The following is a 56247-nucleotide window of genomic DNA, read 5'->3' as shown; positions in this document are numbered from 1 at the left end:
GGACTGAAGGAGCTTGGGCATGGGTTTCTTGTCCTGCTGACGGTTTTCAGGCCTGCCCCGCCTGCGCGGGGGGCTGCCAGGCCGGGGTAAAGGCGGCATGCACGCTGGGGCCAAACGCACGGATACGCTCACGGGTTGTCAAAGGCTCGGGGCCGGAAGAAGACAGCACAACCTGAACGCCATAAATCCCCACGACTTCATCCACCGCAGCCCGCGCATTCTGGCTGGCGAGCCGCTCGGGCATGCTGTCATTAGAAAAAGTTGCCGCGTTCTTGATGGTCAACTGCCATGCGCCGTGCGGGTCAAGCCAGACAATCCGCCCGTCCAGCAGCCGGTTTGCCGTAACAACGCTCAGCCCATCTTCATCGCGGCGATTGTTTCTGCGATCCACGTCCGTCCCTTTCTGGCCCATTCCTGCCAAAGAAAATACAAAAAACAGATGATATTATCAATATACCACGAACAAAAAACGTATCATGTCATCTACCTTACAGGCAGGCTAGACCATCGCGGAACAGGCGTGCGCGGCTAACATCGAGCGCAGCCCCTTCCAGCGCATGATCCACGCCATCCTGCGGCAGAAAGAACGGAATGCTGTGGCCCGCGCTGTTAAGCACGTAATGACGGTAGCCATTACGCGCACCACGCGGTGCGGCCTTCAGCAGCGCTTCCTGTCCCGGCTGTGCGGGAACAAGCTGTATTTCATAGGGGCGGATCATGGCTACAGCAGAGCCATCAACCACTGTTTCAGGCACGGCAAATGGCTGCACCAGCGGATCATGTGGTACCATACGGCCTGACCGCACATCGCCGGGAAAAGAAACTGCTTCGCCCAGAAACTCCATAACAAACTCGGTCGCAGGACTTCGATCGAGCGCAACGGGCGAAGCGTCCTGCACAATCTGACCATCCTGCATAACCACGATCCTGTCAGCAACGTCGAGTGCTTCTTCCTGATCATGGGTGACAAGGATGGTGGTCAGCCCCAACCGGTCATGCAGGTCACGCAGCCATGACCGGATCGAACGCCGCACAATGGGATCGAGCGCGCCAAAAGGCTCATCAAGCAGCAGCACACGGGGGCCTGTGGCCAAGGCCCGGGCCAGCGCCACACGCTGCCTCTGCCCACCAGACAGGCGGGCAGGGTAGGCACCACCCAGATCCGGGATCTGCATCAATTCGAGCAGCTCCCTGACCCGCTCATTAATCCGCTCGCGGGTAGGGCGTCGGGCCGCAGGCAGTATATCCAGCCCGAATGCGATATTCCGCGCGGCTGTCATATGCGGAAACAGGGCATAGTTCTGGAAAACAAAGCCGACCTGACCCGCCCGCGCGCTCACATCTTTCATCACCTGCCCATCAAGGCTGACGGTACCGCCCTGATAAGGATCAAGCCCGGCAATAGCCCGCAGCAGGGTTGTCTTGCCTGCACCCGATGGCCCAACCAGCGCAACAAAGGCAGAATCCGGCACATCGAGCGAAACCTTGCTCAGCAGCGGTTTGCGCCGCCCCGGAGCAAAACGCTCAAGAGCGCTGACTTCAATACTCATGCCTTTTTCTCCCGCAGGCGTGCGATCCATTCAGGGGCTGAACGCAGCAGCACAGCCCCCATGGCCATAACCCCCAGCAGGGCCGCCATGGTAAAAGCCGCAACGGACTGATAGCCGTTGTACAAATTCTCGATATGCAGAGGCATGGTTTCAGTCTCACCCGGAATATGGCCAGACACCACGGAAACCGCGCCGAACTCCCCCAAAGACCGCGCTGTTGTCAACAGCACACCCGAAAGCAGCGCGCCCCTGACACCCGGCAGGGTCACATGCCACAAAACCTGCCAGAAATTGGCCCCGGCCAGTACAGCCGCTTCCTCCGCATCACGTCCTTGCAGTTCCATCACGGGCAGCAATGTGCGCACCACGTAGGGCAAGGTCACAAACAGCGTGGCCAGAATAATGCCGGGCACGGCAAAGGCGATATGGATATTCCACCGTTCCAGTTGGGGGCCAAACCATCCCTGCGCCCCAAACAGCAGCAGCCACACCAGACCCGACACCACGGGCGAAATGCTCAGCGGCAGTTCGATCAGAACCAGCAGCGCCTGCCGTCCACGGAAACGAAAACAGGCCAGCAACCATGCTGCCAGCACCCCAAACACGGTATTAACAGCAACCGAAACCACCGTCACACGCAGGGTAAGCCAGATAGCGGACTGACCATCGGGGTCTGACAGCGTTGCCAGAGCCGCACCCAGACCATCTTTAAGTGCTTCGCTCAGCACCATGGCCGGTGGGGCAACCAGCACCACCAGAATGAACACCCATGTTGCCACCCACAGCCCGTAGCGCATCATGCCCGCTCACTCCACAAAGCAAGTCGTTTGCGCATCATGCCTACCAGCAGCAACACCAGAAGCGACGCCACCAGCAGGATCAACGCAATCGCTGTAGCCCCGGCATAATCAAACTCCTGCAGGCGCACCACAATCAGCAGCGGGGCAATCTCGCTCCTGAATGGCTGATTACCTGCGATAAAGATGACAGAGCCGTATTCACCAATCCCGCGAGCAAATGCCAGACCAAATCCTGTCACCAGTGCGGGCAGGAGCGGGGCCACAATCACGCGGGTGAACACCTGCCATGGCTTGGCACCCAACAACTGGGCCGCTTCCTCAAGCTCATGAGGCAGATCACGCAGAACCGGCTCAATGGCGCGCACCATAAAGGGCAACCCCACGAACATGAGCGCGACCACAATACCAAGCCGATTATAGGAAACGAGAATACCCAAACGGGATAAAGGCGCACCCAGCCAGCCGTTCGGGCTATACAGGGTCGCTAATGTAATGCCTGAAACCGCCGTGGGCAGAGCCAGCGGCAGATCTATCAAGGCGTTGGCCACATGCCGCCCCGGCAACTGACCGCGCACCAGCGCCCAGGCAAGCATAAGCCCAAAAGGCAGGTTGCAGGCCGCCGCTGTCGCCGCGCAGGAAAAGCTCGTCCACAGAGCCGCGAACATGCGCCCATCGCGCAGGGCTGTCAGCATAGCGGCAACGCCATCCTGCCACGGCCGCACCAGCAATGTTGAAAGAGGCAGAACGATCAGCAACCCCGCCCATAGCAGGGTTGTGATCAGGGACAGCCGATACCCCGGCAACGCCCGGTTCGAGCGTAGCAATGCAAGAAAAAACTGTTTCATGTTACGGCGCGCTCGTCCCGGCTTTCCCTAAGATAGATGATAGCCAGCCATCAGGTTTGGCCACAAGAACACAACGCGCCCGATCCGTAAGAACCGGGCGCGTCTGCCTGCGCCTGAACCAGAATGCTTCAGCCCCGTTTGCGCTGTCCCGCATCCGCACGAACCGTGGCTTCCACGAAGGAAACCAGTTCACCGGCCGCCGCATCGACAGCCTGTGCGCCGGTTTCAACCCGCAGAGCAGGAGCCTGCGGTGCCTCATACGGCGCGTCTATCCCGGTAAAGCTGCTGATCTTGCCTGCACGAGCCGCAGCATACAGCCCCTTGGGGTCGCGCTGTTCGCACACATCCAGCCCGGCATCGACAAAGATTTCGGCAAAATTATCACCGATAATCCGTGCGGCCAGTGCCCGGTCTGATTTCAGGGGTGAAATCAGCGTAACCAGCACAACCTGCCCGGCATCACGCAGAATACGGGCAACCTCAGCGGCACGGCGCACGTTTTCGGTGCGTTCGGCTTCACTAAAGCCAAGGTCGCTGCACAGACCGGCACGCAGCGTATCACCATCCAGCACGGTCACGTCCACACCGGCGGCAAACAGCCGGTTTTCAGCCGCACGTGCCAGCGTGGTCTTGCCTGCGCCAGAAAGTCCGGTCAGCCAGAATACCCCGCCCTGATGGCCCTTAACCCGCTCGCGGTCCTGCACGCTCACATGGCTAGCGCTTGGGTGAATCACCTTTTCACCCGCAGCGATTTCAGCCGCACCGATCAGCGGTGCCCCGCCGACAATCCGCTGCTGCCGATCCACCAGCACGCCACGACCATCAGTTGTGCCGGGGGTGAAGGGATCGAACTGGATGTTTTCAGAGGCGGAGAGAACGATCTGCGCGAAGCCTTCAGGCGGCACTTCCTCTCCGGGATTTTCCGTCAGATCATCCAGATTGACCACGGACTCAATAGCCGTCACGGTCACGGCATGTTCTGCCGTTGACAGACGCAGGCGGAAGCTCTCACCTACCCGCAGCGGCTCCTGACGCAGCCAGAACAGACGCGTACGCACGCGTGATGCCTCGACCGGCGCTGTTTCACGATGATGCAGCAGGTCGCCACGATCAGGAATAACGTCCGGCTCCAGCGTGACCGCCACAGACTGCCCGGCATAGGCAGAAACCTGCGGAGCTGCGTGCCAGCCTTCAATGGAAGCGATACGCGCAGGGGTTTTCTGCGTGCCGATCACCACCGTATCACCAACGCGCACACGGCCACGTTCGATCCGGCCAGCAACGTAACGTTTGTCACCAAAACGGTACACATCCTGCACCGGCAGGCGCAGGGCCAGTTCCGCACGGGATGCGGGAGAAGGCACGGCCACCAGCGCTTCCGTCAGGGTCGGGCCGGTGTACCATGGCATACGCTCGGAACGCTCCGCGATGTTATCACCATCACGCGCGGAGGCCGGTACAAATACGGAGGCCTTGAGGTCGAGCCGGGTCAGCAGGTCCGTCACATCATCCTGCACTGCTGCAATCTTGGCCTGATCGAAATCGAGCAGGTCAACCTTGTTCAGCAGCACAACAATATGGCGGATACCGATCAGATGCAGCAGCATGGCGTGACGGCGTGTCTGCTCACGCGCGCCTTCCTGTGCATCCACAACCAGCACGGCGGCTTCGGCATCGGCGGCACCGGTAATCATGTTACGCAGGAACTGGCGGTGTCCCGGCGCATCCACAATGACATATTCCCGCCCGGCAAGATTGAAGGGAATACGGGTAGAATCAACGGTAACGCCCTGATCGCGCTCGATCTGGAGGGAGTCGAGCAGAAAGCTCCACTCTATCTTGAGGCCGCGCTTTTTGGACGATTCAATGATCTGGGCAACCTTGCCATCCTGCAGGTTGTCCGTGTCGTGCAGCAGGCGCCCGATCAGGGTGGATTTGCCATGATCGACATGCCCGACAATAACGATAGGCGTTGCCGCATCCAGGCTGGTGGTGGTGTTCTTGGTCATGTTCGCTTCAATCCCGGTCGGCACGTAATCAGAGATAGCCCGCCACACGCAGGCGTTCGAAGGCATCCTCGGACTCATGATCCATGGCGCGGCCCGCACGTTCGGATGTTTTGGTCGTTTCCAGTTCCGTGATCACTTCCGCCACGGTGGCAGCATTGCTCTCGACCGGGGAGGTAATGTCGGAATCACCCAGTGAACGATAACGCTTACCGTTTTTGGAGAAATACAGGTCAACCAGCGGAATGCCTTCACGCTCGATATAGCGCCAGATATCAATTTCACGCCACGCCAGCAGGGGATGGACGCGAATATGCATGCCTTCCTCGTGCGGGGTTGCATACTGGTCCCAGAATTCGGGCGGCTGATTGCGAATATCCCATTTATGGCTTGCACCACGCGGGCTGAACACGCGCTCTTTCGCACGGGTGCCCTGTTCGTCACGACGGATACCCGCGATCACGCCCTGAAGTTTGTGCTTCTCAATCATGGCAGCAAGACCAGCCGTTTTACGGGCAGCCGAACGCGCAGCAGGCGGAAGCGAGGGATCCATTTCTTCAACCGGGGGGCAATCGCCCAGCAGCAGTTCGAGTTCCCACTTCTTGGTGTATTCATCCCGGAACTGGTACATTTCAGGGAATTTCTTGCCCGTATCCACGTGCATCACGGGGAACGGCACACGACCAAGGAACGCCTTCTTGGCCAGCCAGACCATGACGTTCGAATCCTTGCCCAGTGACCACAACATGGCCAGAGGCTTGAGCTTGCGATAGGCTTCTCTCAGAATAAAAACGCTCTGAGCTTCCAGTTGATCAAGATGATCCATAGTATCCATAACCCCGTTCTCGGGCTGCATGAAGAATAAAAATGTGCGTCTGGCACTCAGGTATTCAGGCCACTACACGTCTAGCTGACATGAATACCACACTCGGTTTTGTTCAAACCAGCCCAGCGACCACCGCGGGCATCCTCCCCGCCGCTTACAGGCGCGGTGCAGGGCGCACAGCCGATAGACAAATACCCCTCGCTTACCAGCGGGTGAGGGGGCAGGCCACGCCGTGTCATTTCAGCCTGAATTTCCTCAGCGCTCCAGTAAGTGAGCGGATTGATCCTTATCTGGCCATCGGGACGGCGTTCCACAACTTCCATCTGCGCACGGGTGGAAGCCTGACCGCGCTTGCGGCCGGTGACCATGACATCATACCCCAAAGACGCCAGGCGCAGCGGCTCAACCTTGCGCACTGCGCAGCAGGCATCGGGATCGAAGGCCCAGAGTTCGCCAGTAGGGTCACTTTCCGCAACACGCACCGGGTCGGGATCAATGTCGATGACATTCGTCAGACCGAGAAACGCCGCAAGATCGCGCCGGTAAGCCAGTGTTTCAGGAAAATGTCGGCCAGTATTGAGGAACAAAACCCGCATACCGGGGTCTGCCTCGGCCACCAAAGCCAAAAGCAGGGCAGATTCAGCACCAAAAGAGGATAAAACTGCCAGTCGATCGCCAAACTGAGCCTGTGCGGCCCGCAACAGAGTTACGGGGTTATCCTGCACGGCTTGCAGTTCGTGCAACTGATCATCTCTTTCAAAAACCGTGGCCACGCCTTATACACCGCTTCCAAACGATTAAATGAAAACAATTAAACTGTTCATACAGACACATTCATATCCCAACAACTTTTATTTTCACCATCAAGGCTGGATTGCACAGCGCAATTAACGACAATTAAATGTTATTTGCAGCGCTACGATGGGCCTAATTTTGTTGGCATAATATATCTTATGCGCAAATTGGCCGCGCTCCAGAAACCGCGACCAGACCCGGTGCAGGCATGCTCTCAAGGGCTCCTACACACCCACAACAGCCCGGTTACACGCCGTAACGGCATTACATGCTGGTGCTGCCCTCGTAGCCGGGTTATATTCGCCCTCCTTCTTCATATTCTGGTTCGGTTTGCTGTTATGGCTGATGGTTCATCCCCCCTTGCTCACTCCCCTGCTCCCGCGCCCACGCGCCACGACTGGAGTGTTGCGGAAATTCAGACCCTGTTGAACCTTCCCTTTCCTGAACTGATGTTCCGTGCGCAGTCTATCCATCGCGCCACGTTCGATCCGACAGAAATCCAGATTTCCACGCTTCTGTCGATCAAGACCGGCGGCTGCCCGGAAGATTGCGCCTACTGCCCCCAGAGCGCCCTGCATGAAGACAGCGTTAAGGCCGAAAAGCTGATGGCCGTCGAAAAGGTTCTCGAAGAAGCGCGCAAGGCCAAGGCGGCTGGCGCTGGGCGCTTCTGCATGGGGGCCGCATGGCGCTCACCCAAAGAGCGCGATCTGGAGACCGTCTGCGCCATGATCGAAGGCGTGAAAGAACTGGGGCTGGAAACCTGCGTCACCCTTGGCATGCTGGACGATAATCAGGCACTGCGGCTGAAGGATGCCGGTCTGGATTACTACAACCACAACCTTGATACCTCTCCTGAATATTATGGCGAGATCATCTCCACCCGCACCTATCAGGATCGCCTTGATACGCTCTCCAGCGTGCGCGATGCCGGGATCAATGTGTGCTGCGGCGGCATTGTCGGCATGGGTGAAGGCGAAACCGACCGTGCGGGGCTGATTGCGTCACTCGCCAACCTGCCGACCCACCCCGAAAGCGTGCCAATCAACCTGCTTGTCCGCGTTGAAGGCACGCCTCTGGCCAAGGCGGATGAGGTCAGCCCACTTGATTTCGTGCGCATGATCGCAGCAGCACGGATTACCATGCCCAAAAGCCGCGTGCGGCTGGCCGCCGGGCGCGAAAACATGACGGATGAAACGCAGACCCTGTGTTTTCTCGCCGGTGCGAACTCGATTTTCTATGGCGAACGACTGCTGACCACGCCCAACCCGCAAGCCCAGCGCGACCGCGCCCTGCTTGATAACCTGGGCATGCACACCACCGGTATCGGCCTGTAATCGCCCCGGACAGGATGACCTACACCGTCAAGGAAATTTTCCTCACCCTGCAGGGTGAGGGTGGACAGGCAGGACGCGTGGCCGTGTTCTGCCGTTTTACCGGTTGTAACCTTTGGTCCGGGCGAGAGCAGGATCGTGAAAGCGCACAATGCCGTTTTTGCGATACTGATTTTGTCGGCACCGATGGCGATAATGGGGGCCGTTTTACAACGGCGGCCGAACTCGCTGGGGCGATCAACAGTCTTTGGCCTTCCCCTTCTGACACCGGCCAGAAACTCGTGGTTTTTACAGGGGGAGAACCCCTGCTCCAGCTTGATGCGCCCCTGATTGCCGCCATGCATGCTCTGGATTTTGACATCGCCGTTGAAAGCAATGGCACAGTTCTGGCTCCCGAAGGGATCGACTGGCTGTGTATCAGCCCCAAAGCTGGTACACCCCTGCTCCAGACTGGCGGAACAGAGCTCAAGCTGGTTTATCCACAAGCGGGGCTGGACCCGGCGGATCTTGCGCAGCTTGAGTTCCGCCAGTTTTGGCTACAGCCCATGGATGGCCCCCATCAGGCCCAGAACCTTCAGGCAGCTATCAGCTATTGTCTGGCACACCCGCAATGGGGCCTGTCCCTACAGACCCATAAACTGACCGGAATTCCCTAACCATGCCGCTCGCGGAAAGAGACCAACACGAGGCCGCCCTTGTCCTGTTTTCCGGCGGGCAGGATTCAGCAACCTGTCTGGCTTGGGCGCTTGCGCGTTTTAACCGTGTTGAGACATTGGGCTTCAACTACGGCCAGCGACATGCGGTGGAACTGGAATGCCGCGCCGCCCTACGCGATGGCATGGCCAACAGCAACCCACTCTGGCGCGAACGCCTCGGCCCGGATCACACGCTGCCGCTTGATGCGTTGCACATGGTTTCGGAAACGGCGCTGACCCGCGAAGCAGAAATCACCATCACAGAGAGTGGTTTGCCCAACACATTCGTGCCGGGCCGTAATCTGCTGTTCCTGACTTTTGCTGCTGCTCTGGCAGCCCGACGGACAATCCGACACATTATTACCGGTGTGTGCGAAACCGATTATTCGGGCTATCCAGACTGTCGTGACGATACAATCAAATCGCTACAGGTTTCACTCAATCTAGGGATGGAACGCCGTTACGTCATCCACACGCCGCTCATGTGGCTGAGCAAAGCCGAAACGTGGATGCTGGCGGAAGAACTGGGCGGCTCAGACCTTGTTGCCCTGATCAACCGTGAGAGCCACACCTGCTACACAGGCCAGCGTGAAACGCTGCATCCGTGGGGGTATGGCTGTGGCACCTGCCCCGCCTGCCACCTAAGGCAAACCGGTTGGGAGGCCTATCAGGCCCGGAAAGCAGACCATGCCTGAACTTGTTTTTACCCGCCGCTTTTCCATGGGCCACCGGCTTATCCATGGTGCTTCTGAAAGCTGCGCCCTGCCCCACGGCCACAATGAGCTTGTGACTGTCCGCCTGAACGCGACAACCCCTGCCCGGCTTGATGGTCTGGGCAATATGGCCATTTCGTTCCAGCAGGCTAAAGGCACGTGGCATCGGTTTGTTGATGAAAAGCTCGATCACGCCCTGCAACTGGCGCAGGACGACCCCCTGCTGGATTGGTTTCTTGTCCATGAACCCGCACGGGCGCAGCGGATTGTCGTAACTCCGGGCGATCCGACAACCGAGCTGATGGCGTGTCTGCTCATGGCCAAGATCAACGCTTTTCTGCGCCATGAGGGCGGAATACTGCGCTGTACGGAGCTTTCATTGCAGGAAACGCCGACCAATACCGTCTGTTTCGCTGGCAACCCGGAAGACTTCATTCCTCAGACAACGTTCTCCCGCACACCATGGTGGCAGCGGGCCGATATGAGCATTTCGGATCTGAGCTGAACCGGAATAAGCCCGCCTCTACCCTGTTCGTTATGAACCACGCAGAGACGGGCCGCATGTTTCCCACAATGGAAGCAGGCTTAACAAAAGCCTGCGTCCATCCATACCCTTTAGAGCGTCAGCCCCAGAATTTTGGTTGTCCGGTCAAACTGCTGCTGGCACAGGGCCGGGTTATTGGCGAGTTTCTGCCCGAAAGACGGCACCATGGCTTTGAGTCTGTCTGTCCATTCCGGCATTTTGGACGCAAAGCATTTCTGCAGAACATTGAGCATGATCGGTGCTGCGGTAGACGCCCCCGGCGAAGCGCCAAGCAGCGCGGCAACAGAACCGTCATCACTGGCGATCACTTCCGTACCGAACTGAAGCACGCCACCTTTCTGCGGGTCCTGCTTGATGATCTGCACACGCTGGCCTGCCACGACCAGCTCCCAATCCTCGGCTTTGGCATCGGGAATAAAATCACGCAGCGCCTTGAGCCGGTCTTCCTGTGACTGCATCACCTGCTGGATCAGATATTTTGTCAGCGGCCAGTTATCCCGTGCCACAGCCAGCATAGGCCCGATATTGCCCGGCCGCACGGAGAGCGGCAGATCCATCAGAGATCCCTGCTTGAGAAAACGGGTCGAGAACCCGGCATAAGGGCCAAACAGCAGAGCAGGCTTGCCATCAATCATGCGGGTATCAAGATGGGGCACGGACATGGGGGGCGCCCCAACGGATGCCTTGCCGTAAACCTTGGCACGGTGCCGGGCTATCACTGCCTTGTTAGTACAGCGCAGGAACTGCCCGCTGACCGGAAAACCACCAACCCCCTGCGCCTGAGGGATACCGCTTTTCTGCAACAGGCTCAGGGCTGCCCCACCGGCACCGATAAACACAAAGCGTGAGCGTACGATACGATCAGTGTTTTCACGCAGGTCGCGCACTTTCAAGCGCCACTGGCCATCTTCATCCCGCTGAAGATCCTGCACATCATGCCGGGTGTGCAGCACACAGCCTTTGGTACCGGACAGATAGCTGAACAAAAGCCGTGTAAGCGCACCAAAATTGACATCCGTACCCATCAGGCTACGGGTAACGGCAAGCGCTTCACCCTTGGGGCGGTTCTGCATGATCAGCGGAGCCCACTGGGCAATCTGCTGGCGGTCTTCGGAATAATCCATCCCGGCGAATAGCGGGTGGGCGGAAAGAGCTTCGTAACGCTTGCGCAGGAAAGAGACATTTTCCTCGCCCCAAACAAAGCTCATATGGGGTACGGCGGTCAGAAAATCACCGGCGGAAGGAATAACGCCGTTTTCAACCAGATAAGCCCAGAACTGACGCGAAACCTGAAACTGCTCGTTAACCGCCACCGCCTTGGAAATATCCACTTTTCCATCGGCACCCTGAGGGGTGTAGTTAAGCTCGCACAGGGCTGAATGACCCGTACCTGCGTTATTCCAGGCGTTTGAGCTTTCTTCCGCAACAGTATCAAGGCGCTCGTAAATGCTGATTTTCCAGTCAGGCTGAAGCTGACGGAGCAATGTCCCGAGTGTGGCGCTCATGACGCCACCGCCAATCAGGACAACATCAACAGAAGAGGCAATATCGGTCGAGTTGGAACTCATCATGGTCTCCGCATTACCACTCAGCCCCGCAAGGACAACTTCAGCGGACTGGCGGCTTTTATTTTTGCCACGGGTTCCTGCTCTTGCAGCCACAGGTACCGGCGGCTTATTGCTAGCTGCATTACTCCGCGCAGTATAGGCTTATATCCATCATGCGCCTGCTCACCTTAGCGAGAGTACAGCGTTTGTTGAAAACCCTCCCCCTTTGCCCACGTTATCATGCGATCTGACCCATTCACGCGCAGGGTCATTCATTCCACACCCGCATGATCACGGTTCTGGCAAACAAGAGAAAACGGAAGGCCCAGTATGACAATCACCAAGCATGGCAGCGCGCACTGGAAAGGCTCCATCCGCGAAGGCCACGGTACAATCAGCACTGAAAGCGGTGCATTACAGGCAGTCCCTTACGGCTTTGCCACACGTTTTGAGGGCAAGGCTGGCAGCAACCCCGAAGAGCTGCTAGGGGCCGCCCATGCTGCATGCTTTTCTATGGCGCTGTCGCTTATTCTGGGAGAAGCAGGGCTAACCGCCCAATCCATCCAGACCGAAGCCGCCGTACATCTTAACAAGACAGACGGAGGATTTGGCATCACGCAGGTTGATCTGACGCTCAAGGCCAATGTGCCGGGGGCAACAGCCGAACAGTTTCAGGCGCTGGCTGAAAAAGCTAAGGCTGGTTGCCCTGTCTCCAAGCTGTTCCGCGCCGAGATTACACTCAAAGCGGAACTGGAAGGCTAAGACTAGCCTCCCATCTGCCCCCGATGCCGCAACAGATGGTCTGCCAGAACGCAGGCCATCATGGCTTCGCCAACCGGCACAGCCCGGATACCCACGCACGGATCGTGCCGCCCTTTGGTAATCACCTGTTTTTCCTGCCCTGTGCGGGTAATGGAATCCACTGGTGTCAGCATTGAACTGGTGGGTTTGACCGCAAAGCGCGCCACAACCGGCTGACCACTGGAAATCCCGCCCAGAATACCACCGGCATGATTGGCACCGAAAGTAATCTGGCCATCCTTGCTGTACAGGGCATCGGCATTTTCAGGTCCGGTCAGGGATGCCGCGGCAAAACCATCACCAATTTCCACCCCCTTGACCGCGTTGATGCTCATCAGCCCCGCAGCAATATCCGCATCCAGCTTGCCGTAAATCGGCGCCCCCAAACCCGCAGGCACGCCTTCAGCCACAACCTCGATCACTGCACCGATGGATGACCCCGCCTTGCGGATGTCATGCAGGTACGCTTCCCATGCCTCAACAACCCCGGCATCGGGTGAGAAAAACGGATTACGTTCAACCTCGGCCCAATCCCAGCGGGTACGGTCGATGTCATGCGGGCCAAGCTGCACGAGGGCGGCGCGGATCTGCACTCCCTCACCCAGCACTTTGCGCGCAACGGCACCCGCCGCGACCCGGCAGGCGGTTTCACGGGCGGAAGACCGGCCCCCGCCCCTGTAATCGCGAATGCCGTATTTCAGGTCATAGGTCAGATCGGCATGGCCGGGCCGATAGGTCTGGGCAATATCACCATAGTCGCGCGAGCGCTGATCGGTGTTTTCAATCAGCAGCGAAATGGGGGTACCCGTTGTCTGCCCTTCAAAAACCCCTGACAGGATCTTTACCGCATCCGCCTCACGCCGCTGCGTGGTAAATGCCGACTGGCCGGGCTTGCGCCGATCCAGAAAGGGCTGGATATCCGCCTCGCTCAGGGGAATACGCGGCGGGCAGCCGTCAATGACACAGCCTATGGCAGGCCCGTGACTTTCGCCCCAGGTGGTGACACGGAACAGATGACCGAACGTATTATAGGACACAGCGAAACCTCAGTCAGAGGCGACAGAAAGATCAGGGGCAGACGGGTTTTTCATACCCACCATATGGTACCCGCAATCGACATGGTGCACTTCACCCGTAACCCCCGAAGACAGGTCGGAGAGCATATACAGCCCTGCCCCACCCACATCTTCCAGCGTCACATTACGCTCAAGCGGCGCATTATACTGGTTCCACTTGAGAATATAGCGGAAATCACCAATGCCGCTGGCGGCGAGAGTCTTGATCGGCCCGGCTGAAATGGCATTCACCCGGATACCATCACGGCCCAGATCCGCCGCCATATACCGCACGGAAGCCTCAAGCGCGGCCTTGGCCACACCCATAACGTTGTAATGCGGCATAACCCGTTCGGCCCCAAGGTAGCTCAGCGTCAGCAGCGAGCCGCCCTTTTTCATCAGACGGGCCGCGCGCTGTGCAACCGCCGTGAAAGAGAAGCACGAAATATCCATGGCAGTCAGGAAGGCATCACGCGGGGTATCCACATAGCGGCCACGCAGATACTGCTTGTCCGCCCAGCCTATGGCATGCACCACAAAATCCAGTTCGCCCCATTCTTTTTCAAGAATATCGAATGTGGCATCAACCGCCGCATCGTCGGTCACATCGCAAGGCAGCACAAGCTTCGCGCCAATGCTGTCGGCCAGTGGCTGCACACGCTTGCCCAGCGCATCGCCCTGATAGGTAAACGCCAGTTCTCCACCCTGCGCCGCAACAGCGGATGCAATGGCCCAGGCAATGGACTTGTCGTTGGCAACTCCCATCACCAGCCCCCTCTTGCCCTTCATCAGAGTGCCCTGTGCTGGCGGTACGGTGTGGGAAGAAGACATGCGATAACCTCAGCGTATGCGAGTGAAAACCAGTGGGACTTTTACGCCGTGGTTGGTCGCACACCCCGCGCGGTGAAACAAGCCCGAACACCACTCCCATACTTCAAACCAGCCCCTCACGGGAGTATGAAAGAGAAACGAACCGCAGCAGATGAGTACTTAGCATGACGGACACCTCCTCGCCTTTTTCCGCTCCCCCACGCGATGACCTGCCGCTGATCGACCTGCAGGCCGACCCTTTCACCCTGTTTGAAAGCTGGATGGCCGAGGCAGAAAAAACCGAAATCAACGACCCCAATGCCATGGTGCTCGCGACCGCAACACCGGATGGTCGCCCCTCGGCCCGTATTGTTCTGCTCAAAGGGGCTGATCGTCGGGGTTTCGTATTCTATACCAACCTCGAAAGCCGCAAGGGCAAGGAACTGGCCGCAAACCCGCATGTCGCCCTGCTCTTTCATTGGAAAGGCCTGCGTCGGCAAATCCGAATCGAAGGCCGTGTCAGCCCGGTCAGTATTGAAGAGGCCGATGCATATTTTGCGAGTCGTAGCCGTGTCTCGCGACTGGGGGCCATTGCCTCCGACCAGTCGCGCCCGCTAGCTTCACGCGCCGTATTTGAAGAACGCCTGCATGATGCCCAGACCCGCTACGGCGAAGGCGTCATTCCTCGCCCGGTCAACTGGTCTGGCTACCGTGTCAGCCCGGAACATTTCGAGTTCTGGCAGGAACGCCCATTCAGGTTGCATGACCGCGCCATCTGGGAACGGGCCGGGGAAAGCTGGCAGGTCACGCGGCTTTACCCCTGATCTGCTCCACCCGCCCGCTCACCTCCAGCCGTGGTGTGATCACGGCTGGACATTGATCCAGCGCAACGTCGATGATCGCCGGGCGTAATAAGCTGCAAAACACGGCCCGAAGGAAGGAAGCCCCATGAAAGAAGTGCGAAAAATCCTGCTGCCCCTGCCCAGCGTCTCCAACGCAGAGGCGGCCCTGACGCGAGGTTATAATTTCGCACGGCGTTTCGGCGCACATCTGGCCATCCTGCATGTGCGCACTGATGGACGTGACATTGCCCCTCTGGCGGGTGAAGGCCTGTCCGGCGCGATGGTGGAAGAGCTGATGCGCTCTGCCGAGCATGAAAGCTCGCGCCACGCCCATGATGTGCATACGCTGTTCGAACGTTTTGCCGCCGCCAATCCAGACGTGCCTCTGGTCTCGCGCCACTCCGCCAATGGCCTGCCCTTTCCCAGTGTCAGCTTTACCGTTCTGCGGGGGGTCGAGAGCGAGATCATTCCCTCCCACGCCCGCCTTTCAGACTTTACGCTGGTGCCGCACCCGGATTCAGGGCGCGATGTTTCCTCATCCGAAACCCTGCACGCAGTTCTGTTCGATAGTGGTCGGCCTGTGGTCATGGCGCCGCGCACCCCACCTGAAGGCCTGATCAGGCGCGTATGTATCGCATGGAATGGCACGGCGGAATCCTCCGCTGCCCTGCATGGAGCACTGGCATGGGCTGCTGAGGCCGAAGCTGTGCGTGTCCTGCATTGCGAGGACTATCAGCGTCGCGGCCCCAGCGCACAGGATGTGCTGGATTATCTGGGCCTGCACGGCATTGAAGCCGATGCTCTTGAATTCCCGCCGGTTGACCGCGATGTCGGCAAGGGGCTGCTGGCCGCCTGTACGGATTTTGGGGCTGATCTGCTGGCAATGGGGGCATATTCCCACTCACGCCTGCGCCAGCTTATTCTGGGCGGTGTTACCCGCCATGTGCTTGAACACGCCGACCTGACCGTACTGATGAGCCGATAAGCCCGCAAACGGGGCGGGATTATCCGCCCCGTTTCTGGTCTTTCACAAAACGGATTAGGCTTTGGCCCGTGGTGGGTCGGGCAGATGAAGGCTCAGGCCGTCATAAGCAGGCTCCACCCCCTGCGGCAGGGTCGCGCAGAGTGTTGCCCAGTCCATCCCTGCCCCCATATGGGTCAGGATCGTGCGGCGGGGTTTGATCCGTTCGCGCCACTCCAGCACCCGATCCAGCCAGGCATGGGCCACATGGGGCGTGAGCTGAAAACAGTCCACAATCCATGTATCCACCCCTTCAAGAGCACACAGACTCTGCTCGGGCAGTTCCACCACATCAGTACTGTAGGCAAAATTGCCGCATCGCACGCCGGTCGAACCCGCATACCCATGCTGCTGCTCGAAAAACGTAAAGGCAAAGCTGCCTATCGCCGTTTCCTGTCCGATTTCACATGGATGGGCTTCAAGCACAGCCCGAAAGAACCCCGGCGGTGTCCACGGTTTGAACACGAAGCTGAAACGCTGCTCTATTTCAGCCAGAACCCCCGGCATACCATAAGCCTTGATAGGTTGCCCTATCACCCGGTTGACCGCCCGCACCTCGTTCGCGCCATCCACATGATCAGAATGGCCGTGAGTATAGATAACGGACTGAAACCGGCTGATACGCTGCGCCAGAAGCTGCGCGCGCAGGTCTGGCCCTGTGTCGATCAGCACTGCCTCGCCATTATCCATTTGCAGAAAAATGGAAGAACGCGTGCGGATATTACGTGGTTCGGCGGGGTCGCAGTCACCCCAGTCCCCTCCGCCGCCTTCTCCACCAACCATGGGCACGCCTGCTGAACCACCGCACCCCAAAACAACAACCTTCATGCCCTCTCCTGCCCCGCTTCCTAAACCGCTTTGCGGAACAGACGAAAGAAATTGGCCGTTGTCAGATCTGCAAAAGCGGCCTTATCCATGCCGCGCTCCTGCGCCAGCCGCTCGGCTGTATGCGCCACCCATGCAGGCTGGTTGCGCTTGCCGCGCTTGGGCACCGGCGCCAGATAAGGGGCGTCCGTTTCCACGACAATCCGATCATCCGGCACACTCAATGCTACCGCACGGATTTCGTCACATTTTGGAAAAGTCGCAATGCCCGAAAAACTGACATAGCCCCCCAGCGCCAGCACCCTCCGGGCCAGTTCCGGCCCCGAGGCAAAGCAGTGCAGCAGAATTGGAAACGCGCCTTTGGCGTATTCTTCTTCCAGCACTGTTGCCACATCCTCATCCGCCTGACGGGCATGGATAATCACCGGTACATCCAGCAGGCGTGCGGCAGCAATATGGCGGCGGAAGCTCTCATGCTGTGCGGGGCGTATGGCGTCTTCACCATGGAAATAATCCAGCCCGGTTTCACCAATGCCGATTACCTCGGGCCTGTCGGCCATGCTGGCAATCTGCTCCGCGGTGGGCAAATGTTCTTCATCCACGTGATCAGGATGGGTGCCGATCGTACACCACATCCGCAGGTCTGGTTTATCGTGTCCCGCCAGTGCGATCTGCTCTCCCGCGCGGGAAAGCCGGGTGCCGATTGTTACCAAACCGGCCACCCCACTCTGACGCGCCTCATCCAGCAGGCCGGGTAGTTCCTCATCAGAAAAATGATCAAGGTGACAATGGGTGTCGATCAGTTTACCCGTACCGGCACCATGCGCAGTGTCCCTCATGCCGTGGCTTCCGGCTCGACATAACGCGGGAACAGCCCCTGCGGCGCCGGGAGTGCTCGCCCGGCAGGCAGAGCCGTCTCCAGTGCTGCCAGAGTACGCTCATCAGGCTGCACGGCAAGCTGGTCGAGCATGCGCTCCATGGTCTGGGGCATAAAGGGCTGGAGAACCGTAGCAATTCCGCGCAGGGCATCGAGCAGTACACGCAGCACACTGGCCATGCGCACGGTATCGGTCTTACGCAGCGCCCACGGAGCCTGATGGTCGATATAGGCGTTGCAGGCGCGAATAACCTTCCAGACATCCTCCAGCGCATCAGTCAGGGCGCAGCGTTCCATCTGCGAGGCCATAAGCTGCGGCAGCACAGCTACCTGTGCCAGAAGCTGTGTGTCCTCCACACTGGCCTCACCCCGCTCCGGGATCATGCCTTCGCAATTTTTTGCCACCAGCGAGAGCGTGCGCTGAGCAAGGTTGCCCAGATCGTTCGCCAGTTCGACATTATTCCGCGTAATCAGAGCCTTGCGGGACAGATCGCTATCCCCTCCGAACGGCACCTCACGCAGCAGGAAGAAGCGTACCGCATCCAGCCCGAATTCGCTCACCAGATCGCGCGGATCAATCACGTTACCGATCGACTTGCTCATTTTCTGGCCTTCGATTGTCCACCAGCCATTGGCAAAAACCCGGCGGGGTACATCAATTCCTGCTGCCATCAGGAAGGCAGGCCAGTAAATGGCATGAAAACGCGCAATATCCTTGCCAACCAGATGCAGATCCGCAGGCCAGAACGCAGCACGCGGCGTGTCCATATCCGGGAAGCCAAGTGCGCTCAGATAATTGGCCAGCGCATCGAACCACACATACATGACGTGGGCCTCATCCCCCGGAACGGGAATACCCCATTTGAAGCTGGTGCGGCTGATCGACAGGTCACGCAGGCCCTGACGCACAAAGCTGATGATTTCATTCCGCGCGCCATGTGGCCCCAGAAACTCCGGGCACTGCTCATACAGTTCGAGCAACCGATCCTGAAATGCGGAAAGACGGAAGAAATAGGACGGCTCCTTAACCCACTCCACCGGCGCGCCCGTGGGGGCGAGCTTCTGGCCATCGGCTCCCGTGGTCAGCTCGTCCTCACCGTAGAAACATTCATCCCGCAGGGCGTACCAGCCCTCATACGCACCGAGATAGATGGCATCGTTCTGCGCGACCTTCTGCCACAGGGCCTGCGCCCCGGTCACATGGCGCGGTTCTGTCGTGCGGATAAAATCGTCGTAAGAAATGGCCATGGCATCGGCCATGCCCCGGAAATCGGCAGCAATACGGTCAACAAAGGCCTGCGGCTCAACCCCGGCCGCCTGCGCGGCCTGCTCTACCTTCTGGCCGTGCTCATCCGTGCCGGTCAGAAAAAAAACGTCATGACCGGCCAGACGATGAAACCGCGCCATGACATCCGCCGCAATGGATGTGTAGGCGTGGCCGATATGCGGCGCACCGTTCACATAATAGATGGGAGTAGTAACGTAAAAACGACGGGTCATGCTTGGCTCGCAATCGTCATGGCTTCGAGTAGGGCTTCCTGTTTATCCAGGTTGAAACGCTCTGTTTCACCATATAGGCGTACAAGGGTCTCCCATGCACGCGCACAGGCAAGACCATGAGCGCTTCCACTCAGCGCGGCCTGTCTGGCCACCGCCTGAAGCCGATCTGATAACAGGCTGAAAAACAGATCGAAACCATATTCCTTGCGCAGAACCGTTTCCGCGACTTCATAACCATCCAGCGCGCTTACACCTTTGCACACGCGCTCGACACAATGGGCAATCTCACCCTGTGCATCGGCCAGCAGGGCGAGCGCGCGACCGGGCGCACCATGAGCCAGTGCCGTAACCCGTTCGAGTTCAGCCGGACTGGCATCCGGGGCAACCTGCTGCAACACAGCCCGCATGGCACGTGCATCAAGCGTGCCTAGCGCCAGCTTGCGGCAGCGACTACGAATAGTCGGCAGCAGCCGTCCGGGGGCCGAGCTTGTCAGGAGCAGGATTGTCGCGGGCGGCGGTTCTTCGAGTATTTTCAGCACAGCATTGGCCGCGCTGCGGTTCATCCATTCCGCGCCATCGACAATAACCACACGCCAGCCACCCTCCGCCGCCGTGCGCCGCAAAAATGCGTTGATGGGCCTGACATCATCCGCCACGATTTCCGAACGATAGCGCTGACGTTTTTCATCAAAACCGCGCTCAACCACCAGCAGATCGGCATGTGTAGCGGCTGATACACGCCGCCCGGCCGGGCTTTCCGCCTGCGTGGCCCCCAGTAATAAACGCCCCAAGGCAAAGGCAAACGTGGCCTTGCCAATACCCGGCGGGCCAGTAATCAGCCATGCATGCGGCATACACCCCCGCGCTAGCGCCTGACGAAAGACATCAAAACCCGTCTCGTGTCCCTGTAGTGCCAGCGAGGCAAGGCGCGGGCCAGTCATGGCAGTCTCCCCCATGCCCGACCTCACGCCTGACAGACCAGAGCCAGAATATCTTCCACAATCCGCTGACTGATCCGCTCGGCCTTTTCCCGCTCCGTATTCAGCCGCCTGACACGCGCAGGCTCATCCTGTGCTACGGCCACAAAGCCCTCTGCCACCCGCGCATGAAAGGCTTCATCAGCCTGCTCATAGCGATCAGGTTGCCCGGCACGGGCCGCAAGCCGTTCACATGCTACAGAACGTGGCACATCCAGCAGAAACGTTCTATCCGGCTTTAAAGCCAGCATATCCGTCAAACCACGGATCAGGCTCAGGATACCGGCATCACCAGCGGCCCGGCCATAGCCCTGATAGGCGAGCGTGGAATCGGTAAAGCGATCACACAGCACAATGCGGCCTGCCTCCAGCGCGGGCAGGATAACACGATCCACATGATCATACCGGGCTGCGAAATGTGCGAGAATTTCAGCCCGGAGGGAAAGCGGATTATTGCCGAACAGCAGAAGCTGGCGCAGGTCTTCAGCGCCGGGCGAGCCACCCGGCTCACGCGTGACAAGCACATCATGCCCGCCGGCCCGCAAGGCCTCGCCCACCAGCCGTAGCTGGGTGGACTTTCCAGCCCCCTCGCCGCCCTCAAGCGTTATGAACACACCCTTGGACATACCCGTTACAGATGCAGCCTGCGGGCTGCCCGCCCGACAAGACCGAGAGCCGCCACGGAACTGGCCGCCTCAACCGGTACCTGCACCTGCTTGCCGCCCGGTAGCGAGACCGTAATACGCCCCACAACCTGCCCCTGCGTAACCGGTGCAACCAGTGGCGTGTTGTAATCCAGCGCCAGTTGCGTGCCATTCCGCCAGCCATGCGGCAGCAGCAGTTTAAGATCTTGCGCCGCCACCAGCGCCACGGTGCGCTCGGCGCCCATCCACACTGGAGCCTGCTCCACCACATCGCCCTTATGGACAACCCATGCTGTTTCGAAATTGGCGAAAGCCCAGCCCATGAGCCGCTCGCCCTCACGCGCACGCTCACCCGAAGACGTCAGCCCGTTAATGGCCATGACAACGCGCCGCCCTTCGCGTTCAGAAGAGGCGCACAGGCCAAAACCACCTGCATCGGTGTGGCCGGTCTTCAGACCATCAGCCAGACCTTTCACAACAAGGCTGTTGCGGTTTTCCTGACGGATGTTGTTGTAGAAAAACTCTTTTTCAGAAAAGAAGTGGTAATATTCAGGAAAATCATGGATCAGCCGCAGCGCGAGATAAGCCACGTCACGCGCGGACATATAATGCCCCTCCGCAGGCCAGCCTGTCGCATTCATGAAATGCGTATTGCTCAGCCCCAGACGTGCAGCGGTTTCGTTCATCAGCGCGACGAACTGCTCTTCCGAACTGGCGATCCCTTCTGCCAACACAATACACGCATCGTTACCGGACTGGATGACCATGCCCTGTATAAGATCCTGCACGGGCACGCTCTGGCCCAGCGGCACGAACATGCGTGACCCCTGCATCCGCCATGCGCGTTCGCTCACCGGCAATGTCTGGTCAAGCTTGAGGCGTCCTGAGCGCAGCATACCAAACGTGACATAGGCCGTCATCATCTTGGTCAGCGATGAGGGGGGCATGCGCTCATCTGCATTTTTTTCCAGCAGGGTCGCACCACTGCCGTAATCAAGAATGCAGGCCCAGCGTGCGGAGGTTTCAACCGGGCCGATGGGCGTTGTCGCCGGTGCGGGAGGCGGGGCATCTGCGGCCACCTGTTTTGCGGCGGCCGCCGCCCGCCCATGCGTCTTGCCCCAGGCATCCGCCACAAGGCTGCTCGAAACACCGCCACAAAAAAGGGCCGCGCCCCCTGTGAGTAAGAACCGTCGGGTCTGCAACATGTTTTCCTATTCGACGACGATATGAGAGCCAGTCAGTCCGGCGGCCAGTGCCCGTCTCAGCGCTGAATCCGCGTCCTGTATAGTCGTAAACGGGCCGTAGCGCACGGCCCACATCATGCCGTGTCCGGCGGTCAGATCGGGACGTACCACAGCCCCTGAGCGCGCGGCCTGAACAATGGCGCTGTAGCGCGATGTCAGGTCCATGATTTCCACCCAAAGCATGCCCGGTGCCGCCATGCCCTGTCGCACTTCAGCAGGCAAGTCTGGCAACGCCACACCCACTTTAGGTGCTGCTGTATCCCCCGCCTGCACCGCCACACCAACGGTGGAACTACCCTTGCCACCCAGATCTGTCTGGGTAACCCCTTCACGCGGGGCTGCGTTGATTTCAAGCGTGGGCGCACCGGGCAGAGTTTCCGCCAGCCTGCGGCTTTCTGCTTCATTCTCCACAACCCGCACACGGGCCGGGCCATCGCCCATACCCAGCAGATCCGCCGCCCGTGCCGAAAGCGACAGCATACGCCCCGCCTGCGCCGGGCCACGGTCATTGAGACGGACGACCACCTCTCGCCCGTTCTCAAGGTTAATGACGCTGACAATAGCCGGGAGTTGCAATGTCTGATGTGCGCCAGTCATGGCAGCGCTGTCACGCACTTCGCCATCGGCTGTCAGTTCGCCATTCCGCCCCTGATCGCGCATGGCAAGGCCGGTGCCCTGCCAGTCAAAATCCTCACGCGGATAGAACCACCGTCCATCGGCCTGCCATGAAGCACCCGTTACATAATGCGGATCAGGCGTTACCTGTTGCCCGCGCCCACAGCCTGCCAGAATCAGCGCCGTGCAGAGAACCGCTTTTTTCACGTTATCGCATCACCCAGTATGCCAACCGCCAGCGCATAAAAATCGGAAGCATTGTAACGGCGTATTACATTGAAATTATGGTAAACGACAAACGCCTCGCCACCCGGCCCGTCGGGGCGGATGATCGCCGCGGGAGCTGTAGTATCGGCGGCGCTATCCGAAAAGCGCCCGGCACGGGGGCGCACACCCTGCTGAACCCACCATGAAAGCGGCCGCACATGGCTGCGCCCAAGCTGCACCTGCGGCAAGGACTCCGGCACAATCACGGCCTCGCCCCAGAGCCCGCCATTCTGCCAGCCACTCCGGGCCAGATAATTGGCAATGGAGGCAAACACATCCGCCTCGTTCCGCCAGATATCAGCCCGCCCGCCTTCAGGGTAGCTGACAGCAAAACGCTCATACGCGCTGGGCATGAACTGGGGCTGCCCCATAGCTCCGGCATAGCTGCCCAGCATGGCGCGCGGCTCCATGCCATTCTGCGCCAGAATATGCAGAGCCTTGAGCAACTCACCCCGGAAAAAGGCAGCCCGCCGCCCCTCATAAGCCAGCGTGGCCAGTGCATCGATAACCGAAAATTTGCCCATACGGGTGCCATAAGCGGATTCCAGCCCCCAGATACCGGCGATAACACCCCGGCCCACCTGATACTGGCCACCAATCTGGCTAATCCGCTGCCCCTGCTCCGTCATGGCCTGCAAGCCATCGGACAGCTTTTTTTCCGTCAGCACACGCTCTTTGTACTGCGCCCATGTCAGCACTTTTTCAGGCTGATGCTGATCCGCCTTGATAACGGCAGCATTGGGAACCGTACACAGCGCCAGGGCACGATCAACCACACCTGCAGCAATCCCCTGCTGCAATGCCTCATGCCGAACCCCGGCCAGAAAGACGCCATACTCACGCGGGCGCCCCCATGCGCGATACATCGGGGCCGAGGAAAGGCCTGTCAGAGCCGAAACCGCCAGACCACGAACAAGCAGTGTTCTTCTATCCATTATCCCCTCGTCCCGGCTACGTGACGTACCGGCTGTGCCATGACTGACGCCTTTCCGTCTAGCACCGTGCCTGCGCGTTCATCCACTCTCTTTTCCCGCATAGGGACAGCCCGGCCCATGCTTGACAGGACACACGCTTGGGCGCCACCTGCTCTCGGTTTGTCCGGCTTTGTTTTCGGGCCGGATACAAGCCGCGCAACGGGAGAGGAGAGCCGGGGTTCCTTGCTTGAGCATGTCCTTCACCTGACAGCCGCAAGTCCTTTTGCGCAGGTTGTCATCATCATTCTGGCTACTTTTGTGCTGGAAGATGCAGCAACGCTGATTACCGCCATACAGGTACAGCTTCATGTCGTATCGCCACCCGTAGCGCTGCTGGCTCTTTATTCAGGAATCGTGCTGGGTGATATCGGGCTTTATGGCCTTGGCGCTCTGGCTGCCTGCTGGCCGCCCGCCCGGCGGTGGGTGGATATGCCGGGCATCAGCCAGCAGCGCCAATGGCTGACGCGCAATCTGTTCAGGGCTGTTTTTATCAGCCGCTTCATTCCCGGCACGCGCCTGCCCCTTTATACCGCCTGTGGCTTTTTCCGAGCAGGACTGAAAACCTTCACACTGGCTACGGTGCTCGCCACCCTGCTCTGGACAACGGGGCTGTTCCTGCTCTCCCTGAAAATTGGCGGGTTCCTGCTCGCGCATCTGGGCGTATGGCGTTGGGCTGGCATTGCGGGCTTTGCCGCATTCATGATCCTTTCGGGGCGGATTGCCGCCCGCATCAGGAAAAACCATCCATCATGACCGAGACCTCTTCAGCCAAGGCGGCCAATCCGCTCTCCCTGTTCGAATTCTGGCCCGGCTGGCTCTTTTACACCCCGGTTGTGCTGTACTGGTTCGTGCTCGGGTTCCGCTACCGCAGCCTGACAGTGCCGACCGCCGCTAACCCGCGCATTGTGACCGGCGGACTTTGCGGGGAAAGTAAAAGCAGCATTCTGGACATGGCAGGCACATATGCGGCAGGCTGGATCGCTCCCTATACAACCCTGACCACCGGCAAAAACGACATGGCCCGTGCACTGGCCGCGATCAAGGCCAAGGGTCTTGCCCTGCCAGTGGTGGTCAAACCAGATATCGGCTGCAACGGCACCGGTGTACGCCTTGTCCGCACGCTTGCTGATCTGGACAAAACGCTGGCGGCCTTTCCGCGCGGGATTGATCTTGTCATCCAGCGTCTCATCTTATGGCCGCATGAAGCCGGGCTATTTTATATCCGCCACCCGGATGATCCGCAGGGTCATATTTCCTCTCTCACCTACAAGGACATTCCCTCCATCACCGGAAATGGACGGGATACGGTGCTTGACCTACTGCGGCAGGACAACCGCGCCGCACGCCTGCCCGATCTGTATGAAAAACGTCTGGCAGAGCGCCTGCATACGGTTCTGCCAGAGGGAGAACGGCTGGAACTGCTCTTTACCGGCAATCACTGCAAAGGGGCTATTTTTCACAATGGCGGGCAGGATATAACCCCTGAGCTGACCGCTCGCATTGATGCCATCATGCAGGATATTCCCGATTTTCATTTCGGGCGTATTGATGTGAAATACCGCTCGCGCGAAGCCCTGCGAGCTGGTCAGGATTTTGAAATCATCGAAATCAATGGCGTAGGGTCTGAAGCGACCCATATCTGGGATTCCCGCACCACATTGAGGGAGGCATACGCCGCGCAGTTCCACCATTACGGTGAGAGCTTCCGTATCGGCGCCAGCAAGGTCGCTCAAGGCTGGCGGCCCACCGGGCTATGGCGCGGTATCCGCCTGTGGCGCAAGCAGAAACGGCTTCTGGCCTCCTACCCGCCAAACGATTAAGGCAGGCGGTCACCCCGCCTCAACGCGGATCGGACGATCCCTGCCCCATACGTGAATGATGCCGCCCGTAAACATGGTAAAACACCCAGCCCGCCAGCGCGTACCCTGCCAGCAGGGCCACCGGTAGCGGATTGCCTGCCCATAGAGCCAGCAGCATGTCGACCCCAAGAGGGGCAATCATAACCAGACAGAACAGCACACCAAGCAGCGGCACATAGCCGATCCATATCCCACGCACATGGAAGCCGCCCAAAGGTACACGGAACGCGCGTGGCAGATCTGGCTCGACATTTCGCAACCAGATCACCGTCAGGCATACGACCCCAAAAGCCATCGCCGTACCAAGGCTCACCAGATCACCGATCATTTCGACAGGCAGTACCGCAGTCGCTGCCGCCACACCGGCCCCCAGCACCAACGTTCCATGCCACGGCGTAAGAAAGCGCGGGTGCAGGCGGCAGAACAAGGTGGAAAGCAGCCCATCTTGCGCCATCGTATAAAAAATGCGGCTCTGGGCATACAGAAGTCCCAGCAGAACCGAGCACAGCCCGATAACCGCCCCCAGCTTGATACACAAAGCAAGCCATGGCAGCCCCATGACACCCACCGCCACGGCCAGCGGGTCCGCCACACCAAGACCGCGCCACGGCACCAGCCCCACCAGCACGGCCGCAACCGCCATATACAGCACGGTGCAGACAATCAGCGCCCCCACGATACCCAGCGGCACATCACGCCGGGGATTCCGTGCCTCGCCCGCAGCGGTAGAGACTGCCTCGAACCCCACATAGGCAAAAAAAATCAGCGAAGCCGCACGAAAAATACCCGGCACGCCATAATGTAACCCGCCCTCATAGGCCGGGATGAAGGGGGTCCATAACGCAGGCTGAACCCACCAGAGCCCTACCCCCACAAACAGAAGCAGCACCCCAACCTTGAGCAGCACAATGGCCGCATTGATCCGAAAAGATTCCCGCACGCCCACCAGCAACACAGCGGTTACAAGCAGGATAGATACGGCCCCCGGCAGATCAAACCGCCGCCCGACATGCACAACCTGTGCCGAGGCTACCTGCACCACCTGCACGGTTGTTGTGCTCAGCGCCTGCGGTACCAATACACCGCCATCATGCAACAGACTGACAAGATAACCCGACAGCCCTGAAGCAACCCCCGCACAGGAAATGCCGTATTCCAGCAGCAGGAGCCAGCCCACCACCCAAGCCGCCCCTTCGCCTAACGAAACATAGGCATACGTATAGGCAGAACCCGCCACGGGCATGAGAGAGGCCAGCTCCGCATAAGACAGCGCGGTAAAAAGACAGGCCACACCGGCGAGTATGAAAGAGAGCAAGACGGCGGGCCCAGCATAGTTAGCCGCAGCCACACCGGTCATAACATAGATACCGGCCCCCACTGTGGAGCCGACACCCAGCAGGACAAGGTGCACAGGCCCCAGTGTTCTGCGCAAAGCGTGCGCGGCACTGTCGCGCGCCGCATGTTCAAGCCGCTTGCGACGGAGCCCTGACGACGGCATGGCCGCCTGCCTCAGCCGATAAAGTGCAGGACCAGAAACGCACCGCCGCCCATCGCCATGCAGTACAGGGCAAAAGGTGTCATGGCCCAGCTATCATGACTGCGGAAATAACGCATGAGAAACGCCGTGCTGGCCAACGCCGTTACCCCCGAGACCACAGCCGCAGCCATGGCAAGATGAATCTGCGCCGCATCCGGCGGGGCATGCCAGAGTTTGAAGCCCTCACGCACCGTCGCGGCGATAATGACCGGCTGGGCCATAAGAAAGGAAAACCGTGCCGCTGCATCATGATGCAGGCCGCGCAGCAGGCCACCACAGATTGTCGCCCCCGAACGGGACAGGCCGGGAAAAAACGCCAGACATTGGAAAAGGCCGATCACCACGGCATCGCGCGAAGTCAGCCCCGCGATACAGCGCACCTCACGGGTAACAACACTGCCGCGCAGTCTTTCTGTCAGCAGTAGCAAAAGCCCGTTCAGAAACAGAAACACCGCAGCCGATGTGGCCGAACCAAAAAATGAGCGCAGCAGGTGCTCGAACAGCCCCCCCACCACAACGGCAGGTATGGTGGCGACAATCAGCAGCCAGAAAATATGCAGGCTTTCAAGCTGGATACGCTGCCCGTCCCGACCGATCGCACCACGCACCAGCACGCGCCAGTCTCGAAAAAAGAACACCAGCAGAGCAACGGATGTACCCAGATGCAGCATGACCAGAAAGGGAAGAAATGTTACATCATGCAGATCATAATTCCAGTGCAGAAGCGCTGGCAGAATAACGGCATGGCCCAGACTGCTGACCGGGAAAAGCTCTGTCGCGCCTTGCAGCAACGCCATGATAAAAGCCTGCACGTACGACATATGCCCCTGTATCCCCATTGCTCTTTTCTTATCATGTCCTTGCACCATGCCCCCGATGGCTGCAAGGTTTTCGTCCTGCCGGACGACATGCCGGGAACAGGTAGCCAGAAAAGAAGGTAAAAACATGATGAGGCAGAGCCGCACAGGCGCATGGATTTTCAGCGGGATGGTTCTGCTGGCCGCAGCGGGTTTTGCCTCCTACGCACTGGGAACGCAAAAAGCCCCCGGCGGAGACAGCTACGAACTGTCCGCCCGGTTTGTTTCCGCCAACGGGCTAACCCGTGGGGCAGATGTTGATCTGGCAGGCGTGCGGGTTGGCCGGGTTTCCGCCATTACACTCGACCCCGCCAGCCAGATGGCGCTTGTGCGTTTCAGGCTGGCGTCCTCCCTGCACCTGCCGCAGGACAGCACGCTCAGCATTGGCAGCGCCACTTTGGCCTCGGAAAATGCCCTCATAATCACACCGGGTCATGACAGCACCTACGCCCGCCCCGGCACCCTGCTGACACACACGCAGGAGCCTACAAGTCTGGAGCAGCAGGTCAGCAATTATATCTTCGGCTCAGGCAACCTCGGCCCATAAACCCCGCTGGTAAGCGCATGATCCATAAAAAGAAACAAAAACTGCAAAGACGGGTTGACGCCCATGCCGGGACACGGTAGATCAGCGCCAACGAACAATGGCGGCGTAGCTCAGTGGTAGAGCAGGGGAATCATAATCCCTTGGTCGGAGGTTCAAATCCTTCCGCCGCTACCAGTTTTTCTTCATAAAAACTTGGTTTTTTAAAGACACCACGGCATTACGCCGTGCGTCTTTGCATGTACTGCACAGTAAAAGTGGCAGCATACAACGCCCTTCCCATGCCATCAGCCCCAAAACAGCCGTGACATGGGAAGAGCGCCGGGAGGTATTAGCCCTCAGACAATTCGGGCTGCGGCTCCATCGCCAGATCCCTGACTTCGGCCTCTTCTTCCGCCTCTGCGTCAGGGCCTTTGTCTTCACCCTCTTCGGCTGCGTTGTTCTGACCGCGCTGCTGACGGCTGGCCTGACGCTCTGCCCGCTCCATCTGGCTCTGCTGGGCAGCCTGCGCCATTGCGTTCATGATGCGGAAATAATGCTCAGCATGCTGGAAATAGGCTTCAGCCGCCACCCTGTCGCCAGAGCCTGTCGCATCGCGGCCAAGCTGGAGGTATTTTTCGAAAAGCTGCTGGGCGGTGCCCCTCACCCGCACATCCGGGCCATGGCTGTCAAAAACGTGGTTCCGGTTCATCGGAATCTGGCCGTTCAACTGCCTGGACGCTCCGTTGCTCCCGCCAGAACGATGATGTCTGGTCCGCATCCGCTTTACATTCATGGGCTTACCACAGCGCTTTCCTGTTCATGGCACTTTACATGGGAGCGGGCCATTCCTGAGAGGCCGGTTCCTTGATGAAGGTCCAAATTGTTTTTCTGGAGGGGCACTTTGAATAGGCAGTGACATGGTCATTGCCAGATATAAAGGCCCGTACCGCTTGTTTGGCCTGACGGGGTTACTACAACCCACTAATGGCCACGTGATCAAGCTCTTTCACATTATCAACCATAAAGCCTAAAGCCAACCGCTTTTTTCATATCGCCTGACGTCGCATGACCACAGCGCGGGCTATACCCTCAAAATCAGCACGCACCTCAACGACCTCGAGATGATTTTCCACGGCCAGCGCACGCAGGGATGCCTCCTGCCCGATCCCGATTTCAAACACACCCAGCCCGCCCGGCGTAAGCCGCGAGGGCAAACCTGCGCATAGAAGGCGATAGGCATCCAGCCCGTCGTGCCCGCCATCAAGCGCGCGCACGGGCTCATGGTTACGGACTTCTGGCATCAGTTCAGTGACATCATGGCTGGGAATATACGGCGGATTGCTCATAATCAGATCAAACCGCGTCTCCATGGCCAGCGCATCCATCCAGTTTGCCGCCATGAATGCCGCGCGTGCCTCAAGCCCACAGCGCACGGCATTACCGGCCGCGAGAGCCGCTGCCTGTGGGCTGATATCGACCCCCACCCCTTGCGCCTGCGGATATTCGCTCAGCACCGCCAGCAGGATACAGCCGCTCCCCGTACCCAGATCCAGCACCGAGAGTGGCGCCTCCCTGTCAGGACAATGATCCAGCACGCAGGAAATAAGCGTTTCGGTATCGCCTCGCGGCACAAGGCTGGCTGGAGAGACAGCCAGATCCAGTGTCCAGAATCCTTTCTGCCCGGTAATATAGGCAAATGGTTCATGCCGTGCGCGCCGCGCCACCCATGTGAGATACCGCGCCTGATCAACTTCGCTACGCGGAGAAAGCGCCAGCATCTGTTCCGCCGAAAACCCAAGCGCATGCTGCAAAAGCAGCCGGGCTTCGCGCCGTGGGCTCTCTACCCCGGCCTCTGCCAGAATGTGCGTGCCCTGACGCAAAAGCTGTTCTATTGCCGCACGTCCCCGGCTATTATCCGCAAATGTCACGTTCTTATACTCCAAGCCCACTTGGGCCTGTTTCCATCATGCCAACCGTTACAGTCCGGGTTGCGGCCTGTGTGTTCGCCGCCTTTGCGCTGTTTCCGGCCGTGGCTCACGCAGGCGAGTTTTCCGTGACCGATGAAAAAGCGGACACTGAAATATCCGAGGTTTCGCGCATCTATCTCGATGGCCAGCTTGTCAGCACCATCAAGCTTAATGACATGAACCGGGCCAAGACCGTACGCATCCCCACGTCCACGGGCCGCACTGAACATTCTTATACATTATGCGGCGAGATCACCATCCGCACGCCTGAAGGCCGGGTAGAAACCCATGAGGTCAGCAGCGATGGCGTGCTGCACAACCCCGATGGGCATCGTTTTTACGCCCTTGGCTCGAACGGTTTTACAGATTTCTACCTGCTTGACCCGGATTCACCCGAAACAGCAGAACACCGTTCCGGACTATCCGAAGCCTGCGCGGCCCCCATCAGCTAAACCGCACAAAGGCCCAAAAAGCTGCGCGTTACAGCCCTTCTGCCGCCAGCAGGGCTGCCTGTTCGTCCTGTGTCAGAGCATCAACAAATTCGTCAATCTCACCCAGCATAACACGGTCGATCTTATAGGCGGTCAGGTTGATCCGGTGATCCGTCACACGCCCTTGCGGGAAATTGTAGGTTCTGATCCGCTCGGAACGATCGCCTGTTCCAACCTGTGAGCGCCGGTCGGCTGCACGATTGGCATGCGCCTGCTCACGCTCGCGCTCATACAGCCGTGCGCGCAGGATTTTCATGGCCTTGGCACGGTTCTTGTGCTGGCTTTTCTCCTCCTGCATGGAAACAACAATGCCACTGGGCATATGCGTGATCCGCACCGCACTTTCGGTCTTGTTTACATGCTGCCCACCCGCGCCGGACGCCCGGAAAACATCAATCCGCAAGTCTGTTTCGTTGATGTTGACGTCCACTTCTTCCGCCTCGGGCAGAACCGCCACCGTCACGGTAGACGTATGGATACGGCCCTGATTTTCCGTGGCGGGAACACGCTGCACACGATGCACGCCGGATTCATATTTGAAACGGGCAAACACCCCACGACCATTGATTTCAGCAATCCCGCACCGTAGGCCACCGAGTTCGCTCTCATCGTAATCCATAAGGGTAAAGCGCCAGCCTCTCAGCTCTGCGTAACGGCGATACAGATCAAAAAGCTCCGCCGCGAACAAAGCGGCTTCATCCCCCCCGGCTGCCGGGCGGATTTCCAGAATAGCGCTACGCTCATCCGCCACATCACGCGGTAGCAGTGCCAGACGCACAGCCTGATGCAATGAGGGCAGACGGCTTTTCAGCTCATCCAGCTCCGCTGCCGCCAGTTCGCGCATTTCAGGATCAGCCAGCAACTGCTCGGCCTGCGTCATTTCCTGTTCGGCGTCACGCAGGGCGTTGATCTGGCTTACCACGCCTTCAAGTTCAGCATATTCGCGTGAGGCCTGCGTAAAGGCCTCCCCTCCCAGCCCACCGGCCAGAAGGGCCTCAAGTTCCAGTGCGCGGCTGACGATCCTGTCCAGCCGTTCATCCAGTGCATTCACGCAAATACGCTCCCGGCATCCGCCATAAGCGCCTGATGGGAGACTTCCTGCTCCTGCCCGCTTTCCATGTCCTTGACCCGGAACAGACCGCGCGCAAGTTCATCTTCACCCACGAACAGAACATGGCTGGCGTTCTGTTTGGCCGCCCGCTCCATGCGCTTGCGCAAAGCCCCTTTGTAACCGATTTCGGTACGCACACCCTGCACACGCAAGCCCTGCAAAATACCGCACAAGGCCCGCTCATCCGGCGAACCAACCGGGATGATCACGACAGAACGGGGGGCTGGCGGCATCACGTCCAGCAGCATAGCCAGACGCTCGACACCGGCAGCCCAGCCAATGGCAGGCACGTCCGGCCCGCCCATCTGCTTCACCAGCCCATCATACCGGCCCCCTGCCAGCACCGTACCCTGAGAGCCAAGCCGCGTGGTCACGAATTCAAACGTGGTATGGTTATAATAATCCAACCCACGCACGATGCCGGGGCTAACCTTATACGCGATACCGAACACATCCAGCTTGGCGCGTAGTTCATCCCAGAAATCCTGTGCTTCCGGTGTCAGGAACTCGGCCATACGCGGCGCATCCGCCACAATCGCACGGTCGCCCTCGTTCTTGCTGTCCAGAATACGCAGAGGATTTTTTTCCAGCCTTACCAGACTGTCTTCCGAAAGACGGTCGCGGTAATCCGAAAAATAGGCAACGAGTGCCGCACGCCACGCATCGCGGCTCTGGGCATCACCCAGCGTGTTGAGTTCCAGCGTGACATGCTCGGCAACGCCAAGAGCTGACAGCACGGCATGCCCCATAGCGATGACTTCCGCATCGGCCAGCGGTTCCGCCGCGCCGAGCAGCTCCGCCCCAATCTGATGGAACTGCCGGTAGCGCCCTTTCTGGGGCCGCTCGTGGCGGAACATCGGGCCGGTGTAAAACACTTTCTGCGGCAGGGATTGTGTCAGCGCGTTACTGACCAGTGCGCGGCAGATGGCCGCCGTGCCTTCGGGGCGCAGCGTCAGGCTTTCGCCATCGCGGTCGTTGAACGAATACATCTCCTTGGACACCACATCCGATGTATCGCCCAGAGACCGTGAAAAAACCCGCGTTTCCTCAAAGATCGGTGTAGACCACTCATCAAAGCCATACACCCCCGCAATCCGGCGGGCCGCTTCGACAACCTGTGCATGGCGGCGCTGTTCCTCGCCAATAAGGTCGTGGGTTCCTCTTACGGGTTGAATGCTGCTCACCGGCCTGCCCTGCTCTCGCTCCAGCATCCCGCGTCACGCCCGGAATGCTGCGTGTTATCTTTGATGGTTCCACAAAACGCCATGCGCCGCGCATGGAAAAATTCATGCGCGGCACACCTCGGCGCCAGTTTTCTGGCCCGGCCCCGGACAGACAGGTCTGGAGCCTTGCCTACTCAGTTAGCCGAAGCCATATCCGGTAGCGGCTCGGCCTGGCCTTCCTGCTTGGCCTTGGCTTCGTCCGCCTCGATCTGGGCCACGCGGGCCTCAACCAGTTCCACAACATGGCTGATCATGTCGCCTGCGGGAACCGTGTGATCCTGCTTGCCTGCAGAATAGACCATGTGGCGGCCAGAACCACCGCCCGTAACACCCAGATCAGTCATCAGGGCTTCACCCGGACCATTCACCACGCAGCCGATAATCGACAGGGTGAGCGGGGTCTTGATATGAGCCAGACGATCTTCAAGCGTCTGCACCGTCTCGATCACGTTAAAGCCCTGACGCGCACAGGACGGGCAGGAAATGATCTTGACGCCGCGATGACGCAGGCCGAGGGATTTGAGAATATCCCACCCGACCAGCACTTCTTCTTCCGGGGCGGCGGACAGGGAAACGCGCATGGTATCACCCACACCCGCCCACAGCAGATTACCAAGCCCGATGGAGGATTTGACCGTGCCGGCACGCTTGCTGCCTGCTTCGGTAATCCCGATATGCAGCGGGTAGTCACAGGCATCGGCCAGTTGCTGGTAGGCTGCAACGGCCAGAAACACGTCAGAGGCTTTCACGCTGATCTTGAACTCACGGAAATCGTGATCTTCAAGGATCTTGGCGTGCTCCAGAGCGCTTTCCACCAGTGCATCGGGGTTGGGTTCGCCGTATTTTTCCAGCAGGTGCTTTTCAAGCGACCCGGCATTCACCCCGATACGGATGGAGCAGCCATAGTCCTTTGCGGCCTTCACCACTTCGCGCACGCGCTCGGCGCTGCCGATATTACCGGGGTTAATACGCAGACAGGCCGCACCGGCCTTAGCTGCTTCAATGGCGCGCTTGTAGTGGAAGTGGATGTCGGCCACGATCGGCACATTCACTTCCCGCACGATTTCAGCAAGGGCAGCAGTGCTTTCCTCGTCCGGGCAGGACACACGCACGATATCCACGCCAGCCAGTTCCGCCAGACGAATCTGCTCGATTGTCGCCTGAGCGTCACTGGTCAGAGTGTTGGTCATGGTCTGGATGGAAATCGGGGCGTCCCCACCGACAGCCACCTTGCCGACATGGATCTGCCTGGATTTCCGCCGTTCTATATGCTGGTAAGGCCGGTAGCCGCTCATTTTACATCCTTTTGTCGAGACGACAGTTAGCGGACACCCCCGTGCTCGGCACCACGGCATGCCCGCGAATTCTGGTGCTGTCCTGCCAAAAACAAACGCTTTTGGCTACACACAAAACAGGAACAGCTCCATGACCACGGCAGGGTTTAGCGTAGGCCCTGCCCCTCGATCTGATCTGCGTTCAGTTTATCCGCATCCGATGCCGGGTTGGGAGCAGACTTCGGAACTGCCGGAAGCACGGGAGGCGCGACAGTCGGCGCAGAACTCGCAACCAGTGAACCATCGCGCACCGCCTGCGCACTCAGCACCAGATGCCGCCGCACGGCACCGTTGCGGCCGAGAGCCTGCGTTGTCACATCCCCTGCACTGACAGTTATACCACCGGCATTGCCCACTGTCAGGTCATAAGGGCCATTCCCTTCAGGCACGCTCCAGCTCTCGCCGGGTTGCAGCACTTTGTCGTAAACGACCTTGCCTGCCCCATCCCTGACCTGAATCCAACTCACCTGCCCGGCCCGGATAACAAGTGAATTATCCCCCACCATAGAACCGGCAGCATGCCCGCCATCAGGCGTGATACCGGCCTGCGCCTTCACGGAGTCAGGGACAGGCATCGCTTCGGCCTGCTGTGCGGGATGTTCTGCCGCTGTCGCCTGCGGTGCCGTTCCCTCGCCCGAGAACGCTGCAACGGACGAATCCTGCACCGCTTCAGGCGCCTGAGCCAGCGAGGTGGGAACCGGGACATCCTTTAAGTCATTCTGCGCTGTGCCTGCGTCAGGAATGCCACTTTTCTCGGGCAGAATGGAGGCAACCTGCGGAGAGGGCGCATTATGCGCCGCCTCTCCGGGCATCAGGCTGGCAACGGGCGGGACAGGCTCCGGCAAGGGAGCCGAACGGCCCATAAAGCAGTACCAGCCCACATAGCTGAGCACGACCACCACCAACCCGATAGAAATCGCCACCGCCGGAGGCAGGCGGCGATCAGGAATAGGAACAGGAAAATCAAGCTCGGGCCGCTGCCCGGCCACCCGGCCACCTTTGCGGTAAAAGGCCGCAAGGCTATCGGGGTCAAAACCCAGCGCCTGACCGTAAGTTCTTAAAAAACCAAGGGCATAGACATCTGCGGGCAAAATGCCGGGCTGCCCGCTTTCCATCGCTTCAAGATAGGAACGACGGATACGCAGCCAGCCAGACATATCATCCAGCGACCACCCCAACTGCTCGCGCCGCTGGCGCAAGGCTTCACCCACACCGATCATGGCCACATCAGGCAGGGGCGGTGTGGAACTGCCCTGCCCCTGCTCGGGACCGTGTGTGTGTTCAGCCATCAGCATCCATACGTCTTTGTTGCCCGACCAGAGCTAACACGGCCTGCTCTATCAGGTCAGCAATAATTTGCGCGACAGGCTGGACGGATGTCACCATCCCGACAGACTGCCCTGCCATGACCGAGCCATTTTCCACATCACCATCAATCACGGCACGCCGCAAGGCACCCGCCCAGAAATGCTCGATGTCAAGCTGGGCGGCCTCACGTGTCAGCTCCCCGGCCTGAAAGCGGCGAATGACATCTGCCTGATGCGCGACAAACTTCCGCCCCCCCTCATTAGCCAGTGACCGCACCGGAATAACCGGAAAGCGCTCATCAAGCTGGGGAGAGGTCACGGCATCACGCGCGGCGGCCCGCAGGAAGGCTTTTTTGAACTTTTCGTGGGCGATGCTTTCCTCGGCCGCGGCAAAACGCGTGCCGAACTGCCCACCCGCAGCCCCCATTTCCAGATATCCGAGCAGGGCATCACCCCGCGCCAGACCACCGGCGACGAACACCGGCACATCATGGATAACGGGCAGGATTTCCTGTGCCAGCACGGTCAGAGACACCGGGCCGACATGCCCTCCGGCCTCTGCCCCTTCGATCACCAGCGCATCAACACCCATCTTGACCAGACGCTTGGCCAGCACCAGAGCCGGAGCGAAGGCGATAACCTTCGCACCGCCTTCCTTGATGGCCTTGATGGCAGCCCCCGGCGGAATACCTCCCGCCAGCACGATATGGGTCACGCCCGCATCCAGGCAGACCTTGATCAGATCATCCAGCCGAGGGTGCATGGTAATGAGGTTCACCCCGAACGGGCGGTCTGTCATGGCGCGGGTTGCTGCGATTTCTTCCGCAAGCCGCTCAGGCTCCATCGCCCCACATGCAATGACCCCAAACCCGCCAGCATTGGAAATGGCCGAAACCAGATTGCGCTCACTCAGCCATGACATGGCCCCGCCCAGAATGGCGTACGGCGTACCCAGAAAATCCGTGCCACGCTGCCACAGTCGATCCAGCCGTGCGTGTGCGCGCTGGCGTTCAGCCGGTGTGGGAGCCTGATCGGCGTCTGTGGTCAGCACCTCAGACATTATCCAGCCCATAGGCGGTATGCAGGGCGCGCACGGCCAGCTCGGCATATTCTGCCGCGACCAGCACAGACACCTTGATTTCGCTGGTGGAAATCGCCTGAATATTGATCGACCGTTCGGACAGGGTGCGGAACATGATGCTGGCCACCCCTGCGTGGGAGCGCATGCCCGTACCCACGACGCTGACCTTCACGATATCCGGGTCGGTCTGGAGTTCTTCATACTGCACAGCCTCACGCACGGAATCCAGCACGTCGATAGCACGCGGCAGATCGGTCTTGCTGGTGGTGAAGGTCATGTTGGTGGTGCCGTCTGCGCCGGTGCTCTGCACAATCATGTCCACATTGACATTGGCCTCGCTCAGCGGGCCAAAAATTGCTGCGGCAATACCGGGCCGGTCAGGGATACGCCGGACAGACAGCTTGGCTTCATCACGGGAATAGGCAATGCCGGTGACCAGTTTCTTTTCCACGATTTCGTCCTCATCCACCACCAGAGATCCCGGAAGCTGGCCTTCCATAACCGCCGGACCATCTTCAAAGCTGGACAGTACCTGCACCCGCACACCCTGACGCATGGCCAGCGCAACGCTGCGTGTCTGCAGTACCTTGGCCCCTACAGAGGCCAGTTCCAGCATTTCCTCATAGGTAATTTTATCGAGCTTGCGCGCCTTGGCTACTATCCGTGGGTCGGTCGTATAAATGCCGTCCACATCGGTATAGATATCGCACCGGTCTGCCCGGATAGCCGCCGCCAGCGCCACGGCCGATGTATCAGAGCCACCACGCCCCAGCGTAGAGACCCGGCCATCGGGCGCTACGCCCTGAAAGCCTGCCACAACCGGTACAATGCCTTCGGCCATACAGCCCAGCAGACGCTCGCCATCGATACGGTCCAGACTGGCCTTGCCGTGGGCAGAGTCCGTCTCGATCGCGACCTGCCAGCCTGCAAAGGAGCGTGCAGGCACGCCCAGCGTCTGCAGGGCAATAGCCAGCAGCCCGCTTGTTACCTGCTCGCCCGTGGCCACGATCGAGTCGTATTCCTTCGGGTCATGCAGGGGGGACAGGGACTGACAGTAGCCAACAAGCCGGTTGGTCTCTCCCGCCATGGCAGAAACAACCACCAGAACATCGCAGCCGGCGTCTTTCTGCTTTTTGACACGTTCGGCCACGGCCCGGATACGATCAAGATCGCCCACGGACGTGCCGCCGAATTTCATGACAATCCGGGGTGCGGAACCGGACATACGTTTTTCTCCACCAGACACGCCGCGAATTAAGGGCCACTAAAAACCCACGCCCCTGCTTTCCCTCCCGTGCATGAAGGTTATAAAGCTCTCCGGGCGGTTGCGCGGCTTCACAAGGCGCGTCACATACCCTCCCCGGCCCCCTTTCGTCCAGCGGGGAGACCAGCAGGAAAGGAATTTGTTGCATGCCCGCCACCAGCGCCCCAACGGATATGCCCCAGGACATGCCCCTGAACGCGGCTTCCAGCCCCGTGACAAACGCCTCTGTCTGCCCCGAGGAAATTGCCCGCTTCAGCGCGCTGGCCCAGCAATGGTGGGACCCTACCGGCCCAATGCGCCCCCTGCACGCCATGAACACCGTGCGGACAGAGTGGATCAACCGCCACCTGCCCCTGCGCGGGCGGACATCGCGCCGGGTGCGGCTGCTCGATATTGGCTGTGGTGCGGGACTGGCCAGCGAATCGCTCGCCTCGGCCGGGCACGACGTGCTGGGGCTTGATGCCTCGGCTGACGGAATCGCCGCCGCACGCGCCCATCTGGAGGCCAATCCCCTGCCTGACGGCTCCGGCCCGCTGACCTACCGCAATGGCAGCGCGGAAGATCTGGTGGCCGAAGGGCAGCGTTTTGATGCCGTCATCGCGCTGGAAATCATCGAGCACGTAACCGACCCCGAAGCCTTCATGCAGATGCTCAGCGCACTGGTGGAGCCGGGCGGCACGGTTATTGTTTCAACCATGAACCGCACGCTGCGCTCGTTCGCTATCGGCAAAATCGGGGCAGAATACCTGCTGCGCCTACTGCCCGTGGGCACTCATGACTGGAAAAAATTCATTCGCCCGTCAGACCTCGCCCGTCAGGCCCGTATCGCGGGGCTGGATATGAAGACGATTACCGGCCTGACGCCCGGCCCCGCAGGCTGGGCCAATAGCTGGAAAGAAACGCGCGATCTGGGCGTGAACTACATCGCATCGTTCATAAAACGCTAAATCACCAGGCCCGGCGGCCCCCACGGTCTGGGGCGCCGCCAATGCGCTCTCAGGGCATTTTGCACATTGGCCCCATGCCGGGGCCTGTATAGCGCGTCCATGTCTGGGTCTGGCCAAACAATGGCAGGCCCAGATAGCCGCGCAGCTTGAGCACGTCTGGCCCATCATTCCAGATCTGGGCATCATATACATGCCCTGTGTCGGGGTCGAGAATATGCCCCTGCATTTTCCGGGCGTTGTCCTGCATGGTACGAAAACCCGTAAGCATCATCAGGTTGCATTCCACCTTGCCATCATGCCCACGCGGCACATCGGTACCATCGTAACGCATGCCTACAAGACGCCCGCACACGACATCACCACATTGCTGGATCAGAAAAACACCATCATGATCCTGACTGAGCCAGTAGCCCATGAGCTTCTCGTCCGTTGCCGCCGAGGCCGGTTGCAAGCTAACGCCGAGCACAAGCGCGCAGAACACGAATATGGCCATCCAGCCCCGAGCAATGCTCCCCAACCGCCGGCCTGAACGCACCACCATGCCCTGTCCATTCATGTGCTCTACTCCTTGCCGCAAGCCAGAAACGCGGGCACCTTGGGCAGGTGCTACATCCCTATCCGGTTTCCTGTCAGCTATCGGTCTTGCTTACCCACGGGATGGCATGGAACTCCACCCCCTCGTCATGCAGCATTTCACGATCCCGCGCACTCACATCACCATAGATGCCGCGCTCCGGCGCTTCACCATGATGAATGCGTAACGCTTCACGCGCGAAATGCTCACCCACATTTTCGCAATTTTTTTCAACCATTTCACGCATCTGCCGCATGGCCCCCATGACTTTTTCGGCCTCGCTCAGGCTCACGGGCGCGCGCTCACCCTGCCGGGCCGGAAGGGTATCGGGTTCCGGCACACCAGACTCAACCACCGTGTCCGCTCCGTCGTGCGACTGAGGAGCCGGCTCATGCCGCCGCCGGCCGCCACTGACAATAGCCGGAGCCATGGGGGCCTGATCAACATCAGCCGTGCCGCATTCGGTGCAGGAGAGCATACCGGCCGCCCGCAAGCGGCTGAAAGTCGCGCTGTCCCTGTACCATCCTTCAAACAGATGACCATCGGCACAGCGCAGGCGATAGCAGATCATCTTTTGCGCACTCTCCCTTCCAGCAGGCTTACCGGCTACCCTGTTCAGGCAATGCCAAGGCTGGCATCCAGCTTGCCCGTACGCTCCAGCGCCATCAGGTCATCACATCCGCCTAGCGCAGTATCCCCGACAAAAGTCTGCGGCACTGTAGTGCGCCCACCCGAACGACGAATGGACTCTTCACGCTCAGGCGTTCCGTGCGGCGCGTTGATTTCCCTGAACGGCACGTTCTTGCTTTGCAGCAGGGACACGGCGCGGCGGCAATATGGGCAACCGGGCTGCGTATAAATGACGATCTCTGGCATAAACTCTCTCTTGCTCTTTCTCTAACGCCCTTGGGCCTTTCCTCACACATAGTGACGGCAGGCAGGGTCTGACAGAGTGTTACAGCATTTCCTGCAAATCTATATCAAGTCCGGGCCGCTCGGGAACCACTCCCGCCACCAGCAGATGTACCTTTTGGGCACCTGCCTCGCGCAAGGCCGTGACACAGGCTGTCGCTGTTGCGCCGGTTGTCAGCATATCATCCACCAGCACCACCGTGCGCCCGCGCAGCAGGGTGCGCCTGCCCGCCCTTACCCGCATGACTCCTTGCATTTCGCGCTGCCGCGCCCCGCGAGAAAAACGTGCCAGCCGCACCGTAGCACGCAACCGCTCCAACACATCTGGCCCATAGTCCAACCCAAGCCCCCGTGCGATAGACCGGCCCAGCAAAGCGGCCTGATTATAACGGCGCGAGAGCAGCCGCCAACGATGCACCGGCACAGGCACCACCAGAACACCCGGCCCCAGAATATCCTGCCCGGCCCGGGCCATATGGCCCGCCAGAAAGGCCGCATAATCAAGCTGATCCGCGTATTTCAGCCGCAGGATCATGTCCCGTGCGCCAGCATCGTAGATGAAGGCAGCCCGCCCCTGCTCCCATGCCGGGTGCCGCCTCTCGCAGGTCGCGCATAAACCATCGCGCCCCAGAAGCGCACTGGAAGCCTGAGGCTGCGCGCAAGCCGCACAGCAGGGTGGCCCCAGAAGCGGCAGACGCACAAAGCATGTGCTACAAACCAGTCCGGCCTGCATGGTATCCGCCCCGCAGAGCAGACAGGAAGGCGGGTACAGCCTGTCCAGCACAAACCGGCCCGCATGCCGCAGCAGACGCACAACCAAGTCCTTGCCCTCCCCTCTATCCCCCAGCCTGCCCTCGATAGCGATACAGCCGGACTTGGCAAAACGGATGCAAACGCGCACACCAGCTTTATGAACACGCCTGCCATCTTTGACCACCACGCCATCAGGCTCCGCAGAGATCGCGCCGCCAGCAGGCTGGCTCTGGTCGGGCCTATTCTGGAGGCTGCAACGGCAATTCTTGCAGACCGGCTGGATGACGTTGCCCGGCCCTTTACCGCTGCACTGGACATAGGCGGGCGCGGACTGGTCGGGCCAATGTTGGCCGAGCGGCGCATTCCCGCACTATCCATGGATATTTCACCCCGGCTGGCAGCCCTGTCGGCCCCCCATGGCCTGTGCGCCAGCCCGGAATATCTGCCCTTTGCCCCCGCCAGCTTCGATCTTGTTGTAGCCTGCCTGTCCCTGCATTGGGTCAATGACCTGCCCGGCGCGTTCCTCCAGATCAGACAGAGCCTCAAACCTGATGGGCTGTTTCTGGCCTGTATGCCTATCCTGCCCACCCTGCGCCCGCTACGCACAGCCCTTGAGCGGGCTGAACTGGCGTTAAGCGATGGGGTTTCGCCCCGCGTTTCCCCCCTACCAACCCAGCAGGGCTGCGTACAGTTGCTGCAACGCGCGGGCTTTGCCCTGCCTGTGGTGGATAGTGAGCGATTAGACCTGCGTTACCGCTCTACTCTGGCACTACTAACCGACCTGCGTGCGGCAGGCGAAACCAGCGCTCTGGTGCAACGCCCGCGCCGTTTTACGTCCCGCGCGCTATTCGCCGCAGCGGCGGCAGAACTTGAGACCGGGCCTGAAAATACCGACACAGCAGCCTCTTATAAAAACAGTTCTGACGGATTTTCCATGCCACTGCACATGGCGGTGCTCTCCGGCTGGGCACCTGCGCCAACACAACCCCAGGCCCTGCAACCCGGTCAGTTCCAGCACGACCTGCGTGACGTCCTGTCTGAGACAAAAGGGGTGAGTTAACCCCCGGTGACACTCATATGCCGGGCTGGCCCGACCACCTGCCCCAGAGAAGGTTCAAGCATGAAATCGTGCCGGGCTGGCTTGCGGCCTATGGCCTGATCAATCATCCGGGCCAGAGCTGCATCATCTCCCCCGGCCCTCAACAGCCCACGCAGGTCTGCGCCGTCCTCCTGCCCCAGACAGGTATAAAGCCTGCCAGTGCATGACAGACGCACCCGGTTGCAGGTCGAGCAGAAATTATGGCTCAGCGGTGTAATAAAACCAAGGCGCTGCCCGGTCTCACCCACCCGCATATACCGCGCAGGCCCGCCGGTTCTGTGGGGGATGTCCTCCAATGTCCAGCGCTTGGCCAGATCAGCCCTGACCTCGGACAGCGGCAGATAACGCGCAATCCGGCTATCTCCGGTCTCACCCATGGGCATGGTTTCAATCAGGCACAGATCCGCGCCGATTTCGCCACACCATGCCAGCAGGGCATCAAACTCATCGTCATTCGTCCCGGCCATAGCCACTGTATTGATCCGCACAGCAAGCCCGGCCTCACGCGCGGCACGGATACCATCGAGGGTGGTTGCCAGCCTGCCGCGCCGGGTAATTTGCGCAAAACGCGCCGCATCAAGGGTATCAAGGCTGACATTCACGCGCTTTACACCTGCGCGCACGAGAAGCTCGGCAAATTCACCCAGCCTGCTTCCATTGGTTGTCAGCGTGATTTCGTCCAGCCGCTCAGGCTCATCACCCCGCCCCAGAAGCGGCTGAAGAGCGAGCAGAAAATGCCCGATGTCCTTGCGCACCAGCGGTTCGCCACCGGTGATACGTAGCCGCCTTACTCCCTGCCGCACAAAAACGCGGGCCAGACGCACCAGCTCGTCATAATCCAGAACATCGTCCCGTGGCAGAAAGGTCATGCTTTCCGACATGCAGTACAAGCACCGCATGTCGCACCTGTCTGTTACGGACAGGCGCAAGTAGGAAATCCGCCGTCCGGCGGGGTCCATGAAAGGGGACAACATTTGTCCTCTATATCAGTAACTGGAGAGGAACTGAAACATATATTCCCCGTAAGACACATATTCAAACCTGAAGGTACAGGCCCGATCGCGAACGGTGGCTCCAAGCGCAACGGGCGGCCTGACACACAGCCAGACCGCCCGCAACCATACGCAACGACAGGTTTAGTGCCCTGCGTTATCACCCGAGAAATCAGGACTGGACAGGCCAGACTGCTCAAGCTGCTCCACCAGAGCCGCCTTCAGCCGTTCCAGACCTGCTGTATCAAGCCCTTCTGCCCGCGCGACCAGCACCGCCTGCGTGTTGGAGGCACGCAGCAGCCACCAGCCATCGGGCGTGTTCACCCGCACGCCATCAATTTCAGACACATCAGCCCCGGCTTTACGCAGGCGCTCGGCAACTTCCTCAATCACCTTGAACTTGCGATGGTCATCGCAATCAAAGCGCACTTCCGGGGTGGAAATGGTCTCAGGCAGAGACTCGCGGAAAACCGAAAGCGGTTCATCCATACGGGCCAGAATATCCAGCGCACGCACACCGCCGTACAGGGCATCATCAAAGCCGTACCATTTATCGGCAAAGAAGATATGGCCCGACATTTCACCCGCCAGCGGCGAGCCGGTTTCAGCCATCTTGGACTTGATCAGCGAATGGCCGGTGCGCCACATCAACGGCTTGCCGCCCGCGCGTGCAACCTCGTCAAACAGCACCTGACTGGCCTTCACATCCGCAATGATGGTGGCACCCGGATGGGTCTTGAGCACATCACGCGCCAGAAGGATAAGGGTCTGGTCACCCCACAGAATTTCGCCCTTGTTGTCCACCAGACCGATCCGGTCGGCATCGCCATCAAAGGCAATCCCCACATCGGCATTGTTATCGCGCACAACGCTGATCAGTTGCTGGAGGTTTTTGGCAACCGTCGGGTCGGGATGATGAGCGGGGAAAGTCCCATCAATAGCGGCATTGAGCACGATATGCTCACCCGGGAGTGCTGCCACCAGCTTTTCCAGAATTTCGCCTGCCGAGCTGTTGCCGTTATCCCAGACAATCTTCAGCTTACGCTCACCGCCGACATAGTCCTTGGCCAGACGGGCAACATAGTCATCGCGCACATCTGCTTCGCGCACGCTGCCTTCTTCACGCGCGACAACATTGCCCTGCGCGGCAAGCTCACCCAGTTCCTTGATCTGAGCGCCAAAGAACGGCTTGCCAGCCAGCATCATCTTGAAGCCGTTATAGTCCGGCGGGTTATGGCTACCCGTCACCATGATCGCGCCATCAGCCTCAAAGATCGCTGATGCGTAATACAGCATCGGGGTAGGGCCACGGCCCACGCGGGTTACTTCCAGACCGCACTCGACCGCGCCCTGCACCAGTGCTTCTTCCAGCATGGGGGATGACAGGCGACCATCATAACCGACCACGAGCGTACGCCCGCCATTACGACGAACCATGCTGCCGAATGTGCGCCCGATAGCGAAGGCATCTTCAGCACTCAGGGTTTTTCCGACAATCCCGCGAATATCGTACTCACGCAGACTGGTCGCGTCGAAATTGTGGGAAAACGTCATTATTTCTGCCCCTCATACTTGGGCAGGAAGGCGCGCACACCCTCAGCCAGTTCAGGGCGCTGCAAGGCAAAAGCAATCTGTGCCTCAAGGAAGCCCAGCTTGTTGCCGCAGTCGTAACGCGTGCCTTCATAGCGCAGGCCGTAGAAGGGAACTTCGCCAATGGTTTTAGCCATGGCGTCCGTCAACTGCACTTCGCCGCCTGCACCGCGTTCCAGCTTGGCCAGATGCTGCATGACATGCGGGGTCAGCACGTAACGCCCGATAATGGACAGGTTGGAGGGCGCATCTTCCGGCTTGGGCTTTTCAACCAGCCCACGCACTTCGACCAGACGCCCGTCATCCTTGCCAATATCCAGAATACCATAACGATTTGTGTGCTCACGCGGCACTTCGGACACGGCAACAACACTGCCGCCAGTCTCGTTATAGGCTTCGGCCAGTTGTTTGAGGCAGCCCTTTTCAGACTGCACAAGGTCATCGGGAAGCAGAATGGCAAAGGGATCATCGCCAATAAAGGAACGTGCACACCAGATGGCGTGACCCAGACCCAGCGGCTCCTGCTGGCGTACGGCCATGAGCGAACCGGCCTGAATGGAGCTGGGGCCAAGCGCCTCCAGACAATCCAGCTTGTTGCGTTCTTTCAGCGTGGTTTCAAGCTCATAGGCAATATCGAAATAATCAATCAGGGAATCCTTGCCGCGCCCTGTGATCAGACAGAACTCCTCGATACCCGCCGCGCGCGCTTCGTCGATCGCATACTGGATAAGGGGCTTGTCAACAACCGGCAGCATTTCTTTGGGCATGGCCTTGGTGGCCGGCAGAAAGCGCGTTCCCAGCCCTGCAACCGGCAGAACTGCTTTACGTAAAGGCTTGGGTTTGGACACGAATGCACACCTTAGAAAATCACGTTAAGTCTCAACCATTCAGACCAGCCGCACGACAGGTCGCCGCTGACTGCTCCGCGCCACCAGACCGGAACACGCTGCCACCTGCTATAGTTGCAGGCAACCCCTGTCCACTCCGCCAGCTAATAGCGTCTCTTGTTACATATCTCCGCTCGCGCGGCCATTCCCATAGATAGGAAAAGAACGGCGTGAATATGACAGGCCAGAGGCTAAAATCGGATTGGTGCTTAATCTGAAGACACAAAAACAGGCCCTCCCCTTAACAGGGAGGGATTCTGAATTTGTCATTTTTCTGGAGAAAAATGGTGCGGTCGAGAAGACTCGAACTTCCACGGGGTTTCCCCCACAAGCACCTCAAGCTTGCGCGTCTACCATTCCGCCACGACCGCCCGTGACAACCGGCACCGAAAAGGCGATACCGTGTGGTGAGAGGCATATAACCGAACCATGGACACGCGGCAATGACCAAAGAACATATTTTGTGGGAAATCAGTAAAAAAACAGTTCCTTACCCACAGGCCCTGTCGCGTATGGAGCAAATCGCGCGCGACATCAGGGCTGAGGAGGCTCCCGAACGCGTCTGGCTGCTTGAGCACCCCCCCCTTTACACAGCGGGCACCTCCGCCAAAGCGGAAGACCTGTTCAATCCCTCTGGCTACCCCACCTACCCTGCAGGCCGTGGTGGCCAGTGGACGTATCACGGGCCGGGCCAGCGTATCGCTTACGTCATGCTGGATCTGCAACGTGCGCATGGGATTAGCCCGGCCCGCGATCTGCGCGCCTATGTCCAAGCTCTTGAGCGCTGGATCATTACTGCTCTGGCACGCTTTGGTATTGCAGGCGAAGTGCGCGAAGGACGTGTTGGAGTCTGGGTGCGCGACCCGGTCAGCGGGATGGAAGAAAAAATCGCTGCGATTGGTGTCAGGGTTTCGCGCTGGGTGAGTTGGCACGGCATCGCCATCAACGTTGCCCCCAGACTGGAGGATTTTGACGGAATCGTGCCCTGCGGCATCCGGGAGTTTGGCGTTACCAGCTTTCGCCGCCTTGGGCTTGATACGGATATGGCCGCGCTGGATATGGCGCTGGCGGAGTGCTGGCCCGCCATTTTTGGCAGCCAGCCCTCCGCCTTGCAGACTGTGGAGCCTAGCCTGATCCCAGCGTGATCAGGGTTACACGGCGTCGTTCATCAACAATCTGTAGTTGGTATAATGACAGACGCCCGGCAGAATCGTGAAAGCGCAGGGTCACCAGCCCCTGCGAGGGATTATCCGTCCGGGCGAGAGAAAGCTGGAGCACACCGGGAGCATGGCGGATGTCGGTTACCATGACCGCTCCGCCCAGACGCACCGGATTATCCAGCAGCAACCCAAGAGGGTTACGTGCAAGCCCGATACGGGTTTCAGCCCCGGTCGCGCTATCCGTAAACACGGCATGTCGCCCTTCGGCATGCAGCGTCATAAGGTGCGGCGCGGTAAAGCGCATATCCAGATAGCCGGGGTGATAGGCCAGAGCGCCGCTTCCCTCCGCGCCATCAGGCCAGACCTGCGAAAACGGGGCGGCCTTGAGGTCAACCGTGTGAAAATATGCCTCGACCCGCGCGATGTCGTGTTCTGACGAGGCATTCCTTGCCTCCTGCCCCGCACATGCGGCCAGCAGCAGGGGCAGCAGCAGTGCGCCGCGCCTGATCATGCGCCACAAGGTCATGCCACGTGGCTTTCTTCTTCCTGCGGGGTGCGCAGGGTCAGAGCCAGTGCGTGCAAGCCGCTGCCCAGTTCATCAGCCAGCACCTCATGCACCATGCGCGAACGATTGACCCGGCTGACGCCATCAAACGCGCCAGAGACAATCAGCATGCGGAAATGCGTCTCACTGGCCCCAGCCTCCGGCCCACGCACCATGGAAACATGATGCGCATGGCGGCTGCTTTCATCGAGCATTTCAAGCCGCTCAGGCTTAAAGGCCGCATCCAGTTTCTGGCGCATGCGCTCGGCGCGTGCTTTGGAGGGAACAGAACCCGTGGCAGAATCCGAAAGACTGCTCATATCGGCATTAACCTCTTGCGACTGATGCGTTTGCAACGCAAATAACAGGAAATGACCAAGCCAAGGAACACCCGCACCCGCGCGTTTGACCCGGACCCCGACGCGCCGCAGCGTTGCTGCGACATGCCGAACTGCTCAAACGCGGCAGGCTACCGCGCACCCCGCTCACGCGAGACGCTGAACCAGTATTACTGGTTCTGCCTCGAACATGTGCGTGAGTATAACGCGCGATGGGATTACTACAAAGGCATGAGCCCGGGCCAGATAGAAGCGCATCTGCGGGCCGATGCCCGGTGGGACCGCCCGACATGGACCTTTGGTCAGGCAGGCTCACCCAAAAACCACAACACTACGGAAGAAGACATACTCGACCCGCTGGACATTCTGGGCCGCAGCCGCCGCAGCCGGGCGGAGCAGGCGCGTGCGCGCACAACCCCCGCGGCCCCTCCGCCCCTACGTGAAGCGCTGGCGGTGCTTGGCCTGCCCTGGCCCGTTTCCATGGAAGACGCCAAAATACAGTATCGCACGCTGGCACGCCGCCACCACCCCGATACCAACAATGGCGACCGCAAGGCGGAAGAGCGGCTTAAACAGATCAATGTAGCCTTTACCATGCTTCGCACACATCTGATGTCAGAAGACCTCGAAAAAACAGACTGATCATGTATCCTGCACCTGCCAGACCCGGCAGGCCCGCAGGGCGTTTCACCTTACGACCAGACGGATCATCATGACGGACATTTCCACCCAGCCCTCATCAGGCGACATGCCCCCCATCTCGGCCATTTCCGTTCCCGACCTGAACGTGTCTGTCCGTGAGGTCTTCGGCCTTGATACCGACATGACCGTTCCGGCCTTTTCAATCCGCACGGATCATGTACCGCCGATCGATCCGGCCTATCTGTTCGACCACGACACCACGCTGGCCATTCTGGCCGGGTTTGCCTTCAACCGCCGCGTTATGGTGCAGGGCTTCCACGGCACCGGCAAATCCTCGCATGTGGAACAAATCGCCGCCCGACTGAACTGGCCGTGCATTCGCATCAACCTCGACAGCCATGTCTCGCGCATCGACCTCGTTGGCAAGGACGCCATCGTGGTACGCGATGGCCAGCAGATTACCGAGTTTCAGGAAGGCCTGCTGCCGTGGTGCCTGCAACGCCCCTGTGCGCTCGTGTTTGATGAATACGATGCCGGTCGGCCCGATGTGATGTTTGTCATCCAGCGCGTGCTGGAAGTGGAAGGCAAACTGACCCTGCTGGATCAGAACCGCGTCATTACGCCCAACCCATGGTTCCGCCTGTTCGCAACGGCCAATACCGTCGGACTGGGCGACACCACCGGCCTGTATCACGGCACGCAGCAGATCAATCAGGGCCAGATGGATCGCTGGAACATCGTCACCTCGCTCAACTACCTGCCCCACAAGCAGGAGGTCGGCATTGTCTGCTCACGCATGGGCATTGCGGAAAACGACACGCAGGCCCGCGCCAAAATCGACCAGATGGTGGCCCTTGCCGCACTCACGCGCGCGGGTTTCATGGCAGGCGATCTTTCTACCGTCATGTCGCCCCGCTCTGTCATAGCCTGGGCCGAGAACGATCAGATTTTCAAAGATACGGCCTTTGCCTTCCGTGTAACGTTCCTGAACAAATGCGACGAGGCCGAGCGCGCCATGGTGGCAGAATATTACCAGCGCTGCTTCAATAGCAGCCCGCTGCCTGCCCGCACGGCATAATACCCCACACCGGAGCAGGGCTGGTTCATGGCTGACACAACACAAGACCCGCCAAAAAACCCGGCGGCGCTTTTACCCCGCCTCTCACGGGAGGAGGCGGAAAAACGCGCCGATGCCTTTCGGCAGGCCACCGCCGCCACCCTGCGCGCCATGGGCGGCGGGCAGGAAGCGGATGTGTCGTTCCATAGCGGCAACATGCCTCTGGCTCCGCTCAGCCTTGGCGGCAAAGTACGCCTGCAAAACCCCTCGCTCTCCCTGAACGAGGAAGAAAAACAGCGCCTGCGTGGCGTAGCCGATGCACAGGCCCTGCGCCTGAAACATCATGACTTTGCCCTGCACGCTGCGCGCCAGCCCGCAGAAACCACGGCGCGCGAAGTGTATGATGCACTGGAGCAGGCCCGTATCGAATCGCTTGGCTCTCGCCATATGCGCGGGGTCGCTGCCAATTTGCGCCAACGCCTTGAGCAGGACGTACAGGCTGCCGGGCTGGAACGCCTGACAGACCCCACTCAGCTTTCTCCCGTTGTCGGACTTGAACTGCTGGCGCGTGAAAAGCTGACCGGCGAGCCCATGCCACAGGCCGCACGCGCCATTGTGGAAAAATGGAAAGCTACCCTGCCCCCGCAAGCTCTGAATGTGCTCGATACACTGGCGCGCGATCAGGAAAGCCAGACAGCCTACGCCCGCGCCACCCGACGGCTACTGGCCGCCTGCGCCTTGGCAGAAGACGACACGGCACAGGAAAACGACGACACCAGCGAAGAACCGGGCGGCGATACGTCGGATATGCCCGAAGGCGCTGCCGAACAGCCCCCGGCCGACCAGCAGGAACAAGGCCCGGAGCAGGAGCCAGACCTTGAAGACGCCGTAAGCCAGCCGCAACTTATGGCAGGCAGTGGCGACAGTGCCCCCGATACCGGAGAAGACGAGCAGGATGCAGGCTCGGCAGAAGGCACGGGCGAAGCTGCTGGCCCCGGTAGCCGGGCGGAGATAGACCCCGGCGATACAGCCCGCGGCTACCATGCCTACACCACACGTTTCGATGAGGAAGTGCCGGCTGAAGACCTGTGCGACCCGGAAGAACTCTCCCGCCTACGCCACCAGCTTGACCTGCAACTGGCGACTTTGCACGGTGTTGTCTCGCGCCTTGCCAACCGCCTGCAACGGCGCCTGATGGCGCAGCAGACCCGTTCATGGTCATTCGATCTGGAAGAGGGCATGCTGGATGCGGGCAGGCTGTCACGCATTGTGGCCAATCCGTCTCTCTCGCTTTCCTACAAACAGGAACGGGAGACGGAGTTCCGCGATACGGTTGTAACCCTGCTGCTGGATAATTCCGGCTCCATGCGGGGGCGGCCCATTTCTGTCGCCGCAGCCTGTGGCGATATTCTGGCCCGCACGCTTGAGCGCTGCAACGTAAAGGTGGAAATTCTCGGCTTTACCACCCGCGCATGGAAAGGCGGGCAAAGCCGCGAACAATGGCTGACAGACCATAAGCCCGCCAACCCCGGCAGGCTCAATGACCTGCGGCACATCATCTACAAAGCAGCAGATACCCCATGGCGGCGTACACGCACCAATCTGGGCCTGATGCTACGCGAAGGGCTGCTGAAAGAAAATATCGACGGCGAAGCCCTGCTCTGGGCATGGAAACGCCTGAAAAACCGTCCTGAAGCCCGCAAGATCCTGATGGTTATCTCAGATGGCGCACCGGTGGATGACAGCACATTATCGGTCAATCCCGCCTCTTATCTGGAAGACCACCTGCGCGAAGTAATCGCCCTGATAGAAAACCGCAGCCCGGTGGAACTGACCGCAATAGGCATTGGCCACGATGTTACCCGCTATTACCAGAAAGCCGTCACCATAACCGACGCAGAAGAACTCGGCGGTACCATGCTACAGGCCCTATCGAGCCTGTTTACCGCCCCCACCGGAAGAGCCTGAACCTCATCCTCCACGGCAGGGATTAATCGCAAGCCCCACCGTGGAGATGCTTTCAGATGATAGGCTCGTTACCGGGCTCGTAACTACAGATTTCCCTATCAGCGATTTTCATGAGAATGCTGCCCAGTTCGGTTTTCTCGATCGCCCGTGCCTGCTCACGCAGTTGGTCTGCGTCAATGAAGCTCATGTGGAAGGCCACTTCCTCAGGACAGCCCACAAGGTTGCCCTGCCTGTCCTGAATGGTCTGCACAAAGGTCGCGGCCTGTAGCAAAGACTGCGGCGTTCCCGCATCCAGCCAGGCAACGCCCCGGCCCAGCCGTTCTACCCGCATGGCGTTCTTGTGCAGGTAGATATTATTCAGATCGGTAATTTCGAGTTCATTACGCAAAGACGGTTTGATACGCCGCGCATAATCGGTCACATGCCGGTCATAAAAATATAGTCCGGTCACCGCCCAGTTCGATGGGGGTGTCACCGGCTTTTCCACTATATCCGCAGGCTTGCCCGCCTGATCGAAGGCCAGAATGCCATACCGCTCGGGGTCTCTGACCTGATAGGCAAAAATTGTCGCACCCTCGGTGCGCGCACTGGCCTTGCGCAGCATAATGGACAGATAGCTGCCATGAATGAGGTTATCCCCCAGAATCAGGGCGCAGCCTTCTCCATCAATCCATTTTTCACCAATCAGGAATGCCTGCGCCAGCCCTTCCGGCTTTGGCTGCTCCGCATAAGAAATCCTTACACCCAGATGCGCACCATCACGCAGGAGCGCCCGAAACTGCGGCAGGTCATGCGGGGTGGCAATGATCAGGATATCCCGAATACCCGCGAGCATCAGCGTGCATAGCGGATAGTAAATCATTGGCTTGTCGAATATCGGCAGAAGCTGTTTGGAAATAATCTGGGTAACAGGATAAAGCCGCGTGCCAGAACCACCTGCGAGGATGATACCTTTCCTGATCATGACATAACTCCCAGACGGTGCCCTGAGTATTTTTCCCGGCGAATATCCTCCCACCACGAACGGTGCTCAAGATACCACGATAAGGTTGCCGCCAGCCCATGCTCGAAATCGTGCGCGGCTTTCCAGTTCAGCGCCTGCTCGGCAAAGGATGGATCAATTTCATAGCGATGATCATGTCCCGGCCGATCCGGCACATGGGTAATCAGCCGTTCACGCGCACCGTGCGGGCTAGGCATTGTCTGATCAACCAAGGCACAGATGGCTTTTACAACATCAATATTCCGGCGCGGCTGCCGCGCTCCTATACAGTAAGTCTGCCCCGGCACACCGTGTGTAAGCACCTTGAGCAGGGCTTGCGCATGGTCTTCCACAAACAGCCAGTCACGAATATTTCTGCCATCGCCGTAAACCGGCAGAGGCCGTTCTTCAATCGCATTGATTAGAACAAGAGGGATCAGCTTTTCCGGAAATTGCCACGGGCCGTAATTATTGGTCGTATTAGAAACAATCACTGGCAACCCATAAGTGTGCATCCATGCCCGCGCCAGATGATCGGATGCCGCCTTGGAGGCCGAATACGGACTGCGGGGGTCATAAGGCGTTGTCTCGTTAAACGCAGGCGCCCTATCAGACAGAGCCCCGAAGACCTCATCTGTTGAAATATGCATGAAACGGAATTTTTCTTTCCGCTCGCTGCTCAACCCGTTGAAATACTCCCGCGCGGCTTCCAGCATAACGGAGGTTCCAACAATATTCGTCTGAATAAAAGCCGCTGACCCTTCAATCGAGCGGTCCACATGACTTTCTGCTGCCAGATGCATAACCGCATCCGGCTGATACCGCACAAAAACATCGCGGATACTTTGCGCATCGCAAATATCAAGCCGCAGCAGCGTATGGTCAGGATGGAGGAGCATATCCTCCAACGCCGCTTCCGATGCCGCGTAAGTCATCCTGTCGATATTGATAATGCTATGCCCTGCGTCCCGGATGGCCTGCCTGATCACTGCTGAGCCAATGAAGCCACAACCGCCGGTCAACAGGATTTTCATTTTATATCTCGCAGAGAAAACTGTTTTTTAAATTATACTCTGGCCTCCCTAACATACCAAAAGCAGTGAGGTAAGTAGAAACAGTCACGTGCATCCGCCCCGGGCGGCCGCCCCCGCCGCCATTGACAACGATACAGGCATTTCAATACAATTAACCTAACTTTTTAAAAAACAGACACGTACACAAAGGCAAAAACAATGCAGGAATTTTATTCAGGTCTTGCCGAAATTCTGGAAGTTGAACCCGAAACCATTACACCCGACTTCAAACTTGATGAAGAACAGTGGGATTCAATGGCGATCATTTCCTGCGTTGCCTTGATTGATGAAGTGTATGGCCAGCTTGTTTCCGGCAGTGCACTGGTTGAATGTAAAATAGTAGCAGATATCCAAAACCTCGTTTCCAAATCGGCCTAAAGTAAAGAGCAGCATCCATGTCTAAAAGCTCGGTTAAAGGCGTTACGATTCAAGGCGTGACCTGCGCCGTTCCCAGAAAGCAATTAGACAATCAAAGCTTTCTTGATCGCTTTGATGAAAAAACCATCGCGGATGTTGCAAAACTCACGGGTGTATTGAGCCGGCACGTGGCTGAACCGGGGCAAACAGCGGGGGATTTGTGCTTCGCTGCGGCGGAAAAGCTTCTGGCTGACCTGCAATGGGCACCAGAAAGTGTTGATGCGCTGATTTTTGTCTCTCAGACACCCGATCAGCGCATGCCCGCCACGGCCTGCATCCTGCATGGTCGCCTCGGTCTTTCCCCCCAGTGTCAGGCTTTTGACGTAGGCTTGGGCTGTTCTGGTTACGTTTACGGCACATGGCTGGTGGCGGCCCTCATGGCTGCCGGTCTGAAGCGTGTACTGCTCCTGGCCGGTGATACCAGCACTCAGATGCTCGACCCGGATGACCGTGGCACGGCCATGCTGTTTGGTGACGCTGGCTCGGCCACCGCATTCGAGTATGATGAACACGCCCCCCAGACATATTTTGATCTGGGTACCGATGGCACTGGTGCACAGCTGCTGACTGTCCCGGCGGGTGGTTATCGCCTGTGTGGCCCGGTTTCCCCGCGTGACAATACGCTGCACATGGATGGCAGCGCGGTCTTTGGCTTTACGATCAGCACAGTGCCTGTCCTGATCAAGAACGTTCTGGAGCAGGCAAGCCTGACCATAAGCGATATCAATATTTTCGCCCTGCATCAGGCGAACAGGTTCATTCTCCAGCATATTGTGAAAAAGCTCAAAATCCCGGCTGATGCCCTACCCATCAACATCGAGCAGTTTGGCAACACCAGTTCAGCCTCAATTCCTCTGCTTTTCTGCACCAATGCGGCGGATCAGATGAAGAGTGCGCCCACCACCCTGCTTATGGCGGGTTTTGGTGTTGGCCTGTCCTGGGGGGCTGCCGTGTTCAAGGATGTCCGCCTCCAGTGTGCGTCAGTCATCGAAGTATGATTTTCGCTCCCGATGCCCTTGAAGGCCGCGTTATTCTGGTAACCGGCGCATCATCCGGTCTGGGCCGCGCCACGGCCCTCATGATTGCCCAATGCGGCGGTCGGGTTATTGCAAGCGGGCGCAACGAACAGCAGTTGCATGAAACCCTCGCCACCCTTCCTGGCGAAGGGCACAGCATGATCGCAGCCAGCCTGAACTCGGCGGAAGAGGCCAGCAACCTCATGCTTGCCGCAGCAAAGCAGACGGAAGGGCTTGATGGTCTTTTCCATGCCGCCGGTCTGGAGTTGAGCCGCCCGGCCCGGCTGGTCAAGCAAAAGCAGATTGATGACGTATTCAACGCGGCCCTATTTGGTGCAATCGGTTTTGCCGCAGCTGCCGGAAAGCGCAACACCTTCCGCCCCGGTGGTTCGATCGTTTTCATGTCTTCCGCTGCGGCTCATCGGGGCCAGCAGGGCTTAAGCACCTACTCGGCGGCCAAAGCCGGAATTGAAGGGCTGACCCGCTCTCTCGCATGGGAACTCAAGCCCCTCCGGGTTAATGCCATTGCCGCAGGGGGCGTCCGGACAGAAATGCACGAGCGGCTTACTCATGGCCTGACCGAAGAAGGCGTGAGCGCCTATGAGCACGCGCATGCTCTTGGTTTTGGCAAGCCG

Annotated in this window: 60 protein-coding genes and 2 tRNA genes (2 of these 62 only partly in view); 21 read left to right on the top strand and 41 right to left on the bottom strand. The window is 59.2% G+C overall.

Annotation, left to right across the window (positions count from 1 at the left end; genetic code table 11):
- The 8 genes from J2D75_RS02975 to J2D75_RS02940 form a co-directional block, all read right to left on the bottom strand.
- Nucleotides 1-21: the start of a nitrite/sulfite reductase gene (locus J2D75_RS02975; RefSeq protein WP_207852518.1), read on the bottom strand. 1671 nt of this gene lie to the left of the window's left edge; 21 of the gene's 1692 nt are visible here — the first part of the coding sequence; its start codon is at nt 19-21; its stop codon lies off the left edge, out of view.
- Between the two features lie 25 nt (nt 22-46).
- The gene (locus J2D75_RS02970; RefSeq protein WP_207852515.1) at nt 47-391 is read right to left on the bottom strand and encodes a DUF2849 domain-containing protein; all 345 of its coding nucleotides are present in this window, start codon (nt 389-391) and stop codon (nt 47-49) included.
- Between the two features lie 97 nt (nt 392-488).
- Nucleotides 489-1550 carry a sulfate/molybdate ABC transporter ATP-binding protein gene (locus J2D75_RS02965; protein WP_207852513.1) on the bottom strand — a complete coding sequence of 354 codons (1062 nt, stop codon included), beginning with the start codon at nt 1548-1550 and terminating at the stop codon, nt 489-491.
- Nucleotides 1547-2350 carry a sulfate ABC transporter permease gene (locus J2D75_RS02960; RefSeq protein WP_207852511.1) on the bottom strand — a complete coding sequence of 268 codons (804 nt, stop codon included), beginning with the start codon at nt 2348-2350 and terminating at the stop codon, nt 1547-1549. Before J2D75_RS02960 ends, J2D75_RS02965 begins: the two co-directional genes overlap by 4 nt.
- A complete protein-coding gene (gene cysT, locus J2D75_RS02955; protein WP_207852509.1) occupies nt 2347-3195 on the bottom strand; it encodes a sulfate ABC transporter permease subunit CysT in 849 nt (282 codons plus the stop codon). Before cysT ends, J2D75_RS02960 begins: the two co-directional genes overlap by 4 nt.
- A gap of 128 nt (nt 3196-3323) precedes the next feature.
- A complete protein-coding gene (gene cysC / locus J2D75_RS02950) occupies nt 3324-5204 on the bottom strand; it encodes an adenylyl-sulfate kinase (protein WP_207852881.1) in 1881 nt (626 codons plus the stop codon).
- 28 nt (nt 5205-5232) lie between these two features.
- Nucleotides 5233-6027 (bottom strand): sulfate adenylyltransferase subunit CysD, encoded by a 795-nt coding sequence (cysD, locus tag J2D75_RS02945; protein ID WP_207852879.1) that lies wholly within the window; start codon nt 6025-6027, stop codon nt 5233-5235.
- A gap of 80 nt (nt 6028-6107) precedes the next feature.
- Nucleotides 6108-6770 (bottom strand): phosphoadenylyl-sulfate reductase, encoded by a 663-nt coding sequence (locus tag J2D75_RS02940; RefSeq protein ID WP_207852507.1) that lies wholly within the window; start codon nt 6768-6770, stop codon nt 6108-6110.
- Between the two features lie 390 nt (nt 6771-7160).
- Here J2D75_RS02940 and bioB point away from each other — a divergent pair, with 390 nt between their 5' ends.
- Genes bioB through J2D75_RS02920 form a run of 4 tightly spaced genes read left to right on the top strand, consistent with a single transcriptional unit; the run spans nt 7161 to nt 10066 of the window.
- Complete coding sequence (gene bioB / locus J2D75_RS02935) at nt 7161-8156, top strand: biotin synthase BioB (protein WP_207852505.1); 996 nt, start codon at nt 7161-7163, stop codon at nt 8154-8156.
- A gap of 14 nt (nt 8157-8170) precedes the next feature.
- Complete coding sequence (gene queE, locus J2D75_RS02930; protein WP_207852503.1) at nt 8171-8809, top strand: 7-carboxy-7-deazaguanine synthase; 639 nt, start codon at nt 8171-8173, stop codon at nt 8807-8809.
- A 2-nt stretch (nt 8810-8811) separates the two neighbouring features.
- Complete coding sequence (gene queC / locus J2D75_RS02925) at nt 8812-9543, top strand: 7-cyano-7-deazaguanine synthase QueC (protein WP_207852501.1); 732 nt, start codon at nt 8812-8814, stop codon at nt 9541-9543.
- Nucleotides 9536-10066: a 6-pyruvoyl trahydropterin synthase family protein gene (locus J2D75_RS02920; RefSeq protein WP_207852499.1), complete on the top strand. Its 531-nt coding sequence runs from the start codon at nt 9536-9538 to the stop codon at nt 10064-10066. The genes queC and J2D75_RS02920 overlap by 8 nt, the downstream gene beginning before the upstream one ends.
- Before the next feature lie 110 nt (nt 10067-10176).
- Here J2D75_RS02920 and J2D75_RS02915 read toward each other — a convergent pair whose 3' ends face one another.
- A complete protein-coding gene (locus J2D75_RS02915; RefSeq protein ID WP_265782792.1) occupies nt 10177-11697 on the bottom strand; it encodes a malate:quinone oxidoreductase in 1521 nt (506 codons plus the stop codon).
- Between the two features lie 285 nt (nt 11698-11982).
- Between J2D75_RS02915 and J2D75_RS02910 the strand changes: the two genes are divergently transcribed.
- Entirely contained in the window at nt 11983-12414 is a 432-nt protein-coding gene (locus J2D75_RS02910) for an OsmC family protein (protein WP_207852495.1), read from the top strand.
- 2 nt (nt 12415-12416) lie between these two features.
- Here J2D75_RS02910 and aroC read toward each other — a convergent pair whose 3' ends face one another.
- On the bottom strand, nt 12417-13490 hold the full coding sequence (aroC, locus tag J2D75_RS02905; RefSeq protein ID WP_207852493.1) for a chorismate synthase: 1074 nt from the start codon (nt 13488-13490) through the stop codon (nt 12417-12419).
- 9 nt (nt 13491-13499) lie between these two features.
- A complete protein-coding gene (fabI, locus tag J2D75_RS02900; RefSeq protein WP_207852491.1) occupies nt 13500-14339 on the bottom strand; it encodes an enoyl-ACP reductase FabI in 840 nt (279 codons plus the stop codon).
- 164 nt (nt 14340-14503) lie between these two features.
- Between fabI and pdxH the strand changes: the two genes are divergently transcribed.
- Nucleotides 14504-15142, top strand: coding sequence for a pyridoxamine 5'-phosphate oxidase (pdxH, locus tag J2D75_RS02895; protein WP_207852489.1), 639 nt, complete (start codon nt 14504-14506; stop codon nt 15140-15142).
- 124 nt (nt 15143-15266) lie between these two features.
- Nucleotides 15267-16145, top strand: coding sequence for a universal stress protein (locus J2D75_RS02890; protein ID WP_207852487.1), 879 nt, complete (start codon nt 15267-15269; stop codon nt 16143-16145).
- A 54-nt stretch (nt 16146-16199) separates the two neighbouring features.
- Here J2D75_RS02890 and J2D75_RS02885 read toward each other — a convergent pair whose 3' ends face one another.
- Genes J2D75_RS02885 through J2D75_RS02850 form a run of 8 tightly spaced genes read right to left on the bottom strand, consistent with a single transcriptional unit; the run spans nt 16200 to nt 24065 of the window.
- The gene (locus J2D75_RS02885) at nt 16200-17009 is read right to left on the bottom strand and encodes an MBL fold metallo-hydrolase (RefSeq protein WP_207852485.1); all 810 of its coding nucleotides are present in this window, start codon (nt 17007-17009) and stop codon (nt 16200-16202) included.
- A 20-nt stretch (nt 17010-17029) separates the two neighbouring features.
- Complete coding sequence (locus tag J2D75_RS02880; RefSeq protein WP_207852483.1) at nt 17030-17845, bottom strand: TatD family hydrolase; 816 nt, start codon at nt 17843-17845, stop codon at nt 17030-17032.
- Complete coding sequence (gene metG / locus J2D75_RS02875) at nt 17842-19383, bottom strand: methionine--tRNA ligase (RefSeq protein ID WP_207852481.1); 1542 nt, start codon at nt 19381-19383, stop codon at nt 17842-17844. Before metG ends, J2D75_RS02880 begins: the two co-directional genes overlap by 4 nt.
- Nucleotides 19380-20324 carry a DNA polymerase III subunit delta' gene (locus J2D75_RS02870; RefSeq protein WP_207852479.1) on the bottom strand — a complete coding sequence of 315 codons (945 nt, stop codon included), beginning with the start codon at nt 20322-20324 and terminating at the stop codon, nt 19380-19382. Before J2D75_RS02870 ends, metG begins: the two co-directional genes overlap by 4 nt.
- Before the next feature lie 23 nt (nt 20325-20347).
- Nucleotides 20348-20986 carry a dTMP kinase gene (gene tmk / locus J2D75_RS02865; protein ID WP_207852477.1) on the bottom strand — a complete coding sequence of 213 codons (639 nt, stop codon included), beginning with the start codon at nt 20984-20986 and terminating at the stop codon, nt 20348-20350.
- A 5-nt stretch (nt 20987-20991) separates the two neighbouring features.
- Nucleotides 20992-22209, bottom strand: a complete 1218-nt coding sequence (locus J2D75_RS02860; protein WP_207852475.1) for a D-alanyl-D-alanine carboxypeptidase family protein — start codon at nt 22207-22209, stop codon at nt 20992-20994.
- A 6-nt stretch (nt 22210-22215) separates the two neighbouring features.
- Nucleotides 22216-23070, bottom strand: a complete 855-nt coding sequence (locus J2D75_RS02855) for an RlpA-like double-psi beta-barrel domain-containing protein (RefSeq protein WP_207852473.1) — start codon at nt 23068-23070, stop codon at nt 22216-22218.
- Nucleotides 23067-24065 (bottom strand): lytic murein transglycosylase, encoded by a 999-nt coding sequence (locus tag J2D75_RS02850; RefSeq protein ID WP_207852471.1) that lies wholly within the window; start codon nt 24063-24065, stop codon nt 23067-23069. The genes J2D75_RS02855 and J2D75_RS02850 overlap by 4 nt, the downstream gene beginning before the upstream one ends.
- 117 nt (nt 24066-24182) lie before the next feature.
- On the opposite strand from J2D75_RS02850, the gene J2D75_RS02845 reads away from it, so the two are divergent.
- Together J2D75_RS02845 and J2D75_RS02840 are read left to right on the top strand one after the other, a co-directional pair.
- The gene (locus J2D75_RS02845) at nt 24183-24857 is read left to right on the top strand and encodes a DedA family protein (protein WP_408736722.1); all 675 of its coding nucleotides are present in this window, start codon (nt 24183-24185) and stop codon (nt 24855-24857) included.
- Entirely contained in the window at nt 24854-25924 is a 1071-nt protein-coding gene (locus tag J2D75_RS02840) for a D-alanine--D-alanine ligase (protein ID WP_207852469.1), read from the top strand. Before J2D75_RS02845 ends, J2D75_RS02840 begins: the two co-directional genes overlap by 4 nt.
- Before the next feature lie 19 nt (nt 25925-25943).
- On the opposite strand, the gene J2D75_RS02835 is transcribed toward J2D75_RS02840, so the two are convergent.
- Both J2D75_RS02835 and J2D75_RS02830 read right to left on the bottom strand, forming a co-directional pair.
- Entirely contained in the window at nt 25944-27461 is a 1518-nt protein-coding gene (locus J2D75_RS02835) for an amino acid permease (RefSeq protein ID WP_207852467.1), read from the bottom strand.
- An 11-nt stretch (nt 27462-27472) separates the two neighbouring features.
- Complete coding sequence (locus J2D75_RS02830) at nt 27473-28321, bottom strand: undecaprenyl-diphosphate phosphatase (protein ID WP_207852465.1); 849 nt, start codon at nt 28319-28321, stop codon at nt 27473-27475.
- Nucleotides 28322-28448: 127 nt separating this feature from the next.
- Between J2D75_RS02830 and J2D75_RS02825 the strand changes: the two genes are divergently transcribed.
- Nucleotides 28449-28904, top strand: coding sequence for an MlaD family protein (locus J2D75_RS02825; RefSeq protein WP_408736732.1), 456 nt, complete (start codon nt 28449-28451; stop codon nt 28902-28904).
- Between the two features lie 99 nt (nt 28905-29003).
- Nucleotides 29004-29078 (top strand) — tRNA-Met (locus J2D75_RS02820).
- A 154-nt stretch (nt 29079-29232) separates the two neighbouring features.
- Here the strand turns inward: J2D75_RS02820 and J2D75_RS02815 are convergent.
- Both J2D75_RS02815 and prmC read right to left on the bottom strand, forming a co-directional pair.
- Nucleotides 29233-29676, bottom strand: a complete 444-nt coding sequence (locus tag J2D75_RS02815) for a DUF4167 domain-containing protein (protein WP_207852461.1) — start codon at nt 29674-29676, stop codon at nt 29233-29235.
- A gap of 253 nt (nt 29677-29929) precedes the next feature.
- A complete protein-coding gene (prmC, locus tag J2D75_RS02810; RefSeq protein WP_207852459.1) occupies nt 29930-30811 on the bottom strand; it encodes a peptide chain release factor N(5)-glutamine methyltransferase in 882 nt (293 codons plus the stop codon).
- Here prmC and J2D75_RS02805 point away from each other — a divergent pair.
- The gene (locus J2D75_RS02805) at nt 30805-31302 is read left to right on the top strand and encodes a hypothetical protein (protein ID WP_243428398.1); all 498 of its coding nucleotides are present in this window, start codon (nt 30805-30807) and stop codon (nt 31300-31302) included. The genes prmC and J2D75_RS02805 overlap by 7 nt on opposite strands.
- Before the next feature lie 28 nt (nt 31303-31330).
- On the opposite strand, the gene prfA is transcribed toward J2D75_RS02805, so the two are convergent.
- From prfA to J2D75_RS02775, 6 genes are all read right to left on the bottom strand, one after another.
- Nucleotides 31331-32392, bottom strand: a complete 1062-nt coding sequence (gene prfA / locus J2D75_RS02800) for a peptide chain release factor 1 (protein ID WP_207852457.1) — start codon at nt 32390-32392, stop codon at nt 31331-31333.
- Nucleotides 32389-33636 carry a histidine--tRNA ligase gene (hisS, locus tag J2D75_RS02795; protein WP_207852455.1) on the bottom strand — a complete coding sequence of 416 codons (1248 nt, stop codon included), beginning with the start codon at nt 33634-33636 and terminating at the stop codon, nt 32389-32391. The genes prfA and hisS overlap by 4 nt, the downstream gene beginning before the upstream one ends.
- A gap of 173 nt (nt 33637-33809) precedes the next feature.
- Nucleotides 33810-34970, bottom strand: a complete 1161-nt coding sequence (gene ispG / locus J2D75_RS02790; RefSeq protein WP_207852453.1) for a flavodoxin-dependent (E)-4-hydroxy-3-methylbut-2-enyl-diphosphate synthase — start codon at nt 34968-34970, stop codon at nt 33810-33812.
- 146 nt (nt 34971-35116) lie between these two features.
- Nucleotides 35117-36298 carry a helix-turn-helix domain-containing protein gene (locus J2D75_RS02785; RefSeq protein ID WP_207852451.1) on the bottom strand — a complete coding sequence of 394 codons (1182 nt, stop codon included), beginning with the start codon at nt 36296-36298 and terminating at the stop codon, nt 35117-35119.
- On the bottom strand, nt 36291-37376 hold the full coding sequence (locus J2D75_RS02780; RefSeq protein ID WP_207852449.1) for an NAD(P)H-dependent flavin oxidoreductase: 1086 nt from the start codon (nt 37374-37376) through the stop codon (nt 36291-36293). Before J2D75_RS02780 ends, J2D75_RS02785 begins: the two co-directional genes overlap by 8 nt.
- Nucleotides 37369-38622 (bottom strand): aspartate kinase, encoded by a 1254-nt coding sequence (locus J2D75_RS02775; RefSeq protein WP_207852447.1) that lies wholly within the window; start codon nt 38620-38622, stop codon nt 37369-37371. The genes J2D75_RS02780 and J2D75_RS02775 overlap by 8 nt, the downstream gene beginning before the upstream one ends.
- 224 nt (nt 38623-38846) lie before the next feature.
- Between J2D75_RS02775 and ubiG the strand changes: the two genes are divergently transcribed.
- The gene (ubiG, locus tag J2D75_RS02770) at nt 38847-39608 is read left to right on the top strand and encodes a bifunctional 2-polyprenyl-6-hydroxyphenol methylase/3-demethylubiquinol 3-O-methyltransferase UbiG (RefSeq protein WP_207852870.1); all 762 of its coding nucleotides are present in this window, start codon (nt 38847-38849) and stop codon (nt 39606-39608) included.
- Nucleotides 39609-39657: 49 nt separating this feature from the next.
- Here ubiG and J2D75_RS02765 read toward each other — a convergent pair whose 3' ends face one another.
- From J2D75_RS02765 to J2D75_RS02750, 4 genes are all read right to left on the bottom strand, one after another.
- The gene (locus tag J2D75_RS02765) at nt 39658-40101 is read right to left on the bottom strand and encodes a DUF2147 domain-containing protein (RefSeq protein WP_408736731.1); all 444 of its coding nucleotides are present in this window, start codon (nt 40099-40101) and stop codon (nt 39658-39660) included.
- A gap of 136 nt (nt 40102-40237) precedes the next feature.
- Nucleotides 40238-40753 (bottom strand): DUF1178 family protein, encoded by a 516-nt coding sequence (locus tag J2D75_RS02760; RefSeq protein ID WP_207852443.1) that lies wholly within the window; start codon nt 40751-40753, stop codon nt 40238-40240.
- Between the two features lie 44 nt (nt 40754-40797).
- Nucleotides 40798-41058 carry a glutaredoxin 3 gene (grxC, locus tag J2D75_RS02755; RefSeq protein WP_207852441.1) on the bottom strand — a complete coding sequence of 87 codons (261 nt, stop codon included), beginning with the start codon at nt 41056-41058 and terminating at the stop codon, nt 40798-40800.
- Between the two features lie 79 nt (nt 41059-41137).
- Nucleotides 41138-41908, bottom strand: coding sequence for a double zinc ribbon domain-containing protein (locus J2D75_RS02750; RefSeq protein ID WP_265782569.1), 771 nt, complete (start codon nt 41906-41908; stop codon nt 41138-41140).
- Nucleotides 41909-42004: 96 nt separating this feature from the next.
- On the opposite strand from J2D75_RS02750, the gene J2D75_RS02745 reads away from it, so the two are divergent.
- On the top strand, nt 42005-42907 hold the full coding sequence (locus tag J2D75_RS02745) for a methyltransferase domain-containing protein (protein ID WP_207852860.1): 903 nt from the start codon (nt 42005-42007) through the stop codon (nt 42905-42907).
- Here the strand turns inward: J2D75_RS02745 and moaA are convergent.
- The 4 genes from moaA to J2D75_RS02725 form a co-directional block, all read right to left on the bottom strand.
- Entirely contained in the window at nt 42904-43920 is a 1017-nt protein-coding gene (gene moaA / locus J2D75_RS02740; protein WP_207852437.1) for a GTP 3',8-cyclase MoaA, read from the bottom strand. The genes J2D75_RS02745 and moaA overlap by 4 nt on opposite strands.
- A gap of 162 nt (nt 43921-44082) precedes the next feature.
- Nucleotides 44083-45492, bottom strand: a complete 1410-nt coding sequence (gene pgmG / locus J2D75_RS02735) for a phosphoglucomutase/phosphomannomutase PgmG (RefSeq protein ID WP_207852435.1) — start codon at nt 45490-45492, stop codon at nt 44083-44085.
- Nucleotides 45492-46376: a UTP--glucose-1-phosphate uridylyltransferase GalU gene (galU, locus tag J2D75_RS02730; RefSeq protein WP_207852433.1), complete on the bottom strand. Its 885-nt coding sequence runs from the start codon at nt 46374-46376 to the stop codon at nt 45492-45494. Before galU ends, pgmG begins: the two co-directional genes overlap by 1 nt.
- Before the next feature lie 324 nt (nt 46377-46700).
- A tRNA-Leu gene (locus tag J2D75_RS02725) sits at nt 46701-46786 on the bottom strand.
- Nucleotides 46787-46858: 72 nt separating this feature from the next.
- Between J2D75_RS02725 and lipB the strand changes: the two genes are divergently transcribed.
- Nucleotides 46859-47560 (top strand): lipoyl(octanoyl) transferase LipB, encoded by a 702-nt coding sequence (lipB, locus tag J2D75_RS02720; RefSeq protein WP_207852432.1) that lies wholly within the window; start codon nt 46859-46861, stop codon nt 47558-47560.
- Here the strand turns inward: lipB and J2D75_RS02715 are convergent.
- The gene (locus J2D75_RS02715) at nt 47541-48086 is read right to left on the bottom strand and encodes a LolA family protein (protein WP_243428396.1); all 546 of its coding nucleotides are present in this window, start codon (nt 48084-48086) and stop codon (nt 47541-47543) included. The genes lipB and J2D75_RS02715 overlap by 20 nt on opposite strands.
- A gap of 11 nt (nt 48087-48097) precedes the next feature.
- Nucleotides 48098-48439 carry a BolA family protein gene (locus tag J2D75_RS02710; protein ID WP_207852428.1) on the bottom strand — a complete coding sequence of 114 codons (342 nt, stop codon included), beginning with the start codon at nt 48437-48439 and terminating at the stop codon, nt 48098-48100.
- 51 nt (nt 48440-48490) lie between these two features.
- Here J2D75_RS02710 and J2D75_RS02705 point away from each other — a divergent pair, with 51 nt between their 5' ends.
- The 3 genes from J2D75_RS02705 (at nt 48491) to J2D75_RS02695 (ending at nt 52124) form a co-directional block, all read left to right on the top strand.
- Nucleotides 48491-49099, top strand: coding sequence for a J domain-containing protein (locus tag J2D75_RS02705; RefSeq protein ID WP_207852426.1), 609 nt, complete (start codon nt 48491-48493; stop codon nt 49097-49099).
- A gap of 70 nt (nt 49100-49169) precedes the next feature.
- On the top strand, nt 49170-50177 hold the full coding sequence (locus tag J2D75_RS02700) for an AAA family ATPase (RefSeq protein WP_207852424.1): 1008 nt from the start codon (nt 49170-49172) through the stop codon (nt 50175-50177).
- Nucleotides 50178-50204: 27 nt separating this feature from the next.
- Nucleotides 50205-52124, top strand: coding sequence for a cobaltochelatase CobT-related protein (locus J2D75_RS02695; RefSeq protein ID WP_207852422.1), 1920 nt, complete (start codon nt 50205-50207; stop codon nt 52122-52124).
- A gap of 52 nt (nt 52125-52176) precedes the next feature.
- Here the strand turns inward: J2D75_RS02695 and rfbA are convergent, their stop codons facing one another.
- Both rfbA and rfbB read right to left on the bottom strand, forming a co-directional pair.
- On the bottom strand, nt 52177-53088 hold the full coding sequence (gene rfbA / locus J2D75_RS02690) for a glucose-1-phosphate thymidylyltransferase RfbA (RefSeq protein ID WP_207852420.1): 912 nt from the start codon (nt 53086-53088) through the stop codon (nt 52177-52179).
- On the bottom strand, nt 53085-54140 hold the full coding sequence (gene rfbB, locus J2D75_RS02685) for a dTDP-glucose 4,6-dehydratase (protein WP_207852418.1): 1056 nt from the start codon (nt 54138-54140) through the stop codon (nt 53085-53087). Before rfbB ends, rfbA begins: the two co-directional genes overlap by 4 nt.
- Before the next feature lie 198 nt (nt 54141-54338).
- Here rfbB and J2D75_RS02680 point away from each other — a divergent pair, with 198 nt between their 5' ends.
- The 3 genes in view from J2D75_RS02680 to J2D75_RS02670 are tightly spaced (at most 17 nt apart) and all read left to right on the top strand, a layout consistent with a single transcriptional unit that may run on beyond the window.
- Entirely contained in the window at nt 54339-54557 is a 219-nt protein-coding gene (locus J2D75_RS02680; protein WP_207852417.1) for an acyl carrier protein, read from the top strand.
- Nucleotides 54558-54574: 17 nt separating this feature from the next.
- The gene (locus J2D75_RS02675; protein WP_207852415.1) at nt 54575-55594 is read left to right on the top strand and encodes a ketoacyl-ACP synthase III; all 1020 of its coding nucleotides are present in this window, start codon (nt 54575-54577) and stop codon (nt 55592-55594) included.
- Nucleotides 55591-56247, top strand: partial view of an SDR family NAD(P)-dependent oxidoreductase gene (locus J2D75_RS02670; RefSeq protein WP_207852414.1) — the 5' portion only. Its footprint extends 99 nt past the window's final position; 657 of the gene's 756 nt are visible here — the first part of the coding sequence; its start codon is at nt 55591-55593; its stop codon lies beyond the right edge, outside the window. Before J2D75_RS02675 ends, J2D75_RS02670 begins: the two co-directional genes overlap by 4 nt.

The organism is Acetobacter suratthaniensis (genome assembly GCF_017377745.1).
GTDB lineage: Bacteria > Pseudomonadota > Alphaproteobacteria > Acetobacterales > Acetobacteraceae > Acetobacter > Acetobacter suratthaniensis.
This window is presented reverse-complemented; position numbering and strand designations above follow the sequence as displayed.

Excerpts from the sequence above, each read along its gene's own strand:
- J2D75_RS02965 (WP_207852513.1), bottom strand. The coding sequence starts at position 1,550 with ATGAGTATTGAAGTCAGCGCTCTTGAGCGTTTTGCTCCGGGGCGGCGC.
- J2D75_RS02960 (WP_207852511.1), bottom strand. The coding sequence starts at position 2,350 with ATGATGCGCTACGGGCTGTGGGTGGCAACATGGGTGTTCATTCTGGTG.
- cysT (WP_207852509.1), bottom strand. The coding sequence starts at position 3,195 with ATGAAACAGTTTTTTCTTGCATTGCTACGCTCGAACCGGGCGTTGCCG.
- cysC (WP_207852881.1), bottom strand. The coding sequence starts at position 5,204 with ATGACCAAGAACACCACCACCAGCCTGGATGCGGCAACGCCTATCGTT.
- cysD (WP_207852879.1), bottom strand. The coding sequence starts at position 6,027 with ATGGATCATCTTGATCAACTGGAAGCTCAGAGCGTTTTTATTCTGAGA.
- bioB (WP_207852505.1), top strand. The coding sequence starts at position 7,161 with ATGGCTGATGGTTCATCCCCCCTTGCTCACTCCCCTGCTCCCGCGCCC.
- queE (WP_207852503.1), top strand. The coding sequence starts at position 8,171 with ATGACCTACACCGTCAAGGAAATTTTCCTCACCCTGCAGGGTGAGGGT.
- queC (WP_207852501.1), top strand. The coding sequence starts at position 8,812 with ATGCCGCTCGCGGAAAGAGACCAACACGAGGCCGCCCTTGTCCTGTTT.
- J2D75_RS02920 (WP_207852499.1), top strand. The coding sequence starts at position 9,536 with ATGCCTGAACTTGTTTTTACCCGCCGCTTTTCCATGGGCCACCGGCTT.
- J2D75_RS02910 (WP_207852495.1), top strand. The coding sequence starts at position 11,983 with ATGACAATCACCAAGCATGGCAGCGCGCACTGGAAAGGCTCCATCCGC.
- fabI (WP_207852491.1), bottom strand. The coding sequence starts at position 14,339 with ATGTCTTCTTCCCACACCGTACCGCCAGCACAGGGCACTCTGATGAAG.
- pdxH (WP_207852489.1), top strand. The coding sequence starts at position 14,504 with ATGACGGACACCTCCTCGCCTTTTTCCGCTCCCCCACGCGATGACCTG.
- J2D75_RS02890 (WP_207852487.1), top strand. The coding sequence starts at position 15,267 with ATGAAAGAAGTGCGAAAAATCCTGCTGCCCCTGCCCAGCGTCTCCAAC.
- J2D75_RS02885 (WP_207852485.1), bottom strand. The coding sequence starts at position 17,009 with ATGAAGGTTGTTGTTTTGGGGTGCGGTGGTTCAGCAGGCGTGCCCATG.
- J2D75_RS02880 (WP_207852483.1), bottom strand. The coding sequence starts at position 17,845 with ATGAGGGACACTGCGCATGGTGCCGGTACGGGTAAACTGATCGACACC.
- metG (WP_207852481.1), bottom strand. The coding sequence starts at position 19,383 with ATGACCCGTCGTTTTTACGTTACTACTCCCATCTATTATGTGAACGGT.
- J2D75_RS02870 (WP_207852479.1), bottom strand. The coding sequence starts at position 20,324 with ATGACTGGCCCGCGCCTTGCCTCGCTGGCACTACAGGGACACGAGACG.
- tmk (WP_207852477.1), bottom strand. The coding sequence starts at position 20,986 with ATGTCCAAGGGTGTGTTCATAACGCTTGAGGGCGGCGAGGGGGCTGGA.
- J2D75_RS02860 (WP_207852475.1), bottom strand. The coding sequence starts at position 22,209 with ATGTTGCAGACCCGACGGTTCTTACTCACAGGGGGCGCGGCCCTTTTT.
- J2D75_RS02850 (WP_207852471.1), bottom strand. The coding sequence starts at position 24,065 with ATGGATAGAAGAACACTGCTTGTTCGTGGTCTGGCGGTTTCGGCTCTG.
- J2D75_RS02845 (WP_408736722.1), top strand. The coding sequence starts at position 24,183 with ATGCTTGACAGGACACACGCTTGGGCGCCACCTGCTCTCGGTTTGTCC.
- J2D75_RS02840 (WP_207852469.1), top strand. The coding sequence starts at position 24,854 with ATGACCGAGACCTCTTCAGCCAAGGCGGCCAATCCGCTCTCCCTGTTC.
- J2D75_RS02835 (WP_207852467.1), bottom strand. The coding sequence starts at position 27,461 with ATGCCGTCGTCAGGGCTCCGTCGCAAGCGGCTTGAACATGCGGCGCGC.
- J2D75_RS02830 (WP_207852465.1), bottom strand. The coding sequence starts at position 28,321 with ATGTCGTACGTGCAGGCTTTTATCATGGCGTTGCTGCAAGGCGCGACA.
- J2D75_RS02825 (WP_408736732.1), top strand. The coding sequence starts at position 28,449 with ATGAGGCAGAGCCGCACAGGCGCATGGATTTTCAGCGGGATGGTTCTG.
- J2D75_RS02815 (WP_207852461.1), bottom strand. The coding sequence starts at position 29,676 with ATGAATGTAAAGCGGATGCGGACCAGACATCATCGTTCTGGCGGGAGC.
- J2D75_RS02805 (WP_243428398.1), top strand. The coding sequence starts at position 30,805 with ATGTCACGTTCTTATACTCCAAGCCCACTTGGGCCTGTTTCCATCATG.
- ispG (WP_207852453.1), bottom strand. The coding sequence starts at position 34,970 with ATGAGCGGCTACCGGCCTTACCAGCATATAGAACGGCGGAAATCCAGG.
- J2D75_RS02785 (WP_207852451.1), bottom strand. The coding sequence starts at position 36,298 with ATGGCTGAACACACACACGGTCCCGAGCAGGGGCAGGGCAGTTCCACA.
- J2D75_RS02780 (WP_207852449.1), bottom strand. The coding sequence starts at position 37,376 with ATGTCTGAGGTGCTGACCACAGACGCCGATCAGGCTCCCACACCGGCT.
- J2D75_RS02775 (WP_207852447.1), bottom strand. The coding sequence starts at position 38,622 with ATGTCCGGTTCCGCACCCCGGATTGTCATGAAATTCGGCGGCACGTCC.
- ubiG (WP_207852870.1), top strand. The coding sequence starts at position 38,847 with ATGCCCCTGAACGCGGCTTCCAGCCCCGTGACAAACGCCTCTGTCTGC.
- J2D75_RS02765 (WP_408736731.1), bottom strand. The coding sequence starts at position 40,101 with ATGGCCATATTCGTGTTCTGCGCGCTTGTGCTCGGCGTTAGCTTGCAA.
- J2D75_RS02760 (WP_207852443.1), bottom strand. The coding sequence starts at position 40,753 with ATGATCTGCTATCGCCTGCGCTGTGCCGATGGTCATCTGTTTGAAGGA.
- grxC (WP_207852441.1), bottom strand. The coding sequence starts at position 41,058 with ATGCCAGAGATCGTCATTTATACGCAGCCCGGTTGCCCATATTGCCGC.
- J2D75_RS02745 (WP_207852860.1), top strand. The coding sequence starts at position 42,005 with ATGAACACGCCTGCCATCTTTGACCACCACGCCATCAGGCTCCGCAGA.
- moaA (WP_207852437.1), bottom strand. The coding sequence starts at position 43,920 with ATGTTGTCCCCTTTCATGGACCCCGCCGGACGGCGGATTTCCTACTTG.
- pgmG (WP_207852435.1), bottom strand. The coding sequence starts at position 45,492 with ATGACGTTTTCCCACAATTTCGACGCGACCAGTCTGCGTGAGTACGAT.
- lipB (WP_207852432.1), top strand. The coding sequence starts at position 46,859 with ATGACCAAAGAACATATTTTGTGGGAAATCAGTAAAAAAACAGTTCCT.
- J2D75_RS02715 (WP_243428396.1), bottom strand. The coding sequence starts at position 48,086 with ATGATCAGGCGCGGCGCACTGCTGCTGCCCCTGCTGCTGGCCGCATGT.
- J2D75_RS02710 (WP_207852428.1), bottom strand. The coding sequence starts at position 48,439 with ATGAGCAGTCTTTCGGATTCTGCCACGGGTTCTGTTCCCTCCAAAGCA.
- J2D75_RS02705 (WP_207852426.1), top strand. The coding sequence starts at position 48,491 with ATGACCAAGCCAAGGAACACCCGCACCCGCGCGTTTGACCCGGACCCC.
- J2D75_RS02700 (WP_207852424.1), top strand. The coding sequence starts at position 49,170 with ATGACGGACATTTCCACCCAGCCCTCATCAGGCGACATGCCCCCCATC.
- J2D75_RS02695 (WP_207852422.1), top strand. The coding sequence starts at position 50,205 with ATGGCTGACACAACACAAGACCCGCCAAAAAACCCGGCGGCGCTTTTA.
- rfbA (WP_207852420.1), bottom strand. The coding sequence starts at position 53,088 with ATGATCAGGAAAGGTATCATCCTCGCAGGTGGTTCTGGCACGCGGCTT.
- rfbB (WP_207852418.1), bottom strand. The coding sequence starts at position 54,140 with ATGAAAATCCTGTTGACCGGCGGTTGTGGCTTCATTGGCTCAGCAGTG.
- J2D75_RS02680 (WP_207852417.1), top strand. The coding sequence starts at position 54,339 with ATGCAGGAATTTTATTCAGGTCTTGCCGAAATTCTGGAAGTTGAACCC.
- J2D75_RS02675 (WP_207852415.1), top strand. The coding sequence starts at position 54,575 with ATGTCTAAAAGCTCGGTTAAAGGCGTTACGATTCAAGGCGTGACCTGC.